Raw genomic sequence first — 55,391 nt, 5'->3', positions numbered from 1 at the left:
ACCGCGGTGGCGTAGCGGCTGCTGGTGTCGGGCAGCACGTCCCAGGCGCGGCCAATCGTGAACTCGCCGCCGCTGTAGGCGGTGATCCGGCGTGTTTGCCCCGCGCCCGTGCCGGCGACGATGGCAATGCCGTAGTTGTCGGGCAGGCTGCCATTGACCTGAACATTCGGGTTGAGGCTGGCGGCAGGGTCGGTCAGCGTGGTCGCCGTGGCCCTGGCCACCCGGCCTAGCCCTTCTGTGCGCGTGGCGCCGCCGCCTTCGGTGAGGATGGTCTCGCCGTCATTCCTGCTTGGGTCGACAGGACCATTGATCAAGTCGAAGCGGTTTCCCACTATCGCGATTCGGCGAGCAAAGTTGACGGTGATCACGTGCACCACGCCCGGATCGCGGCGCAGGGCATCCCGTGTCCAGGCATTGCCCTGGACGTAGGCGTCGCTGACGCGGTCGAAGTTGGTGCCGACGCCGTTGAGAAAGCTGACCCGGTTGCCCATGAAGACCAAGCCGCTGTTGCTCGACATATGGGCCGCACCCGTGCCCAGGCTGCCGGTCTGCAGGAACTCGCTGGCGACAACGGCGATGTCGGTGTTGCCATACATCCAGGCCATTGCCGTCGCGCCCTCGTTGACACGCACGTTCTGCACCGCGATGCGCCTGTTGTACTTGAGGTTGAGGCTGCTGGTGGCGGCGCTGCTGGTGTTGGTCAGCGTGAGGTTGCGCACCGCATAGAGGTCGGCCTGGTAGCTGTAGATTGCCGATTCGCTGCCATGCCGCAATTCGGTTCTCTCCTTGCCCGCGCCCTGCAGCACGGTACGCGACAGCATCTGCACGCCCTTGCCCAGCACGCACACGCCGGCGGGCAGGGTGACCACGCCGCCGCCCTGCCTTTGCGCATAGGCCAGGGCGGCCTGGATGGCGCCGCTGTCGTCGCTGCGGCCGTCGCAGGCCACGCGGCTGGCCAGGCGGCTGTCGGAGGCGGCATCGATGGTGCGCGCCGTCAGCGGCGCAAAGGCCGCGGCCCAGCCCACGCCCAGGCCGAAGGGGTCGCCGCTGGCGCCGGTGACGACGGCGGTGGCGCGCTCCAGCGTGGCCGGGCCTGTGCCATTGCCGTTGTCGACCGTGATCACTGCGGCCGCGCTGGCGCGCAGGCCGGCCGGCGCGGTGACGGCCAGCAGGTGCTCGTCGCTGGCCGCGAGGTTGACGGTGGCGGCCAGGCCGTCGACCGTTACCGCCGGCGTCGAACCGGGCAGGGCCAGGTTGCGGCCCAGGATGCGAAAGGCGCCGCCAGGAACGATCTGCGTGGCGTCCAGGTGCTGGGGCTGGGCGGCGTTCAGAGCCACGCGCGCACCCGTGTTTTGCCCGTTGGAGATGCGCAGCGCCAGTGCGCCGTTCAGGCCGGCCGGAATCTGGACGGCGATCCAGCCGGTGCCGACCTGGTTGACCACGGCCAGCGCTTGGGCGGCGGTGCTGCCCAGGGCTTCGAGCCAGACCAGGGGCGCGCTGCCGAAATTTTCGCCCTGCAGGCTGACGATATCGCCGGCACGCGCGCTGCGGCTGGCGTTGAAGACCACCGGCGCCGGTGCTGCGGCGTCGGCCACCAGGGGCGGGGCATAGACCGGCGTGGCGGCAGGCTCGGCAGCGGCGGCCGGCGCTGGCGCGGATTCCGCGGGCGCCGAAGCCGCGGGTGCCGGTGCCGCAGCCGGAACTTCAGTGGCCGTCGGCGCGGCCGCTGCGTACAGGGCTGCGGCGAAGGGCGCGGCCGTCGACGTGCCGGCCGGCGATGCCTCTTCGCCTTCGCCGCCGCCACCTCCGCAGGCCGCCAGGGCGGCGGCGAACAGGATCGAGATCATCAGGCGAGGGCGTTCGGGGACAAGGGCAAGGGATGCAGACACGACGGACTCCGGCAGACCTCCCGGGTTTCGTCGTTCCTTCCCCTCCATCCAAGGGGATGGGCAGTCTGATCTGTAAGGGGATGCTGCGGCAGGCGCATGCGCTTGCAGATGGCGTGAAATGAGGCGGAGATTCTGGCGCTCCTCAGCGGCGCGGTCACCGGGTGCCGCTAGCCGGCCTGCCGCGCAAATTCCTCGTAGGCCACCTTCAAGCCCTCGCGCAGCGGCGTGCGTGCCTGCCAGCCGGCGGCGGCGAGCAGGCCCACGTCCATCAGCTTGCGCGGCGTGCCGTCGGGCTTGCTACGGTCGTAGGCGATGGCACCGCCGTAGCCCACGACCTCGGCCACGGTGGCGGCGAGCTCGGCGATGGTGAGGTCATTGCCGACGCCGATGTTCACCAGCGGCGGCTCGAAGCGGCCCGAGACGCTCTCGTCGCTGCCCAGCAGCGGCGTGTAGCGCTCGTCGGGCAGGCCCATCAGGAAGACGCAGGCATCGGCCATGTCGTCGCTGTAGAGGAATTCGCGCCGCGGTGTGCCGGTGCCCCACACCGTGACCTCGGGCTCGCCACGCGCCTTGGCTTCGTGGAACCTGCGGATCAACGCCGGGATGACGTGGCTTTGCGTCGGGTGGTAGTTGTCGCCACGGCCGTAGAGGTTGGTCGGCATCGCCGCCAGGTAGCGCGTGCCGTACTGGCGGTTGTAGCTCCAGCACATCTCGATGCCGGCGATCTTGGCCAGTGCATAGGGGCGGTTGGTGGGCTCCAGCGGGCCGGTGAGCAGGTCGCGCTCGCGCATGGGCTGGGGTGCCAGTCTCGGGTAGATGCAGCTCGAGCCGAGGAAGAGCAGGCGCTGCACGCCGGCGCGCCACGCGGCGTGGATGACATGGGTCTGTATGGCCAGGTTGTCGCGGATGAACTCGGCCGGCCGGCTGTTGTTGGCGACGATGCCGCCCACCTTGGCCGCGGCCAGGAAAACGTATTCGGGCCGCTCGGCGTCGAAGAAGGCTTGCGTGGCCTGCGCATCGGTGAGGTCGAGATCGGCGTGGCTGCGCGTGATGAGGGCGGTGTGGCCACCGGCCTGCAACCGGCGCACGATGGCGCTGCCGACCAGGCCGCGGTGGCCGGCCACAAAAATGCGGGCACTGCGGTCCATCACTATTCGTGGTGGTCGTAGGCCTGGAAGCCGGCCAGCTTGATCAGGCTGTCGCGGCGCGCGCTCTGGTAGTCGCTTTCCACCATCTCGCTCACCAGCTGCTCGAAGCTGGTGGCCGGCACCCAACCCAGCTTGGCCTTGGCCTTGGACGGGTCGCCGAGCAGGGTCTCGACCTCGGTGGGGCGGAAGTAGGCAGGGTCCACGCGCACGATCACGTCGCCCGGCTTGCACTTGGCGCGTGCCTCGCCGCGGCTGCCCGCCACGGCGGTGACGACGCCGATCTCGTCCACGCCCGTGCCCTCGAAGGCCACCGTGATGCCGAGAACGGCCGCCGCGCGCTGCACGAAATCGCGCACGCTGTGCTGTTCGCCGGTGGCGATGACGTAGTCCTCGGGCTTGTCCTGCTGCAGCATCAGCCACTGCATCAGCACGTAGTCGCGCGCATGGCCCCAGTCGCGCAGTGCGCCCAGGTTGCCCAGATGCACGCAGTCCTGCAGGCCAAGTGCGATGCGGGCCACGGCGCGTGTGATCTTGCGCGTGACGAAGGTCTCTCCGCGCAGCGGGCTCTCGTGGTTGAACAGGATGCCGTTGCAGGCATACATGCCATAGGCCTCGCGGTAGTTCACCGTGATCCAGTAGGCGTAGAGCTTGGCCACCGCATAGGGGCTGCGCGGGTAGAAGGGCGTGGTCTCCTTCTGCGGTGTTTCCTGCACCAGGCCGTAGAGCTCGCTCGTGCTGGCCTGGTAGAAGCGCGTCTTCCTTTCGAGGCCGAGGATGCGGATGGCCTCCAGCAGGCGCAGCGTGCCGATGCCGTCGGCATCGGCCGTGTATTCGGGCTGCTCGAAGCTCACCGCCACATGGCTCATGGCGCCGAGGTTGTAGATCTCGTCGGGCTGCACCTGCTGCACGATGCGGATCAGGTTGGTGCTGTCGGTGAGATCGCCGTAGTGCAGCTTGAAGCGCTGGTGCTCGACGTGCGGATCCTGGTAGAGGTGGTCGATGCGGTCAGTGTTGAACAGCGAGGCGCGGCGCTTGATGCCGTGGACGGTGTAGCCCTTGTCCAGCAGCAGCTGGGCCAGATAGGCGCCGTCCTGGCCGGTGACGCCGGTGATGAGTGCGGTCTTGGTCATGCAATGGGCCGAATCTGGATCAACCCGGGAAGATATCACCTCCCCGTGAATGCGCCGCGGCCCGGTCACAGGCGGGTGTCACAATTCCGGCCTGCCGGCCCTTTGCCGGCCATCCAGTCATCGAGAGGGCGCGCGGCGCCGGGGAAAGCAGCATGAAAGTCACAGTCGTCGGCACCGGTTATGTCGGGCTCGTCACGGGCGCCTGCCTGTCGGAAATGGGCAACCATGTGGTCTGCCTGGACATCGACGAGCGCAAGATCCGGATCCTGCTGGACGGCGGCATCCCCATCCACGAGCCCGGGCTGCAGGAGATCGTGCGCCGCAACGTGGCCGCGGGGCGGCTGCAGTTCACCACCGACGTCGCCGCGGCGGTGGCCCACGGCACCATCCAGTTCATCGGCGTGGGCACGCCGCCCGACGAGGACGGCTCGGCCGACCTGCAGTACGTGCTGGCCGCGGCCAGCAACATCGGCCAGCACATGACCGACTACAAGGTCATCGTCGACAAGAGCACGGTGCCGGTGGGCACGGCCGACAAGGTGCGCGAGGCCGTGCGCGCGGCGCTGCAGGCGCGCGGCCTGGGCGACACCGCCTTCGCCGTGGTCTCCAACCCCGAGTTCCTGAAGGAAGGCGCGGCGGTCGAAGACTGCATGCGCCCTGACCGCATCGTGGTGGGCGCCGACGACGAGCGCGCCATCTTGCTGATGCGTTCGCTCTACACGCCCTTCATGCGCAACCACGACCGCCTGCAAGTGATGGATGTGCGCAGCGCCGAGTTCACCAAGTACGCCGCCAACGCCATGCTGGCCACGCGCATCAGCTTCATGAACGAGCTGGCGCAGCTGGCCGACCGCGTGGGCGCCGACATCGAGATGGTGCGCAAGGGCATCGGCAGCGATCCGCGCATCGGCACCCACTTCCTCTATCCCGGCACTGGCTACGGCGGCAGCTGCTTCCCCAAGGACGTGAAGGCGCTCATCCGCACCGGCCAGGAGAACGGCATGCAGCTGGGCGTGCTGCAGGCGGTGGAAGATGCCAATGAGCGCCAGAAGATGGTGCTGGTACACAAGATCGTCGCGCGCTTCGGTGAGAACCTGGCCGGTCGCCACTTCGCGCTCTGGGGCATGGCCTTCAAGCCCAACACCGACGACATGCGCGAGGCGCCCAGCCTGGTCATCATCGACAAACTGCTCAAGCTCGGCGCCACGGTCAGCGCCTATGACCCGGTGGCCATGCCCGAGTCGCGCCGCGTGCTGGGCGAGCGCGCCGGCCTTGTCTTCGCCGCCAGCCAGGCCGAGGCCTTGGCCGGTGCCGACGCGCTGGTGGTGGTGACCGAGTGGAAGGAGTTCCGCAACCCCGATTTCGATGCCATCAAGGCGGCGCTGAAGCAGCCGCTGATCTTCGACGGCCGCAACATCTTCGACCCGGCGCTGATGCGCATGCACGGCATCGAGTACGCCGGCATAGGACGCGGCGCGCGCCAGCCGGTCTGAAGCGGCTCGCAGGGCCCAGGAACTTTATTTCCCGTCCCCCCGGATCGCGGGGGGACGATGCGGTACATTCGCTGGGTAGATTTGAGCAAGATTGTTGTTTGACGGTTTCTTCTGCGTCCCCGCTGCCTGCGGGCTTACGGTTGATTCCCTGATCGGTGATTTTCTTGGCCGCATCTGCACTGCGCCGGCATGTGCTGCGCAGCAACCGTGAAAGGAATTCAATATGACGACGCAAACCGGTACCGTGAAGTGGTTCGACGATGGCAAGGGCTTCGGCTTCATCACCCCCGACGGTGGTGGCAAGGATCTCTTCGCCCACTTCAGCGAAATCCAGAGCACCGGCGGTTTCCGCAGCCTGGCCGAAAACCAGAAGGTGCAGTTCGAGGTGAAGCAGGGCCAGAAGGGTCCGCAGGCCTCCAACATCCGCGCCGCGACCTGATTCAGGTCCAGCCCCAATGAAAACCGCGGCCTCGGCCGCGGTTTTTTCTTGTCTGCCGGGTCTAGGCGGGCGGCAGTTCGGCCTCGGCCAGCAGCGGTGCTGCCGCGTCCTTGGGCGCCACCAGCGGCAGGCCTTGCAGCGGCCAGGCGATGGCCAGTGCGGGGTCGTCCCAGCGGATGCAGCGCTCGCAGTCGCGCGCATAGACATCGGTGGTCTTGTAGAGGAAATGGGTGTCGTCCTGCAGCGCGACGAAGCCGTGGGCAAAGCCCGGTGGTAGCCACAGCTGCAGGCGGTTGGCCGCGCTCAGCTCGGCGCCGAACCAGCGGCCGAAGTGGGGCGAGTCGGTGCGGATGTCGACCGCCACGTCCCAGGCAGCGCCCTGCACCACGCGCACCAGCTTGCCCTGGGCATGCGGCGGCAGCTGGTAGTGCAGGCCGCGCAGCACGCCAGCCTTGCTGCAAGAGTGGTTGTCCTGCACGAAGCGCGGCGGCAACGGCTCGCCCTGTTCGCGAAGAGCGGCCTCGAAGCGGGCTTCGTTGAAGCTCTCCATGAACCAGCCGCGCTCGTCGCCGAACACGGCCGGCTCCAGCAGCAGCACGCCGGACAGCGGGGTCTTGGTGAGCTTCATGCTCAAAAGGCCGCTTTCTCGCGCAGCAACTGCATCAGGTACTGGCCATATCCGTTCTTGAGCATGGGCGCGGCCAGGCGCTCGAGTTGTTCGGCGTCGATCCAGCCGGCACGGTAGGCGATCTCCTCGGGACAGGCCACTTTCAGCCCCTGGCGCTTCTCCAGCGTGGCGATGAACTGGCCTGCTTCGAGCAGGCTGTCGTGGGTGCCGGTGTCCAACCAGGCATAGCCGCGGCCCATGATTTCGACCTCAAGCTGGCCCTGGCGCAGGTATTGCGCATTGACCTCGGTGATCTCGAGCTCCCCGCGTGCGCTGGGCTTGATGGCGGCGGCGATGTCGCAGACCTGCGGGTCGTAGAAGTACAGGCCCGTGACGGCGTAGTTGCTCTTGGGCGCCTTGGGCTTTTCTTCGATGCTGAGCGCCCGCCGGGTGGCGTCGAACTCGACCACGCCGTAGCGCTCGGGGTCGTTGACATGGTAGGCGAACACCGTCGCGCCGCTGCTGCGCGCCTGGGCGCGGGCGAGCAGGGCGCTGAAGTCGTGGCCGTAGAAAATGTTGTCGCCCAGCACCAGGGCGCTGGGCGCGCCGCCGACGAAATCGCGCCCCAGGATGAAGGCCTGGGCCAGGCCGTCGGGGCTGGGCTGGACACAATAGCTCAGGTTCATGCCCCAGCGGCTGCCGTCTCCCAGCAAGGCCTGGAAGCGCGGCGTGTCCTGCGGCGTGCTGATCAGCAGCACCTCGCGCATGCCGGCCAGCATCAGCGCGGCTAGCGGGTAATAGACCATGGGTTTGTCGTAGACCGGCAGCAGTTGCTTGCTCATGGCCAGCGTGGCCGGGTGCAGCCGGGTGCCGGAGCCGCCGGCGAGGATGATGCCCTTGCGTTGCATGGTTGTGGTGCTCCTGCGCTTTGTCTGTTCAGTGACCCAACACTTCGGTCAGCATGCGTTCGACGCCGGCCTGCCAGTGCGGCAGCGCGAGGCCGAAGGCCTGCTGCAACCGGCCCGTGGCCAGGCGCGAATTGAGTGGCCGCCGCGCCGGTGTCGGGTAGTCGGCCGTCGTGATGGGCTCGATGGCCGCGGGCGCCACCTTGATGTCATGGCCGCGCGTGCGCGCCCATTCGATGACGAAGCGCGCATAGCCGTGCCAGCTGGTCTCGCCGCCGGCCACGCAGTGGTAGGTGCCCGAAAGCGCCGGCTGTGCCAGCAACTGCCGCAATGCGTGGGCCGACACATCGGCAAGAAGGTCGGCGCCGGTGGGTGCGCCGATCTGATCGTCTATGACACGCAACACTTCGCGCTCGGCCGCCAGACGCAGCATGGTGCGCGCGAAATTGCCGCCGCGTGCCGCATAGACCCAGCTCGTGCGCAGGATCAAATGGCGGCAGCCGCTGGCGCGGATGAGAGCTTCGCCTTCGAGCTTGGTGCGGCCGTAGACGCTCAGCGGCCCGGTGGCGGCACCCTCGTCGCGCGGCGCGCTGCCGCTGCCGTCGAAGACGTAGTCGGTGCTGTAGTGCACGAGCGGCACACCCAGGGCCGCCGCCTCGTGCGCCAGAACGCCGGGCGCGGTGGCGTTGATGGCCTGCGCCAGCTCGGGTTCGCTCTCGGCCTTGTCGACCGCGGTGTGGGCCGCGGCATTGACGATGGCGTCGGGTTGCACGCGTTGGATGAGCGCGGGCAGACTCTCGGGCCGCGAGAAATCGGCCTGTAGGTCTCCCGGCGTATCGAAGTCGCAGCCGACGACCTCGCCCAGCGGCGCCAGCGCGCGCTGCAGTTCCCAGCCGACCTGGCCGTTCCTGCCCAGCAGCAGAATCTTCATCGCGCGGCGTAGTTGGTGGCCAGCCAGTCGCGGTAGCTGCCGCTCTGCACATTGGCCACCCAGTCGGCGTGGTCCAGGTACCACTGCACTGTCTTGCGGATGCCGGTGTCGAAGGTCTCGGCCGGGCGCCAGCCGAGTTCGCGTTCGATCTTGCGCGCGTCGATGGCGTAGCGGCGGTCGTGGCCAGGGCGGTCGGCCACATGGGTGATCAGCCGCGCGTAGGGGCCTTCGGCGCTGGGGCGCAACTCGTCGAGCAAGGCGCAGACGCGATGCACGATCTGCTTGTTGGTCATCTCGTTCCAGCCGCCGATGTTGTAGGTCTGGCCGACGCGGCCCTTGGCCAGCACGGTGCGGATGGCACTGCAGTGGTCGGCGACAAAGAGCCAGTCGCGCACCTGCTGGCCGTCGCCGTAAAGGGGCAGCGGCTTGCCGGCCAGCGCGTTGACGATCATCAGCGGAATCAGCTTTTCCGGAAAGTGGAAGGGTCCGTAGTTGTTACTGCAGTTGGTGGTCAGCACCGGCAGGCCGTAGGTGTGGTGCCAGGCCCGCACCAGGTGGTCGCTGGCCGCCTTGCTGGCGCTGTAGGGGCTGTTGGGCTGGTAAAGGTGGTCTTCGGTGAATGCCGGGTCGGTGGGCCCCAGGCTGCCGTAGACCTCGTCGGTGCTGACGTGGTGGAAGCGGAAGTCCGCCCTGTCGTCGCCACTCAGCGCGCCCCAGTGCGCCCGCGCTGCCTCAAGCAGCGTGAACGTGCCCTCGACATTGGTCTTGATGAAGGCGCCGGGGCCGTGGATGCTGCGGTCGACGTGGCTCTCGGCCGCGAAGTGGACGATGGCGCGCGGGCGGTGCTCGGCGAAGAGGCGGTCGAGCAGGGCGCGGTCGGCGATGTCGCCGTGTACAAAGACGTGGCGCGCATCGCCTTGCAGCGCGGCCAGGTTCTGCTGATTGCCGGCGTAGGTGAGGGCGTCGAGGTTGAGGATGGTCTCGTCGCTCGCCCCCAGCCAGTCGAGTACGAAATTGCTGCCGATGAAGCCGGCGCCGCCAGTTACCAGGATCGTCATTTTCTTGGGGCTCTGTTCATTTCCGTCCGTAGGTGTCTTCGAAGCGCACGATGTCGTCCTCGCCCAGGTAGCTGCCCGATTGCACCTCGATGATCTCGAGCGGCACCTTGCCCGGATTGCGCAGCCGGTGGGTCTCGCCCAGCGGAATATAGGTGCTCTGGTTCTCGGCCAGCAGCAGCACCTTGTTGCCCACCGTGACCTCGGCCGTGCCGGTGACGACGATCCAGTGCTCGGCGCGGTGGTGGTGCATCTGCAGGCTCAAGGACGCGCCCGGCTTGACCATGATGCGCTTGACCTGATGCCGCGGCCCGTGGTCGATGCTGTCGTACCAGCCCCAAGGCCGGTGAACCTTGCGGTGCAGGGCCTGCTCACCGCGCTGCTCGCGCCCCAGCTGGGCGACGATGTTCTTCACGTCCTGGCTCTTCTCGCGGCTGGCCACCAGCACCGCGTCGGGCGTTTCGACCACCACCACGTCCTGCAGGCCCACGGCGCTGACGAGGCGGCTGGTGGCGTGGACAAAGGTGTTGCGGCTGTCACTGACGATGGCGTCGCCCACTGTGGCGTTGCCGTGCTTGTCCTTGGGCGTGACCTGCCAGACGGCTTCCCAGGCACCGAGGTCGTTCCAGCCGGCGGCCAACGGTTCCATGCGGATGTCAAGCACGCCGGGGCAGGCTTCCATTACCGCGTAGTCCACCGATTCGGCCGGCACGGCGGCGAACTCGGCCTTGCCCGGGCGCACGAACTCGGCGTCGGTCTTGCGGGGTGCCCAGGCGGCGCGGCAGGCGGCGGCAATGTCGGGCCGGAAGCGCTCGAGCGCGGCCATCCACGCCGAGGCGCGCAGCACGAACATGCCGGCGTTCCAGTAGTAGTCGCCGGCAGCCAGGTAGCGCTCGGCGGTGGCGAGGTCGGGCTTCTCGACGAACTGCGCCACGCGGCCGGCTTCGGCGCGGATGTAGCCGTAGCCGGTCTCGGGGCGGTCGGGCGTGACGCCGAGGATGGCGATGGCGCCCGTTGCGGCGCTGTGGACGGCGCGGCGAAGCGCGGCCGTGAAGGCGGCCTCGTCGGTGACGGTCTGGTCGGCCGGCGTCACCACCAGCACCGGATCGCGGCCACCTTCCAGCGCCTGCAGCGCCGCCAGCGTGACGGCCGGCGCGGTGTTGCGGCCCACCGGCTCGAGCAGCACGGCCGAGGGCGTGACGCCCAGCTCGCGCAATTGGTCGAGCACCAGGAAGCGGTGCTCCTCATTGCCCACCACCACGGGGGACGCCACTTGGATGCCGTCGCCGCCCAGGCCCTGCAACCGGCTGGCAGCCTGCTGGAACAGGCTGGTATTGCCCGACAGCACGAGGAACTGCTTGGGGAAGCCCGAGCGCGACAGCGGCCACAGCCGCGTGCCCGAGCCGCCGGCCATGATGACCGGGCAGACGTCGATGGAGTTCATGTTGCGAAGCCCTTGGGGTTGAGCGACTGCCAGCGCCAGCTGTCCTGGCACATGCGCGCCAGGTCCAGCTGCGCCGACCAGCCGAGGAGTTGGCGCGCCAGTGCGGGGTCGGCCCAGCAGGCGGCCACGTCGCCGGGGCGGCGCGGCACCACTTCATACGGGATCTCGCGCCCGCTGGCGGCGGCATAGGCAGCCACCACCTCGAGCACGCTGTGGCCGCGCCCGGTGCCAATGTTGACGGTAACCGAGCCCGGGTGGGCCAGCAGGCGCTGCAGCGCCGCGACATGGGCCTCGGCGAGGTCGCCGACATGGATGTAGTCGCGCACGCCGGTGCCGTCGGGCGTGGCGTAGTCGTTGCCGTAGACCGCGAGGCATGGCCGCCGTCCCACCGCGACCTGGGCCACATAGGGCATCAGGTTGTTGGGCGTGCCGCGCGGGTCTTCGCCGATGAGGCCGCTCTCGTGCGCGCCCACCGGGTTGAAGTAGCGCAGCGTGGCGGTTTGCCAGGCCGAATCTGCGGCGCCGAGGTCGCGCAGGATTTGCTCGCCCATCAGCTTGGTCTGGCCATAGGGGTTGGTGGCCGACAGCGGCGCGTTTTCGCGTATGGGCAGGCACTCGGGTTCGCCGTAGACGGTGGCGCTGCTGCTGAAGACCAGGCGCTTGACGCCGTGACGCATCATCGTGCGGCAGACGGTGAGCAGGCCGCCCAGGTTGTTGGCGTAGTAATCGAGCGGCAGCGCCGCCGATTCGCCCACCGCCTTGAAGGCCGCGAAATGGATGCAAGCGGCAATGCGGTGGCGCTGGAACAGCCCTTCCATCGCCGCCTCGTCGCAGACATTGGCGCGCTCGAAGACGGGCTCGCACCCGCCCAGCTGGCGCAGCCGCACCAACACCTCGGGCGAGCTGTTGGAGAAGTCGTCGACGCCCACCACCTCGTGGCCCGCCGCCTGCAGCGCCAGCCAGGTGTGGGACGCGATGTAGCCGGTGGCGCCGGTCAGCAGGATGTGGGCCATGGAGGCCTGCCGCCGCGACCTATTGCAACGTGAGCTGGCCGAGGCAGCTCAGGGTTTGCGCGTCGTAGCCCACGCTGAGCAGGCCGCCGGCGCTGCGCCGCTCGCTGCCGAGATCGCAGCTGAACTGCAGGCTGCGCGTGGGTGTCCAGCGCAGCCCGAGCGACAGCGTGTTGGTGCGGTCGGTATCGAAGGCGCCGGTGCGGAAGTCGCCCGTCTGTGAGATGTTGCGCCGCACCTGACGCGCGCTGGCGGTGGCCGCGATCTTCGGCGAGGCCTGGTATTCGAGGCCCAGCAGGTATTGATTGCTGCGCACATTGCTGTCGCTGTTGGCCTGCACGAAGTCGAAGCTGTTGTTCGCACCCAGCGTGAGCAGGCGCTGGTTGAAGCTGTCCTGGCTGGACTCGCGCGTCGCCAGCGTATTGACTGCCAGCTTGCCCGTGGCCTGCCAGCGCCAGTTCAGCGAGCCGGTGGTGCTGGTGGTCGAAGAACTGCTGCCGTCGGCGGCCTTGTTGCGGGAGCGCCCCGGGCTCAGGCGGGCGAACAGGCTGCTCGCGGCACTGGGCTGCCAGGCGGCGGTGAGGTCGATGTCGTTGCGCTTGAAACGGGTGTCGCGGCCGGGGTAGCGGCCGTTGGTCTGGCGCACTGCGAGGCCGAAGTTGGAATGCGCGCCGGGGCGCCAGCGCAGGCCCAGCGAGCCGCCCTGGCGGCGCACCTCGCTGCCGGCGAAGGCGGCTTCGGAGTAATCGGTGCGGCCCCAGCTGGCGCTGGCCTCGCCGGTCCACTCCGAGACCACGCCCACGCGCACGAGCGCGTCGAGCGCGCCGTCGGTCTGGATGTTCCTGCGCGTCTCGGTGGCCTGCGAGGTGCCGGCGCTGAAGGGGCGCAGCGTGCGGCTGGCGCTGCCGGAGAGATTGCCCGACACGCGCTCGGCACTTTCCCAGTCCAGGCCCAGGTTTGCGGCATAGCCTTCGTGGTTGAGGCGCTCGTTGTCGGCATAGCGGTTGGCGCGCAGCGAGCCGCTGCCGTGCAGACGCTGGCGGCCTATCGGCTGGTTCACGCCGGCGAAGAGCGAGGTCACGCTCAGCGTGTCGGAGCGCGATGCACCCTCGGGCAGCGTGGCGCCGCTGGCGGCGCGGTAGAGGTTGGAATCGTGGGCCAGCGTCTGCGAGCCGCCGATGTAGTAGGGCGAGGTCTGCGCCTGCGCCAGCGTGCAGGCGGCCAGCCCGGCCGCTGCCAGCAGGGTGGGAATCGGAAGTCGGGGCAGTCGCTTCATGGCTCGGTTGCCTTGCGGTTAGTAGGCGTTGCGGTCGATGAAGACCAGCTTGATGGTGCGGGCGATGATCTGCAGGTCCAGGCCCAGCGACCAGTTGCGCAGGTACTCGAGGTCGTATTCGACGCGCGCCTGCATCTTCTCGATGGTGTCGGTCTCGCCGCGGTGGCCATTGATCTGGGCCCAGCCGGTGATGCCGGGCTTGACCTTGTGGCGCACCATGTAGGCCTTGATGAGCTGGCGGTACTGCTCGTTGTGGGCCACCGCATGCGGGCGCGGCCCGACGATGCTCATGCGGCCCTGCAGCACGTTGATGAACTGCGGCAGCTCGTCCAGCGAGGAGCGGCGCAGGAAGGCGCCGAAGCGCGTGATGCGCGGATCGTCCTTGGTCGCCTGCTTGACCACCGCGCCGTCGTCCAGCGTGCGCATCGAGCGGAACTTGTAGACCACGATTTCCTCGCCGTCCAGGCCGTTGCGGCGCTGACGGAACAGCGCCGGCCCCGGCGAGGTGAGCTTGACGCCGATGGCGATGGCCGCCAGCAGTGGCGTGATCAGCACCAGGATCAGCGTCGCCAGCACGATGTCCGACAGGCGCTTGATGAGCCGGTTGGTGCCGGTGAAGGGGGTCTCGCAAAGGCCCACCACGGGCACGCCGTTCATGTCCTGCAGGCGGCCCTGGATGATGCTGATGCCGAAGACATCGGGCACGAAGAAGATGCTGGCGGTGGTGCCCTGCACCTGCTCGAGCAACTCGACGATGCGCGGCTGCGAACCCAGCGGCAGCGTGATGTAGACCTCGTGTACGCCCTGGGCGCGGATGTAGGGCGCGACCTCGCGCAGATTGCCCAGGCGCTGGACCGCCGCCGCGGTGTCGACGCGGTCATCGGCGCGGTCGTCGAAATAACCGAGGAACGACATGCCGATATCGCCACGGGCCTGGAAGGCGCGCGCCACCTTCACGCCCAGTGCGCCGGCGCCCACCACCACGGCCTGGCGGCGGTTCTCGGGCTGGGCAGCGAGCCGGCGCAGCGCGGTGCGGCCCGAGAAGTAGGCCAGCCACTGCAGCACCGGTGTCAGGCCGGCCCACCACATCAGGATATCGGTCTGGAACAGCTGCAGGCTGCGCGTGGCATAGCCGCACAGCGCCAGGATGACGAGCAGGCTGACCCAGGAACTGGCGATGTCGACCGCGGTGTTCAGCGGCCGGTCCCAGAAGCGGTTGCGGCCAGGGAAGGTGAGCGCGAAGATCAGCAGGCACAGCGTCAGGTCGGAGCGCCCTATGGGCTCGTCCAGGGCCTGCGAGATGCCCAGGAAGACCAGCACCGTGATCGAGGGCTCGAGAAACGCCGCCACCAGCGAGGTCACCGATTGCGGTGCGCTGTAGAAGGTTCTCTTGTAGCCTCGGTCTTCGAACATCTCTCGGTAACGGAAACAGTGCGCGCGGGTCTTTGCAGGCGAAGCCCGTCAAGGAAAAGCCCCTGCAGTCCGCCTGATCGGCGGCCAGGCACCTGGAAAGCCGGCCATTCTCGCCCAATAAGGCGGGGCTTCCGTGACCTTGCCGTGTCGGCCGGCCGGGGACGGCTGCCTACAATCGCACGATGCTTCAAAGTCTGCACGCGCTCGTGGCGCCGGCCCTGGCCGAGCGTCTGACCCTGCTCCTCAACCATGTGCTGGCCGCCGAAGCCGTGGCCACCGAGAAGCTGCGCCCGCATGCCGGCCGCGTGGTCTCGGTCACGCTGGCCGGCTGGCCCGCGCTGCTGCCGGCTCCGCCGGCACTGGCCTGGCGCGTCACGCCGGCCGGGCTGCTCGAGTGGTGCGGCGCCGACGCTGATGCCGCGCCCGATCTTGCGGTGCAGGTAGACGCCACCAACCCGGCGTTGATGGCGGCACGCGCGCTGGCCGGCGAACCGGCTTCGGTGCAGATCGACGGCGATGCCCAGCTCGCCGGCGACGTGAACTGGCTGATCCAGAACCTGCGCTGGGACGTGGCCGCCGATCTCGAGCGCCTGTTCGGCCCGCTGGTGGCCCAGCAGCTCAGCCAGCTCGGCCGCAGCGCCGCCGCCGGCCTGCGCCTGGCGCTGCAGGGCGCGGCCCGCCTGGCCGAGCGGCTGCGCTCGCGCGGCACATGAGCCTGGCTCCGGGCCAGCCGGTGCGCTGCGGCGCGCGTCTTGCCGGCCGCGGTCGATGAGGCATTTCGGCCGCCTGATCTTCATCGTCATCACCGTCCTGCGCTTCGGCCTGGACGAGGTGGCGCTGTCAGCCTTCCGCCAGCGCTGGGTGCGCGCGCTGGTGCGCCTGGTCACGCTGGGGCGCCGGCTCGACGCCCCGCGCGGCGTGCGCCTGCGCCAGGGCCTGGAGCGCCTGGGCCCCATCTTCGTCAAGTTCGGCCAGGTGCTGTCGACGCGGCGCGACCTCGTGCCGCTGGACGTGGCCGACGAGCTGACGCGGCTGCAGGACCGCGTCCCGCCCTTCCCGGCGGCGGCCTCGCGCGCCCTGGTCGAGCGCGCCTTCGGCCGCCGCCTCGACGAGGTCTTCGCCAGCTTCGAGCCCGAGCCGGTGGCCAGCGCTTCCATCGCCCAGGTGCATTTCGCCGTGCTCAAGGACGGCCGCGATGTCGCCGTCAAGGTGCTGCGCCCGGGCATGCTCGAGATCATCGATCAGGATCTGACACTGCTGCACACGCTGGCGGCCTGGATCGAGCGGCTGTCTGCCGACGGCAAACGGCTCAAGCCGCGCGAGGTGGTGGCCGAGTTCGACCACTACCTGCACGACGAGCTGGATCTCGTGCGCGAAGCCGCCAACGCCGCCCAGCTGCGCCGCAACATGGCCGGCCTGGGCATCGTGATGGTGCCCGAGATGGTGTGGGAGTTGTGTACGCCCGGCGTCATCGTGATGGAGCGCATGCACGGCGTGCCCATCAGCCAGATCGAGCGCCTGCGCAGCGCCGGCGTCGACATCCGCAAGCTGGCGCGCGACGGCGTTACGCTGTTCTTCACCCAGGTCTTCCGCGACGGCTTCTTCCACGCCGACATGCACCCGGGCAACATCCAGGTCAGCCTCGATCCGCGCACCTTCGGTCGCTACATCGCGCTCGACTTCGGCATCATCGGCACGCTCACCGAGACCGACAAGGAGTACCTGGCCTACAACTTCATTGCCTTCTTCCGCCGCGACTACAAGCGCGTGGCCGAGCTGCACATCGAAAGCGGCTGGGTGCCGGCGGCGACGCCGGTGGATGCGCTGGAGGCCGCCATCCGCACCGTCTGCGAGCCGCTGTTCGATCGCCCGCTCAAGGACATCTCGCTCGGCCAGGTGCTGCTGCGCCTGTTCCAGACCTCGCGCCGCTTCAACGTCGAGGTCCAGCCGCAGCTGGTGCTGCTGCAGAAGACGCTGCTCAACATCGAGGGCCTGGGGCGCCAGCTCGACCCCGAGCTGGACCTGTGGACCACGGCCAAGCCTTTCCTCGAGCGCTGGATGGACGAGCAGATCGGCATCCGCGGCCTGATCGAGCGCTTCAAGCGCGAAGCGCCGCGCTATGCGCCCATGCTGCCGGAACTGCCGCGCCTCCTGCATCGGGCCCTCGAGCAACTCGGCCAGCCGCGCGAGAGCGAGGCGTTGCTGGCGCTGCTGGCCGAGCAACGCCGCACCAACCGGCTGCTGCAGGTGGTGCTGTGGGCCATCGCCGGCTTCGTGCTGGGCGCGCTGGCCGCGCGCATGGCGCTGCCCTGGCCGGGCTGAAGCTGCGGCAGGCCAGGCCTCGGAAAGCGGGCCTGCGCCGCGCTCAGCCTATACTTTTGCCCTTTTTAGGCTGCTCTCCCCCATGCCCATTTACGCCTACCGCTGCGCCAGTTGCGGCCACGCGCAGGACGTGCTGCAAAAGCTCTCCGACCCGACGCTCACCGTGTGTCCGGCCTGTGGAGCCGAGGCCTATGCCAAGCAGGTCACGGCGGCGGGCTTCCAGCTCAAGGGCTCGGGCTGGTACGTGACCGACTTCCGCGGCGGCAACAACGCCCCCGCGCCCAAGAAGGAGGGCGAGGCCGCGCCCGCGGCCACCCCGGCAGCCGACAAGTCGGCCGAGAAGGCCGCTGCCGACAAGCCCGCATCCACCGCTTCCGACACGCCGGCTCCCGCCGCCCCGCCGCCGGCCGCGGCCAGCTGATGTCCGCCGCGGCCGTGAAGAAATACGTCGTCGCGGGCCTTCTGGTCTGGCTGCCGCTGGCGGTCACGATCTGGGTGCTGTCCTTTCTGCTCGGCGCGCTGGATGGTGTCTTCGCCTGGCTGCTGTCGGCCACGCAGGCAGTGCTGCCCGAGTCGGCGCGCGCCGGCATCGAGCAGCTGCGCCATGTGCCCGGGCTGGGCGTGCTCATCGTGGCCGTCGGCCTGCTGCTGACCGGCGTCTTCGCGGCCAATTTCGTTGGCCAGTGGTGGCTGCGGCAATGGCATGTGGTGATGGGCAAGATTCCCATCGTCAAGAGCATCTACAGCTCGGTCAAGCAGGTTTCGGACACGCTGTTCTCCACCAGCGGCAATGCCTTTCGCGAGGCGGTGCTGGTGCAGTACCCGCGCGCCGGCTCGTGGACCATCGCCTTCGTCACCGGCAAGCCCGGTGGCGAGGTGGCGGCCTGCCTGGGTGCCGACTACGTGAGCGTCTACGTGCCGACCACGCCCAACCCGACCTCGGGCTTCTTCCTGATGATGCCGCGCAGCGATGTGCATGCGCTCGAGATGAGCGTGGACGAGGCGTTGAAGTACGTCATCTCGATGGGCGTGGTGGTGCCCGGCAGCGAGCCGCCGGCGCCGCCCGTGGCCCTGGCCGCGGGCCGAAACTGACCGGGCTGGCACGGCCCGGCAGCCGGCCAGCCCTGACGGGCCCGTGGCACCCGAGCCGCCGTCCCGCACCCCCGCGCGCCGCCTTCGCCTGCATCCCCCCGAATTCCCTGGAGTGAACACATGAGAACGACTTACTGCGGACTGGTCAGCGAAAAACTGATGGACCAGACCGTCACGCTGATGGGCTGGGCCCACCGCCGCCGCGACCACGGCGGCGTGATCTTCATCGACCTGCGCGACCGCGAAGGCCTGGTGCAGATCGTCTGCGACCCCGACCGCGCCGACATGTTCAAGGCCGCCGAGGGCGTGCGCAACGAGTTCTGCCTCAAGGTGGTGGGCAAGGTGCGTGCACGCCCGGCCGGCACCGAGAACGCCAACCTCACCAGCGGCAAGATCGAGGTGCTGTGCCACGAGCTCGAGGTGCTCAACCCCAGCGTCACACCGCCCTTCCCGCTGGACGACGAGAACCTGTCGGAGACGGTGCGCCTGACGCACCGCGTGCTCGACCTGCGCCGGCCGCAGATGCAGAAGAACCTGATGCTGCGCTATCGCGTCGCCATCGAGGTGCGCAAGTTCCTCGACGAGCAGGGCTTCATCGACATCGAGACGCCCATGCTCACCAAGAGCACGCCCGAGGGTGCGCGCGACTATCTGGTGCCCAGCCGCATCCACGACGGCCACTTCTTCGCGCTGCCGCAGAGCCCGCAGCTGTTCAAGCAGCTGCTGATGGTGGCCGGCTTCGACCGCTACTACCAGATCACCAAGTGCTTCCGCGACGAGGACCTGCGCGCCGACCGCCAACCCGAGTTCACGCAGATCGACATCGAGACCAGCTTCCTGGGCGAGGCCGAGATCCGTGCCATCACCGAGGCCATGATCCGCACCGTCTTCCGCAAGACGATGGGGGTTGAGCTGCCGGTGTATGCCGAGATGACCTATGCCGACGCGATGCACAGGTACGGCAGCGACAAGCCCGACCTGCGCGTCAAGCTCGAGTTCACCGAGCTGACCGAGGTGATGAAGACGGTGGACTTCAAGGTCTTCTCGGGCCCGGCCACCACGCCGGGCGGGCGCGTGGCGGCGCTGCGCGTGCCCGGCGGCGCCGAGATGAGCCGCGGCGAGATCGACGCCTACACCGAGTTCGTCAAGATCTACGGCGCCAAGGGCCTGGCCTGGATCAAGGTCAACGACGCCGGCAAGGGCCGCGACGGCCTGCAGAGCCCGCTGGTCAAGAACCTGCACGACGGCGCCATCGCCGAGATTTTGGCGCGCACGGGCGCGCGCAATGGCGACATCATCTTCTTCGGCGCCGACAAGGCCAAGGTCGTCAACGACGCCCTCGGCGCGCTGCGCATCAAGATCGGCCATAGCGAGTTCGGCCGCACCAGCGGCCTGTTCGAGGACGCCTGGAAGCCGCTGTGGGTGGTGGACTTCCCGATGTTCGAGTACGACGACGAGGGCAAGCGCTGGAACGCGGTACACCACCCGTTCACGGCGCCCAAGGACGGCCACGACGAGCTCATGAAGACCGACCCGGGGGCCTGTATCGCCAAGGCCTACGACATGGTGCTCAACGGCTGGGAGATCGGTGGCGGTTCGGTGCGTATCCACCGTGCCGACGTGCAGGCGCGCGTCTTCGAGGCGCTCAACATCACGCCCGAGCAGCAGCGCATCAAGTTCGGCTTCCTGCTCGATGCGCTGCAGTACGGCGCGCCGCCCCACGGCGGCCTGGCCTTCGGCCTCGACCGCATTGCCACGCTGATGACCGGCGCCGAGAGCATCCGCGACGTCATCGCCTTCCCCAAGACCCAGCGCGCGCAATGCCTGCTGACCGGGGCGCCCAGCCTGGTCGACGAAGGGCAGTTGCGCGAGCTGCACATCCGGCTGCGCAATCCGCAGGCGGCGGGCTGAGGCGCGGGGCGGGCCGTGGCCGAACCCCGCCCCTTCAAGATCCCGCGCTCGGTGCTGGTGGTGATTCACACGCCGGCGCTGGAGGTGCTGCTGATCGAGCGCGCCGACAAGCCCGGCTACTGGCAGAGCGTGACCGGCGCCCTCGACGCCGCCGACGAGGCGCCGGCCGCCGCCGCCTGGCGCGAGGTGGCCGAGGAGACCGGCATCACCGCCGGCGTGCTGAGCGACTGGGCGCTGCAGAACGTCTACGAGATCTACCCGGTCTGGCGCCACCGCTATGCGCCGGGCGTGACGCACAACACCGAGCACGTCTACGGCCTCACGGTGCCCGCCGCCCTGCCGGTGAGGCTGGCGCCGCGCGAGCATGTGGCCCAGGTCTGGCTGCCCTGGCGCGAGGCCGCCGACCGCTGCTTCTCGCCCAGCAACGCCGAGGCCGTCCTGCAGCTGCCGCGCCGCCTGCCGCCGCGATGAGTCTGCACCGCGCAGCGCCCACCGCGCCGGCGCCGCTCACCGGCATCGGTGCCTTGCGCGTGGCCACCTACAACATCCACAAGGGCGTGCGCGGCCTGGGGCCGCGCAAGCGTCTGGAGATCCACAACCTGGGCCTGGCCGTCGAGTCCTTCGACGCCGACCTCGTGTTCCTGCAGGAGGTGCGGCTCTTCCACACGCGCGAATCGCGCCACTTCGACCGCACCTCCTTCGGCTGGCCCGAGCAGGGCCAGGCCGAGTTCCTGGCGCCGCCGGGCTACGAATCGGCCTACCGCAGCAATGCCGTCACGCGCCACGGCGAGCACGGCAATGCGCTGCTCTCGCGTTGGCCCATCGGCGACATCGGCCACCACGACGTGAGCGACCACCGCTTCGAGCAGCGCGGCCTGCTGCATGTGCCGGTGGTCTGGAACGGCAGCGTCGTGCATGCCATCGTCGTGCATTTCGGCCTCGTCCACCGCAGCCGCGTGCGCCAGGTCGAGCGCCTGGCGCGTTTCATCGAGGCCGAGGTGCCGTCCGACGCGCTGCTGGTGGTGGCCGGGGATTTCAACGACTGGAGCGAGCGCCTGGACACGCCCATGCGCGAGCACGGCCTGGTGCGCGCCACCGCGGCCGGCGCCGGCCGCGAGCGCCCGCCCACCTTTCCTTCGCTGGCGCCGGTGTTCGCGCTCGACCGCTTCTACCTGCGCGGCCTGGTCTGCCGCAGCATGCAGGTGCCGCGCGGCATGGCCTGGTCGCGCATGTCCGACCATCTGCCCTTGATGGCCGAGCTGGAATTGAGTTGAGATGGCATTGACCGACCTCGCCCGCCTGAGAGGCTGGACGATGGTGCCGCCGCCCGAGTTCGTGGGCGGCAACCGGGTCGAGCTGCTGCAGGGCGGCGACGAGTTGTTCCCGCGCATCTGCCAGGCCATTGCCGCGGCGCGCGACGAGGTCTGGCTGGCCACCTACATCTTCCACAGCGACCCCGCCGTCGAGGCCATCGCCCAGGCCCTGGTGGACGCGGCGGCGCGCGGCGTGGCCGTGCATGTGGTGGTCGACGGTTTCGGCTCCATCGGCCTGCTGGGGCCGCTGCGGGCACGCTTTGCCGGCACGGGCGTCAGGTTCGAGGTGTTTCGTGCGCTGGACCGCTGGTGGGCCTGGCTGCAGCCGGGCCAGCTGCGCCGCCTGCACCAGAAGCTCTGCGTCTGCGATGGCACGCTGGCCTTCGTTGGCGGCATCAACCTCATCGACGACCGCCATGACCTCCACCACGGCTGGGCGCAGGCACCGCGGCTGGACTTCGCGGTGGCCGTCCAGGGGCCGCTGGCGCTGTCGGTGCAGGCCGCGGCGCGTGCGATGTGGGCGCGCGCCCACATCGCCCGCAACTGGCGCGACGAGGTGCGCGAGCTGGCGCGCAGCGAGGCGCCGCTGAAGGAGGCTCTGGCCCTGGTGCGCAGCCTGCGCGGCAAGCGCGGCGGCGACTTTGCCGATGCCGATGGCGGTCCGGTGCGCGCCGCCTTCCTGGTGCGCGACAACCTGCGCCAGCGCCGCGTCATCGAGCGCAGCTATGTCGAGGCCATACGCCATGCGCGCTGGCGCGTCGACCTCGCCGTGCCCTACTTCTACCCTGGCCAGGCCTTCCGCCGCGCGCTGCGCCGCGCCGCGCGCCGCGGCGTCCAGGTACGCCTGCTGCTGCAAGGCAAGGTCGACTACCGCATCGCCGCGCTCGCGGCCCAGGCCCTCTATGCCGAGATGCGCGGCAACGGTGTGCGCGTCTTCGAGTACACGCCGGCCTGGCTGCACGCCAAGGTGGCGGTGGTCGACGGCGACTGGGCCACCGTGGGCAGCTCCAACATCGACCCGTTGTCGCTGCTGCTCAACCTGGAAGCCAATGTCGTGGTGCGCGACGAAGGCTTTGCCGGCGCACTGGCGGCGCGGCTGGAGACCGCCTTCGCCGCATCGCGCGAGGTCACGGCCGCACCCGGCCGCGGTGGCTGGCGCGGCTGGCTGCAGCGCGCGCTGGTGGCCTGGGTGGCGAACGTCTATCTGCGCGTGGCTGGAATCACCGGAAGGTACTGAGGCCTCGGGGTTCGTGACCGCCAGCGGTTACGCTCTCGCCATGCACAGCCGAACCGCCCAAGCCAAGCCGTCCGATCCCATCGCCATCGACCTCGCCCTGCAGGGCGGTGGTTCGCACGGCGCCTTCACCTGGGGCGTGCTTGATCGCCTGCTCGAAGACGACAGCATCACGCCCGCGGGCGTCTCCGGCACCAGCGCCGGGGCGCTCAACGCCGCCGTGCTGGCCACCGGCTGGGCCGAGGGCGGCCGTGCCGGTGCGCGCGCCGCGCTCGCGGCCTTCTGGCGCGATGTGGCGGGGCAGGGCGGCTGCTTTGGCGCCGCCGCCACGGGCGGGCTGTTCGGCGCCTGGGCCAGCCCCGGGGCCGGCCTGGGGGTCTTCAATCTCGACTGGAACCCGCTCTACGCCTGGAGCCAGCAGTTCCTGCGCGTGTTCAGCCCGTACCAGTTCAACCCGCTGGGCAGCAACCCCTTGCGGGCGGTGTTGCAGCGCCACGTCAAGCCGGCGGCGCTGCGGCGGGGGCCGATTTCGCTCTACATCACCGCCACCGCGGTGCGCAGCGGCCAGCCGCGCGTCTTCGATAACCGCGACCTGAGCCTGGACGCGCTGCTGGCCAGCGCCTGCCTGCCCCAGCTCTTTCGCGCCGTCGAGATCGACGGCGAGCCCTACTGGGATGGCGGCTACTCCGGCAACCCGGCGCTGTGGCCTCTGATCTACAACACCGAGGCGCTGGACCTGGTGCTGGTCAAGATCAACCCGCTGGTGAGGCCCGACCTGCCCGACACGCCCGAGGAAATCGCCGACCGCGTCAACGAGATCACCTTCAATGCCGGCCTCATCGGCGAGATGCGCGCCATCTCCTTCGTGCAAAAGCTGATCGAGCAGGGCCGCGTCGACCCCGGTGAGTACAAGAACCTGCGCCTGCACATGGTGGCGGACGAGGCCGGGCTGGCACCGCTGCATCCGTCGAGCAAGCTCAACACCGACCTCCGCTTCCTCGAGGCCCTGCACGAGCTGGGCCGCGCTGCCGCCACGCGCTGGCTGGCCGAGCACCGCAGCGACCTCGGCCTGCGCTCGACCCTTGATCTCAAGCAGACCTTTCTGGCGCAGCGCGCGCCCTGAGGCGGCCTGCGCTTGAAGCCGGGCCGTCGCATGGCGGACAATGCCCCGTGCTTACCCTGATGCCTTGCGCGGAATCCCTCTGATGATCGAACCTCAAGTCGAAACCACGACGGTGGACTTCAACTGCCCGGCAGTGTCGCGGGCGGTGCGGGTCAGCCGCGAATACAAGGTCCAGGTGACGCGCTCGGGCAAGTTCCTCGGGCGCGCAATGGCCAGCACCGATTGCAGCGACAAGAGCGACTGCCCGGTGTCCATACCCGGCGGCGACGCGCCGGTCTACGACTGGGACCGCTGCGTCTTCCTGCACCCCGTGCAGCGATAGCGGCGGCCACGGCCGCGGCGCCGGGGTAACCTAGCCGTACCGAAAATTCAGCGAGGCAGTCGATGAAGATCCTTCTGGCCGTGGATGGCTCGCCGGCGGCGCTGGCTGCCGTACAGCACGCGCTGGCCCTGGTGAGCGGCGGCATGGCGGCCGATTTCGTGCTCGCCAACGTGCAGGAGCCGCCCTCGCTCTACGAGGTGGTGGTGGCGCATGACCCCGAGGTGCTGGACGCCGTGCGCGCCGCCGCCGGTGCCGACCTGCTGGAAGCCGCCACCGCCCTGCTGGAGGCCGCCGACGCCAGCTACGAGACCGAGGTTGCCGGCGGCGAACCCGGCCATGTGCTGGTCGACCTGATCGAGAACTACGGCTGCGACGCCGTCTTTGCCGGTGCCAGCGGTGCCGGCGGCGGTGACCCCGGGACCGGCGCCACGCTGCAGGCGCTGCTGCGCCACAGCCCGGTGCCGGTGACGGTGGTGGGCGCGCCCGACCCCGCCGCCTGATCGGCGGCCGCGGTCCGCGCGCTGGCGGGCGCGGAATTGGCCGGTATTGCCGCCCCTCCTGCGCGCCTCGCGCCGGGCCTGCCTGCCTAGCATGGGGTAGAGCCACATCCCGAGGAGCCGGATGGACGCCGTCCTTGCCCCAGACAAGCCCGTGACCGCGCCAGTCACGCCGCTGGAGCGTGCCCGCAGCGGCCGCATGCCTCTGGCCGAGCTGCTGGGCCACGCCAACGCCATGCAGGCGGCTGGCCAGCCCGGTGCCGCGGCCGGCCTGTACGAAATCTGGATCGCGCACACCGAGTCGGCGCTGCGCCATGTGGCCTGCTTCAACTGGGGCACGATGCTGTCAGGCGCAGGCCAGAACGAGGCCGCCGAGGCCGCCTACCGCCAGACGCTGGATCTTGCGCCCGGCTTTGCCCCGGCCCTGCTGAACCTGGGCCATCTGCTCGAACGCCGGGGCGACGCCGAAGGCGCGCTGGCGCTGTGGCTGCAGGTGTACGACGCGCAGCCGCTGCCTGCCGAGGACTTGCGCCTGCACGCCCTGAACAACAGCGCCCGCCTGCTCGAGATGAAGCACCGCTATCCCGAGGCCGAGGCGCTGATGCGACGCTCGCTCGAGATCAAGGCGGCGCAGTTCGACGTCATCCAGCACTACGTACACATCCGCCAGAAGCAGTGCGCCTGGCCGCACGACCTGCCGGTGGGCGAAGTGACGCCCAACCAGTTCCTGATGGGCACCTCGCTGCTGGCGATGATGGGCCTGTCGGACGACCCGGCGTTGCAGCTGCTGGCGGCGCAGCGCTTCGTGGCCGAGCGCGTGCCCAAGGCGCCGGCGGTGCCGCTTCACCAGCAGATCGCGGGCGCGCCGCGCGAAGGCCGCATCCGCGTGGCCTACCTCTCGGGCGACCTGCACATGCACGCGGTGGGCCTGCTCACGCCCGAGTTGTTCGAGCTGCACGACCGCAGCCGCTTCGAGGTCTGGGGCTTTTGCTGGACGCCGGACTCGATGCAGCCGCAGCGCCAGCGCATCCTGAAGGCGCTGGACCACCATGTGCGCCTTGCCGGCGTCGACGACGCCACCGCGGCCCGTCTCATCGCCGAGGCCGGCATCGATGTGCTGGTCGACCTGCAGGGTCTGACCAGCGGCGCGCGGCCCGCCATCCTGGGCTACCGGGCTGCGCCGGTGCAGGTCAGCTACCTGGGCCTGCCAGGCACCAGCGCGCTGCCGGGCGTGGACTGGATGCTGGCCGACCGCGTGGTGATGCCCCCCGAGCTGCTGCGCTACTGCACCGAAAAGCCCATCTACCTGCCGCACTGCTACCAGGTCAGCGACCGCCAGCGCGAGGTGGCGCCGCTGCCGGACCGCGCCCGCTACGGCCTGCCCGAGGACGCCTTCGTCTACTGTTCCTTCAACAACAACCACAAGTTCACGGCCGAGATGTTCGAGGCCTGGATGCGCATCCTGGCCCAGGTGCCGAACAGCGTACTCTGGCTGCTGGCCGACAACGACACGGCGCACCAGAACATGCTGCGAGCGGCCGGCGCCCATGGCGTGGCGCGCGAGCGGCTGATCCTGGCGCCCCGGGTGGCGCCGGCCGAGTACCTGGCACGCTTCACGCTGGCCGACCTGATGCTCGACACCTTTCCCTTCAACGCCGGCACCACCGCCAGCGATGCGCTGTGGATGGGCCTGCCCATCGTCACGCGCGCCGGCCGCACCTATATCTCGCGCATGGCGGCCAGCCTGCTCACCGCCATCGGCCTGCCCGACCTCGTCACCGACAACGTGGCCGACTACGAGAAGCTGGCCGTCGCCATCGGCCGCCAGCCGCTGCGCGCCACGTCCTACAAGCGCTATCTCGCCGAGCAGGGCCGCCGATCGCCGCTCTTCGACGTACCGCAGATCGTGCGCGACATCGAGACCGAGTTCGAGCGCCTGGCCCTGAAGGCGCGCGCTTCTTGATGAGACCATGAGCGAGGCCACGCCCTCACCCGCGGCCGCGGCGCAACCGCCGCCGGGCTGGGACATCGACAACGATGCGCTGGCCCATGCGCTGTCCTGGCTGACGCGCCACCACGGGCGCGAGCGCAGCCCCGAATCCATGCTGGCGGGCCTGCCGCTGTCCGGCCGGCTGGCGCCCGATCAGGCCCTGCGCGCGCTGCGCGAGGCCGGCTACAGCGCCGGCCTGGTGCAGCGCCGCGTGGCCGAGCTGAATTCGCTGCTGCTGCCGGCCCTGCTGCTGCTCAAGGAGGGTGACGCCTGCATCCTGGTGGCCCGCCACGCCGACGATCCGCGCTGCTACGACATCGTCATGCCGGGGCGCGAGCACCACGCCTGCATGGCCACCGAGGGCGAGCTCGAGGCCGAGTACACGGGCCTGGCCATCGTCGCCACGCCCCAGGCCACGGTGACCGCCTCGCAGGCCGCCGGCCAGCCGCTGGCCCAGCAGGGCCGGCACTGGTTGTGGAGCACGATGCGGCGCTTCCTTCCGTACTACCGTTCGGCGCTGATGGCGGCCATGCTCAGCAATGTGCTGATGCTGGTGACCGGCATGGCGACCTCGGTCATCTACGACAAGGTCATCCCGCACCAGGCCTATGTCACGCTGTGGACGCTGGCCACGGCCAGCGCGCTGGCGCTGGCCTTCGACCTGATGGCGCGCCAGCTGCGCGCCCACCTCATCGACGTGGCCGGCCGCAAGGCCGACCTCATCGTCGGCGCCATGCTCTTCCGCCACACCCTGGGCATGCGCATGGAGCAGCGGCCGGCCTCGGCCGGCGCCTATGCCCACCAGGTGGCGCAGGTGGAGATGGTGCGCGAGTTCTTCGCCTCGGCCACGCTGGCGGCGATCTCCGACCTGCCCTTCATCGTCATCTTCGTCGGCATGGCCTTCTCGACCGGCGGGCCGCTGGGCTGGGTGCTGGTCGTTGCCATCCCGCTGCTGCTGGTGGTGTCGGCGGTGATCCAGGGCTCGCTGCGCCGCGCCATGACCGAGAACATGGCGCAGACGGCCGACCTCCACGGCGTGCTGGTCGAGGCCGTGGACGGCATCGAGGATCTCAAGGCCGCCGGCGCCCAGGGCCGCTTCCTGCGCCGCTACGAGGAAGCCACCGCCGCCGCTGCCACCGCCATGCTGCATTCGCGCAGCATCACCGCCTGGACCATGAACCTCTCGTCCATCGCCCAGCAGGTGGTGACGATGGTGATGCTGGTCTGGGGCGTTTTTCTCATCGATGAGAAGGTCATCACCGGCGGCGCCCTCATCGGCGCCGTGATGTTCGCCACCCGCGCCGTCGCACCGCTGGCCAGCGTCACCTCGCTGGCCACGCGCTACCAGGGCGCACGGGCCGCGATGCGCACGCTCGACTATGTGATGCAGCAGCCGGTCGAGCGCGACGCCACCCGCGTCTACGTGCCCAAGCGCGAGTTCAGCGGGCGCGTGGGCCTGGCCGACGTCGGTTTTTCCTATCCGGCCCAGACCGACGGCACCGAGGGCCCGCGCGTGCTCAAGGGCCTGACGCTGCGCTTCGAGCCGGGCGAGCGCGTCGCCATCCTGGGCCGCATCGGCTCGGGCAAGAGTACGGTGCTGCGCCTGCTGGCCGGCCTGTACCAGCCCAGCGAGGGGCTGGTCGAGGTCGACGGCATCGACCTGCGCCAGATCGACCCTGCCGACTACCGCGTGCGCGTGGGCTTCGTCTCGCAGGACCCGCGGCTCTTCACCGGCACGCTGCGCGACAACGTGCTGCTCGACCGCCCCGGCGCCGACCCCGCCCGCCTGGCCGACGTGGCCAGGCTGACCGGACTCGACCGCCTGGTGGCCGGCCACCCCAAAGGCTGGGAGCTGCCGGTGGGCGAGGCCGGGGCCCTGCTCTCGGGCGGCCAGCGCCAGCTGGTGGCGCTGGCACGCTGCCTCGTGACCCAGCCGCAGATCCTGCTCATGGACGAGCCCACCAGCTCGATGGACGCGCAGAGCGAGGTGGCCTTCCTGCGCCAGCTGAAAGAGGCCTGCGGCAACTGCACCCTGGTGATGGTGACCCACCGCCCGGCGGTGCTGGAACTGGTCAACCGCGTCGTCGTGGTCGATGCCGGCCGCGTCGTGATGGACGGGCCCAAGGACCAGGTGCTGGCGGTGCTCTCCGGCGGGCGACCGGCCGTGGCGCCGCCCGGCGCACCCAACAACATCCACCTGCACCCCAGCGCGCGCCCGGTCGAGCGGGAGGCCTCGGTGTGAGGATGCTGGCCCTGCCCTTCTTCAAGCGCCGCGCCAGCAGCGAGTTGCGCCGCGGCGACGTGCCCTATATCGGCGCCGTCGACGCGGCCCAGGTCATCGAGCCGGCGCCGGCCGCGGTGTGGGCCGTCTACCTGATGCTGGCGGCCATCGCCACGGCCATCACCTGGGCCTGGCTGGCGCAGATCGACATCATCGCCAAGGCCAATGCGCGCGTCGTGCCCGACGGGCGCGAGCAGGTCATCGCCAGCCTGGAAGGCGGCATCCTGCGCGAGTTGCTGGTGCGCGAGGGCCAGCAGGTGGTGGAAGGCCAGGCCCTGGCCATGCTGGACCCGACCCGGGTCGAGGCCCAGCAGGCCGAAAGCCAGAGCCGGCGCCTGGCCCTGCAAGGGGCACTGGCACGCGCCCAGGCCGAGGCCTTCGGCAAGCCGCTGAAGTTTCCGCCCGGCCTGCCCGAGGCGGTGGTGGACGGCGAGACCGAAAACCACCAGGCCCGCCAGCATGCGCTCAACGAGGCGGTGGAGACCAACCGCCGCAGCATCGCGCTGCTCGGGCGTGAGCTGGCCATGGCCGAGAGCATGTCGGCCAAAGGGCTGATGAGCGAGGTCGAGGTGATGCGCGTGCGGCGCCAGGTGAATGACCTCAACCTGCAGACGCAGGAGCGCGTCAACCGCTTCCGCCAGGAGGCCAGCGCCGAACTGGTGCGCCTGCGCAACGAGCTGGCGGCGATGCAGGAGCAGCAGGTGGTGCGCGACGACGCCCTGCGCCGCACGACGCTGATTTCGCCGGTGCGCGGCATCGTCAAGCAGATCCGCGCCAACACCCTGGGCGGCGTGGTCGGCCCGGGCGTGCCGGTGATGGAGCTGCTGCCCATCGGTGCGCGCGTGCTGGTCGAGGCCCGTGTAAAGCCGGCCGACATCGGATTCGTGAAAGTGGGCCAGCCGGTGCAGGTCAAGCTCACGGCCTATGAGTACACGATCTACGGCGGCCTCACCGGCACCGTGATCTCGATCAGCCCCGACGCCATGGGCGACCCCGACAAGGCGGGACTGCCCGAGGGCACCTGGTACCGCGCCATGGTGCGCGCCGATGGCGGCACGCTGCAGCTGGGTGAGCGTCAGCTGGCGGTGCTGCCGGGCATGACGGGCACGGTGGAAATCCGCACCGGCCAGCGCTCGGTGCTGGGCTTCGTGCTGAGGCCGCTGCTCAAGTCGCAGGAAGCGTTTCGCGAGCGCTAGCCTGGGCCGCGGCCGGCTGCTGGATTTGCAGCGGCTCTTCCGGCGGCTCGGCCACCATCTGCACCAGGGCCGCCAGCGAGAGGCCCGAAATCAGCACCAGGATGGGCGCCAGCAGCAGGGGCGGGCCCCAGTCGTCCATGCGCTTGTTCGCGCGCTTCGATGACTCTTGCTTCATGGTGTTGACTCTCCCTTTTCGATGGGGCGGTGACGGCGGGCCCCTCGGGTAAACCCTAAGCAAACAACATGCCCGGTGCGGGAGGCAAGTTCGCGTGCGGCACAGGGCTGCGGCCGGCCATGGCGACCTGCAGCCGGTGGGCCGGGCCGCTGCCGACCCGTTTGTGCCACAGGCCGCCGGAGGCGCCCAGCGAAGTCTTCACGCTTGCGGCACGCCACGGGCCAGCCGGTGGCCGCGGGCGGGCCAGGCCGGTCTTTGTGCGCGCATGGCGCGGCTTGGTGGTCAACCCCTATCAAGACCGGGCGCGCGCTGCCGATAGGAACTGCAGACCCAGTTTCGGCCGTGTGGCCCGACTGCTGTCCGGAGCACGCTGTCTTGGTGCCTGCACACAAGAAGAACGGCGGCCCGGCTTCCACTTCAGGGATGTCGCGGTCGCTGCCAAGGCTGGAGGGGCGATGCAAGCCCTGCCGCCTGTCCTGTCCACCATCCATCGTCTGCGCGCGATGCTCCTTGCGAGCCCGCGTGAGCCGCGCTTTTTTCTCTTTTCCCAACCGAGTGTCCGCTGTATGAACATCTCCCATCTCAAGGTCCGCACCCGACTGGGCATTGCCTTCGGCACCCTCCTCTTGCTCACGTCCTTCATGGCCGGCCTGGCGGTCTACAAGCTGGCCGACATCGAGAGCAATCTCGAGGACGTGGTCAATGACAACAACGTCAAGCTTCAGCACAGCCACGACATGTCCGAGTCGGTCCACATCGTCGCACGCGTGATGCGCACGATGGCGCTGATGCACGAAAAGTCGGAGAAGGACGCCGAGTTGGCCAAGATCAAGCAGGCCCGTGCCGACTACGACAAGGCCTGGACCGCCCTCGTGGCGATGCCGGCGGTCGACGCCATGCGCGCCGGCCAGGCCCGCATCGCCAAGACGCTGGAAGCGACCAGGGCCATCAACGCCCGCTTCATCGAGGCCGCCATGGCCGACAAGACCGACGAGGCCGTCGCGCTGCTCAAGGAATCGATCCCGCTCAACACGTCATTGCAGGACGAGCTCCACAACTACGTCAAGGCCGAGGAGGCCGATACCGCGGCGGTGTTCAAGGAGGCGCAGGCGGACTACGCCAGCGGGCGCAATCTGGTGCTTGGCTCTGCCTTGTTCGCCTTCATTGCAGCCGCCGGCCTGGGCATGGCAGTCACGCGTTCGATCACGCGCCAGCTGGGCGGCGAGCCCGGTGAGGCCGCCGAACTGGCGCGCCGCGTTGCCGAGGGCGACCTCGGTTCGCGCTTCAGGCTGGCCGCCGGCGACACCAGCAGCATGATGGCCCAACTGCAGCGCATGCAGGACAGTCTGGCCCGCGTGGTGGGTGACGTGCGCATGAACGCCGAGAACGTGGCCACCGCCAGCGCGCAGATCGCCCAGGGCAACTCCGATCTCTCCAGCCGCACCGAGCAGCAGGCGGCGGCACTCGAGCAGACCGCGGCCACGATGGACGAGCTGGGCAGCACGGTGCGCAGCAACGCCGACAGCGCGCGCCAGGCCAACCAGCTGGCCCAGGGCGCCAGCACGGTGGCGGTGAAGGGGGGCGCCGTCGTTGGCGAGGCGGTCGAGACCATGAAGGGCATCAACGAAAGCTCGCGCAAGATTGCCGACATCATCGGCGTCATCGATGGCATCGCCTTCCAGACCAATATCCTGGCGCTCAATGCCGCCGTCGAGGCGGCGCGTGCCGGCGAGGAAGGCCGCGGCTTTGCGGTCGTCGCCGGCGAGGTGCGCAGCCTGGCCCAGCGCAGCGCCGAGGCGGCGCGCCAGATCAAGAGCCTGATCGCGGCCAGCGTGGAAAGCGTCGAGCGCGGCTCGGCCCAGGTCAACCAGGCCGGCGCGACGATGAGCGAGGTCGTCGACGCCATCCGCCGCGTCACCGACATCGTGGGCGAGATCACCAGCGCCAGCGTCGAGCAGAGCAGTGGCGTGGCCCAGGTCGGCGAGGCGGTGTCGCAGATGGACAAGGCGACGCAGCAGAACGCCGCCCTGGTGGAAGAAAGCGCGGCTGCCGCTGAAAGCCTGCGCCAGCAGGCTCAACAGCTGGTGCAGACGGTCTCGGTCTTCAAGATCGAAGGTGCCGCGGCCAGCGCGCGCCCGGCGATGACGGTGGCCGTGTCCCGGCCGGCGCAACGTCCTTCGACAGCAAGGCCGGCGCGGACCACGCCGGCGGCCATCGCCGCGGCAGCCGTGAACAAGGCCGCCGAGGAATCCTGGGAGACCTTCTAGGCCCGGTGGGGCGCAGGGTGGCCGAGGCTGCCCGCGCCGTGCCATGACAAAGGCCCCGCAAGCGGGGCCTTTGTTCTTGCGGCCCCGTGGCCGGGGCATCGGAAATCAAGGCCCGGCAACGGGCCCTTGCCCTTACCGGAACAGGCCCAGCCGCTGCGCCTCGAGGGCCGCCTCGGCGCGCGAGCTCACGTTGAGCTTGCGGTAGATCTGCTTCACGTAGTCGGCGATGGTGTGGCGGGAGAGGCCCAGCTGCACGCCGATCTCGGGCAGGGTGTAGCCCTTGGCCACGCGCAGCAGCACCTCGCTCTCGCGGTCGGTCAGGCTTACCGCGGGTATGGCGTTGGCTGCCGGCTGCTGCGGCTTGGCCTTGGCGCTGAAATAGGCCATCACGCGGCGCGCGATGCTGGGTGACAGTGGCGGCTCGCCCTGGCTGATGCGCTGCAGCTGCTCGGTGATCAGCTCGCGCGGCTGCTCCTTGAGGATGTAGCCGAAGGCGCCCGCCTGCAGCGCCGGGAACAGGTGCTCGTCGTCGTCGTGGATGGTCACCACCACGCTCTGCGCCTCGGGCTGCACATCGCGCAGGCGCGTCACCACGTCGACGCCGCTGCCGTCGGGCAGTCCCAGGTCGATGAGGGCGAGGTCGAACTTGACGGCCAGCACCAACTCCTGCGCGTCCTGGATGCGGGCCGCCTCGGAGATGGTGGCGCCGGGAAAGACCTGCAGCACGAGCTTGCGCATCCAGGCGCGAATCTCGGGCAGGTCTTCGAGCAACAGGATGGTCTGCATGGTTTGCCCCAATTGAAGCTGGCATCTTAGCGGGGCTAGCCGCCGAATTAGGGGGCCTCCGTGGCGCGATCCAGGGGTACCGTGAGGCGGATCACGGTTCCGTATCCGGGGCCGCTCTCCACCAGGCACTGGCCCTGCAACTGCTTGGCGCGGTTCTTCATGCTGGCCAGGCCGTGGCCGCGGTCGAGGCGGCCGTCGACCTCGTTGGAGATGCCGTCGCCGTTGTCCTGCACGACGAGCTGGAAGTCGCCGTCGGCGATGCCGGCCGAGACCGAGCAATGCGTGCCGCCGCTGTGCTTGATGACGTTGCTGGTGGCCTCGCGCAGGATGCGCGTGGTCTGCACATAGGCGCGTGCGCTCAGCGTCTGCGGCAGGTCTTCGGGCGCTTCCCAGCTGCCCTGGATGCCGGCCTGGGCCAGGCGCGAGACGACTTCGGCCCGCCAGTCGCCCAGCGCGTCGGCCAGGCGCACCGGCCGCCCGGTGAGGCCGCGCACCGACAGGCGCATCTCCTCCAGCGCCTCGCGCGCCAGCGTCGAGATGCGGTCGGACTCGCTGGTGTGGACGATGGTCAGCAGCTTGGCGCCGAGGTCGTCGTGCAGGTCGGCGGCGATGCGCTTGCGCTCGCGCTCGGTGACCTGCTCGACGCGCAGGTCGGCCAGCTGCCGGTAGCTCTGCTCGATCTCGGCCGTGGCCGCGCGCAGATGCTGTTCGAGCTGCTGCTTGTCCTGCTCGGCGTGCTGCAGCGCGCGCCCGTGCCGCTGCACCAGGCGCAGGCCGGCCACCACCAGGGCCAGCGGCACGGCCAGCTGGGCCAGGCTCACCACCAGGGCGCGCGTGCCGCTGCGTTGCGCCAGCAGTTCCACCAAGCCCAGCAGCAGGGCCGCGGCCAGCAGGCTGGCGCTGAGCCAGAGCGAGCGCGAATGGCGCTGGCGGTGCAGATGCCAGGCGCCGGCGGCCACCACCTCGAGCGCCAGCACGGCATACCAGAACAGCGCCGCGGCGTGCAGCCGCGACGGGCCGGCGACCAGCAGCGACAGTGCCATGAGCGCGCTCTGCAGCGGCAGCGCGCGGTCGACCCAGCGCCGCCGCGCGCCTGCCAGGCGCACCAGGAACTGCACCGCGACCCAGGCGATGAAACCCAGCAGCATGCAGTACAGGAATTCGATGGCCGAGTGCGACAGCGGCAGGTCGCGCAGCCACAGCCGCGCATCGAGCAGGGCCCAGCCCAGGGCCAGGGCGCCGAAGTAGGCCAGGTGGCTCTCGCGCCGGTTCACGAAGCCGAGCACGAACATGAAGCCGCCCAGCAGCAGCAGCGTGGCGCCCAGGGCCTGGGGCGCGGCCACCTGCAGCGCGGTTTGGCGCGCATGGCGTTGCGCCAGCTCGGCCTGGGGTCCGATCTCCAGCGCCGAGAGGCCGCCGGCGCGCTGCCAGGAGCCGACCCCCTCGAGCCTATGGCCCACCACCATGAGGTCGAGGCGGTTGGTGCCGGCCACCAGCAGCGCATGCGGCAGCAGCACCAGCTGGGGGTGGTTGCAGTTGTGCGTGTAGGGCTCGGTCATGCGCCCGCCGCTGTGGATCAGATGGCCGTTGAGATGCACCTCGAGATTGCTGCAGACGTGCTCGATGTAGAGCGCCATCAGCCCGTTGCGGTCGTCCCCCCCGAAAGGTTGGAAGCTCACGCGGTACCACAGCGGCCCCTCGAAGCCGGGCCGCGTGCGCGCCCAGTCGTCGGGCAGCAGCACGGCGTGGCCGGCGGACTCGGGGTCGACCGCCATCGTCAGCGACGGGATGGCCTGGGCCGAGCGTATGGCCACCGTCTGTGCCCGCGCCGGCGCCAGGCCCAGCAGCAGCAGCATCAGGCCGATCAGGCCGAGCGTGGAAAGAAGGCTCGAGGGCAGGCGCATGGTGGCGACGATTCTGCCCGCTGGGCCCCCTTGCAGCGGCAGCCAGGCCTGCACGCGCTGCGACAATGCGCAGCCGAATGCACGACCCTTGCACGGCGATTGCACAACGACCGCACGAGCCCCGCCCTTGATACGCCGCCACAGTTTCGAAGCGCCCGACAACCGCCGCCTGGCCCAGCTCTGCGGGCCGGTCGACGCCCACCTGCGCCAGATCGAGGCCACGTTGGGCGTGACGCTCTCGCGCCGCGATGCCAGCTTCCGCATCGAGGGCCCGCGCGCCGCGGTCGATCGCACCGTGGCCCTGCTCGACACGCTCTACGAGCAGGCGCGCCGGCCGCTGGCCGAGCGCGCGCTGCAGCTGGCCCTGGTCGAGGCCATGGCCGACAGTCCGCGCCTGGCTGCTGCCGCCGGCGCCGAAACGCCCGCCCCGGCCGCGCCGCCGCCCGGCCCCATCGTGCTGCGCACGCGCCATGCCGAACTGGGCGGGCGCACGCCCAACCAGGTGCAGTACCTGCGCCAGATGATGGAGCACGACATCACCTTCGGCATCGGCCCGGCCGGCACCGGCAAGACCTTTCTCGCTGTCGCCTGCGCGGTGGACGCGCTCGAGCGCCACGGCGTGCAGCGCATCGTGCTCACGCGGCCGGCGGTGGAGGCCGGCGAGCGCCTGGGCTTCCTGCCCGGTGATCTGGCGCAAAAGGTCGACCCCTATCTGCGCCCGCTCTACGACGCGCTCTATGACCTGATGGGCCTTGACCGCGTGACGCGCGCCTTCGAGAAGGGCCTGATCGAGATCGCGCCGCTGGCCTTCATGCGCGGGCGCACGCTCAACCACGCCTTCGTCATCCTCGACGAGGCGCAGAACTCCACGCGCGAGCAGATGAAGATGTTCCTCACCCGCATCGGCTTCGGCAGCAAGTGCGTGGTCACTGGCGACGTGAGCCAGATCGACCTGCCCGCCGGCCAGCCCAGCGGCCTGCTCGATGCCCGCCAGGTGCTGGCCGGTGTGGCCGGCATCGGCTTCACCGAATTCGGCGCCGCCGACGTGGTGCGCCACCCGCTGGTGGCGCGCATCGTGCAGGCCTATGACCGCGCCCGGCTGGACGAAGAGAGGCCGCGCTGACGATGAAGCCCGAGCTGCAACTTTCGCTGCAGTTTGCCGATGCGCGCCACCGTGCCGAACTGCCGCGCCACCGCGTCGCGCGCTGGGTGCGGGCGGCACTGGCGGTGCCGGGCCAGATCACGGTTCGCATCGTCGATGCCGATGAAGGGCGCGAGCTCAACCGCGGCTATCGCGGCCGGGACTACGCCACCAATGTGCTGACCTTCGACTACGAGCATGCGCCCGTGGTGGTGGCCGACCTCGTGCTGTGCGCGCCGGTGGTCGAGGCCGAGGCCGCCGCCCAGGGCCTCGCGCTGGCCGACCACTACGCCCACCTGCTGGTACACGGCGCGCTGCACGCGCAAGGCCTGGACCACGAGGACGAGGCCGAGGCCGCCGAGATGGAAGCGCGCGAAAGCGCCATCCTCGCCACCCTGGGCATTGCCGATCCTTACGCCTGATCGGCTGCCGGTAACATCCGCTTTCAGCCGGGCGGGCGCAATGGGCCCGCGTACACGGCGGTCAGGCTATCGGGGGAGTTCCATGAAGAACAAGGTGGTGGCGGCGCTGGCGCTGCTGGTCGGGATGGCAGGCGCATCGGCGCAGGCGGGAAAAATCGACCGCGAGCCCATCGAAGTGACGGTGGTGGACGGCAAGCCCTTCGTCGCCGAAGAAGAAGCCCACAACGACGGCCGCCATGTGGCCCTGGTCTGGACCGCCCCGCCGGGCCACACCTTCCCCGCCGACGGCATCGTCTTCGACGTCCCGGGCAAGAAGCGGCTCAACTGCTTTCCCACGCGCAAGGGCAGGCTCTTCCGCTGCGAGAAGAAGGGCGGCCATTTCAAGGGCGAGCGCTACAAGTACGTGGTGAAGCTGGTCGAGACGGCCAGCGGCAAGCTGCTGCCCGAACTCGATCCCTTCGTCGTCAACGACTAGGCATTGCCGCGCAGGCGCTGCAGCCGCACCAGCGCCTGGCCCAGCTCCGATTCGGCGCCGGCGCCGGTGGCGGTGGCGGTGAGCGCCGCCTCGGCCTCGGCCTCGCGCGAGGCGGCAGCGTCGCCGGCCAGCCAGGCCGCTTCGGCGCGCTGGCACAGCAGCACGCCCAGGCTCAGGCGGTCGGCCAGGCCGGCAAGCAAGGCCTGGCCCTCGTCCAGGCGGGCGCCGGCCTCGCCGTGGCGGCCCTGGCGGGCCTGGCTCAGGCCCAGATAGCCCAGCACCTGGCCTTCGAGGCGGCGGTCGGCCATGCGCCGCGCCACCGTCAGCGCGTCCTTGAAATGGGCCAGCGCCTCGTCTCTCAGGCCCTGGTCCTCGCGCACCTGGCCCAGATTGCACAGCACCGAGCCCTCCAGCCGCACATGGCCGAGATCGCGTGCCACCACCAGGGCGGCGGCGCAGGCCTTGCCGGCGGCGTCCAGCTCGCCCTGCATCCACAGCAGCAGGCCGAGGTTGCCGAGGCTGTTGGCCTCGCGCTGGCGGTCACCGAGGGGACGCGCCACGGCCAAGCCCTCTTCGAAGCAGGCTCGGGCGGCGGCGATGCGACCGGCGCTGGCGTGCAGATTGCCCAGATTGCCCAGCAGGGTACCTTGCAGCCGGCGCAGGCCGCTGCGCTGCGCCAGCGCCAGCGCAACCTCCCAGTGGCCGCGTGCCTCTTCCAGCTGCCCCTGCTCGAAATCGATGGCGCCCAGGCGGTTGAGCGCCGTGCACTCCCACATCGTCTGCATGCTGCCACGGGCCAGATGCAGCGTGGCCAGCAGGCTGGCGCGCGCTGGCTCGACCTCGCCCTCTCGTGCGCGCAACGCTGCCAGGCCGATGCGCGCCTCCAGCTCGCAGGCGCTGCCGCTGTCGCCCTGCAGTTGCGACAAAGCGTTCTCGAAGGCCTTTCTCGCCGCGGCGCGCTGGCCCAGCGCATCGAGCACCAGGCCGCGCACCGCGTACGCCCGGGTCGCGCTTTCGCCGCCCAGGCCTGGCATCGCGCACACCGCCTCGGCAAGGTCGGCGCCGGCCTGGAAGGGGCCGCGCAACGCCAGCGCCGCCCAGGCGCCGCCCAGCGCGCCGGCGGCGGCCGGGGCGTCGCCGCTGGCCTGCGCGCGCCGGCAGGCGGCGACAAGGTTGTCGATCTCGATGCAGCGGTTCTCGATGGCACGTTGCGCGCCCAGCGCGGCAAACCAGGCCGCGTGCCGTGCCTGCGCCGCCTGCAGCGCCGCGGCGCCGCTGCCGGGCCAGCGGCCCTCGCTGCGCAGATGGTCGTCGGCATAGGCCTGCACGCTGATGAGCAGCTCGAAGCGCTCGCCCTCGAGCGCGCGCACAAAGGACTTGTCGACCAGCGATTGCACGACGTCGACGGCCCAGTGCGCGTCGTCGGGCGGCAGCAGTTCGATCACCGCCTCGGCCGCCTCGAGCGTGAAGCCGCCCTCGAAGACCGAGAGCTGGGCCAGCGCAGCCTTCTCGGCCGGCGAGAGCAGATCCCAGGACCAGTCGAAGGTGGCGCGCAGCGTGGACTGGCGGTCGAGCCGGTGGCCCGACGAGGCCAGCAGCTTGAAGCGCTCGCTCATGCGTGCCAGCAGCGCGCGTGGCGGCAGCGTGCGCACGCGCGCCGCCGCCAGCTCGATGGCCAGCGGCAGGCCGTCGAGCAGGCGCACCAGCGGCGCCACGGCGGCGCGGTCTTCGGGCGTGGGGTCGAAATCGCGCCGCGCGGCGGCGGCGCGGCGCAGGAAGAGGGCCTCGGCGTCGGTCTGCTGCAGCGGTGCCAGCGCCATCGTCTCCTCGCCGGCGATGCCCAGCACCTCGCGCGTGGTGACGAGGAAGCGGGCCTCGCCGGCGCGGTCCATCCAGCGCCCCAGCGTGGCCTCGGCGTGGCGGGCGAGCTGCTCGAAGTTGTCCAGGATCACCAGGCAGTTGCCGCGGCCGGCGATGGCGTGGCCCAGTTGCACCACCGGGTCTTCCTTGCCCAGCGGCAGGTCCAGGCCCTGGGCCACGGCCGAGCACAGGCCCTCGACCTCGCGCGCCGCGGCAAGATCGCAGAACCAAACGCCGCCGGGAAAGCTGCCCATCTCGAGCCAGCCGAAATGCGTGGCCAGCCGCGTCTTGCCGCAACCGCCTATGCCCAGCAGCGAGACCAGGCGCGCGCCGGCCGCAAAGCGACGGGCCAGATCCTGCAGCGCCAGTTGCTGCACGTCGCCGTCGAAACGCCGGGCCAGCTCCTGCAGCGTGGTCTTGCGGCCGACGAAGGCGTCGCGCTCGGCCGGCAGGCTGTGGCGGATCTCGCGCGCCGGCAGCCACAGTTCGCCCTGGCGCACGACGCGGTAGACCTTGTCGCCGTCGGGCGGTGGCATGAAGGGCGCGCCCTCGTCGCCGGCCTCGAAAATCTCGACCGGCTCGGGCAGGCCCTTGACGCGCCAGTGGCCGTGCGACACCAGGCGTGGCCGCGGCCCCTCCAGCGCGGCCAGGGCCTCGGCGGTGAGCAGGGTCTGGCCGCCCAGGGCGGTGGCCATCACGCGCGCCGCCAGCGGCTTGGCCACGCCGTCCACCTCCACCGGCTTGGCGCCGCGCGCCACATCGTCGGCCGGCGTCTCGCGCAGCGTGACCGCGCCCACATGGAGGCCGGCGCGCGCCTTCAGCGGCACCGCCAGCGTCGCCAGCGCGCGGTGGTAGGCCAGGGCGTAGCCCAGCGCCTGGCCGGCGCTGTCGAAGAGCAGCAGAAAGCCGTCGGTCTTGTCGATCTCGCGTCCGTGCCAGGCGCGCAGCAGGTCGCGTGCGGCGCGGTCGTGGGCGGCCGACAGCGCCGCCATCGCGGCGTCGCCCAGGCGGGCGGCCAGCGCGGCGCTGTCCACCAGGTCGGTCAGCAGCAGGGCCTTGGTTTCCATCAGCGTGCGAGTATCGGTGACGCCGATGCCGAACCCCGCACGGGCCCGCCAGCAGCGGCTGGCTAGACTAGCCGGCCATGCAGATACGCCGCCTGGGCCAGCGCCCCTATGCCGAGGTCGAGACCGCGATGCGCGATTTCACGCGTACGCGCCATGAAGCCACCGAGGACGAGCTGTGGCTGGTCGAGCACGAGCCGGTCTACACCCAGGGCGTGGCGGGGCGGGCCGACCATGTGCTGAACCCCGGCAGCATCCCGGTGCTGCGCACCGACCGCGGCGGCCAGGTCACCTACCACGGCCCCGGCCAGGTGGTGGCCTACCCGCTGCTGGACCTGCGGCGCCTGGCCATCTACGTCAAGGAATACGTCTTCCGCATCGAGCAGGCGGTGATCGACACCCTGCTCGATTTCGGTGTCACCGGCCACCGCGTGCGCAGCGCCCCGGGCATCTACGTGCGCCTGGACGACCCCTGCGGCCATGCCGTGCTGGTGCCCGAGGCGGGCGACCCGTTCAAGGGCCTGGGCAAGATCGCCGCCCTCGGCATCAAGGTCAGCAACCACCGCAGCTGGCACGGCGTGGCGCTGAACGTGGCGATGGACCTCGAGCCCTATCGGCGCATCAACCCCTGCGGCTATGCCGGGCTGGCGACGGTGGACCTGCGCGCGGTGGGCGTGGAAGTGAGCTGGGACGAGGCCGCGGCGCGGCTGGCGACGCGGTTGGCGTCGCGCCTCGGCGACTGACGCGGCCGCTCAAAGCGGCCGCGCGCCCGACACCGGCCGCGGGTCGTGCGGATTGCCGAACACGCGCTGCAGCACGCTGGCCAGCCTGTCTTGGCTCAGCGGCTTGGGCCAGTATTCGTGGGCGCCCAGGCTCATGGCCTTGACGACCTCGATGGAGAAGGGCTCGCCGGTGAGCAGCACCACATGGATGGCGCGTTCGGCGATCAGCTCGCTGAGCGAGCGCACGACCTCAAGGCCGTCGATGTCGGGCAGTTGCATGTCCAGCAGCATCAGGCCGGGCCGGTGGGCCTGCGCCAGGCGCACGCCGTCGCGGCCGTTGACGGCCTCGAGCAGGCGGATGCGCGGGTAGGCGCGCAAGGTGGCGCCCACCAGCGCCATCGACAGCGGTTCGTCCTCGACGCACAGCACCGTGGCGCCGGGCCCTCCCGCCGTGGGCGTGGTGTCTGGCGTGTTCATGCGGGAGGGCTCGCGATGTTCATGGGGCCATTCTGCGTCCTGACGCCGCTGCCGCGAAGTGCCGGCTGCGGGGGATCGCTGCCAATGGGGGCAAGCTCAGGCCGCCGGCCGCAGCAGCGGCCCGTCCTGCGCGCCCAGAAAGGCCTGGCCGTGCTCGATGAGAAAGTAGCGAAAGGCCTCGGCCGCCGGTGACAGCAGCTTGTTGCCCATGTGAACCACGTTCCAGGTGCGCATCACCGGCGTGCCGGCGATGTCCAGCACCGCCAGCAGGCCGGTGCGCAGCTCCAGCCCCACCGTGTGCAGCGAGAGAAAGCTCAGGCCCAGGCCGGCCATCACCGCCTGCTTGATGGTCTCGTTGCTGCTCATCTCCATCGCGATGCGGGGGCTCAGGCGGTGTTCGGAGAACACGGTTTCCATCGCGTTGCGCGTGCCCGAGCCGTGCTCGCGGGCAATCAGCGCGTAGCCGCCCAGCGCCGCCACCGGCGCCTGCGGCCGGGCCAGCAGCGGGTGGCCGGGCGGCGCGACGAAGACCAGCGGGTGCTGTGCAAAGGCCTCGGCGCGGGTGGCGATCTCGCGCGGCGGCCGGCCCATGATGGAGAGGTCGGCCTCGCCGGTCTGCATCAGCGCCACCAGTTGCTCGCGGTTGCCCACCACGCGCAGGCGCACCTCGACGCCGGGGTGGTCGAGGTGGAAGCGCGCCAGCAGGTGCGGCACGAAGTACTTGGCGGTGCTCACCATGCCGATGGTGAGCAGGCCGTGCTCGACGCGCTTGAGCCGCGCCATCGCGTCGTCGGCCTCCTTCAGCGCGGCCAGCAGGCGGCGCGCGTGGACGAGGAAGTACTCGCCCGCGGTGGACAGCGAAAGCGCGCGGCCGTGGCGGTCGAACAGTGGCAGGCCGACCTGGCCCTCGATCTCCTTGATCTGCATCGACACCGCTGGCGGTGTGAGGTGCAGGGCTTCGGCGGCGCGCGCCATGCTGCTCCGCTGGGCGACCTCGACGAAGACACGCAGCTGTCGGAAGGTGATGTTCATGCATCAGTTTTGCCTGATGCAAGAGAAAAGAAATTCTGACTTTTACTTAATTCAAGCGCGCCCTAAATTGGCCCCACTCGCTGCCCACCCAGCGCCCACTCCGCCCTCAGCCAAGGATCGCGCATGAACCTTCCCATCGAAACCGGCCTCCAGTCGACGATCTCGACCGCCGCCACTGACATCACCGCCGATGCCAAGAAGCGCTATTCGGCCGGCGTGCTCAAGTACCGCCAGATGGGCTACTGGCAGCCCGACTACGTGCCGACCGACACCGACACCATCTGCCTGTTCCGCATCACGCCGCAGGAGGGTGTGGACCCGGTGGAGGCCGCCGCCGCGGTGGCCGGCGAAAGCAGCACCGCGACCTGGACCGTGGTCTGGACCGACCGCCTGACCGCCTGCGACAGCTACCGCGCCAAGGCCTACAAGGTGGAGGCGGTGCCGGGCCGGCCGGGCGAGTACTTCGCCTGGGTGGCCTACGACCTGATCCTGTTCGAGGAAGGCTCGATCAGCAATATGACGGCCAGCCTGATCGGCAACGTCTTCTCCTTCAAGCCGCTGAAGGCGGCGCGGCTGGAGGACATCCGCATCCCGGTGGCCTACGTCAAGACCTTCCAGGGCCCGCCCACCGGTCTGGTGGTCGAGCGCGAGCGGCTGGACAAGTTCGGCCGCCCGCTGCTGGGCGCCACCACCAAGCCCAAGCTCGGCCTCTCGGGCCGCAACTACGGCCGCGTCGTCTATGAAGGCCTCAAGGGCGGGCTGGACTTCATGAAGGACGACGAGAACATCAACTCCCAGCCCTTCATGCACTGGCGCGACCGCTTCCTCTACGTGATGGACGCGGTGAACAAGGCCAGTGCCGCCACCGGCGAGGTCAAGGGCAGCTACCTCAACATCACCGCCGGCACCATGGAGGCCATGTACGAGCGCGCCGAGTTCGCCAAGGAACTGGGCAGCGTGATCGTGATGGTCGACCTGGTGATCGGCTGGACGGCGATCCAGAGCATGGCCGTGTGGTGCCGCAAGAACGACATGCTGATGCACATGCACCGTGCCGGCCACGGCACCTACACGCGGCAGAAGAACCACGGCGTGAGCTTCCGCGTCATCGCCAAGTGGCTGCGCCTGGCCGGCTGCGACCACCTGCACACCGGCACCGCGGTGGGCAAGCTGGAAGGCGACCCGCTCACGGTGCAGGGCTACTACAACGTCTGCCGCGACAGCTATACCAAGCAGGACCTGCCGCGGGGCCTCTTCTTCGACCAGGACTGGGCCGACCTCAAGAAGGTGATGCCGGTGGCCAGCGGCGGCATCCATGCCGGCCAGATGCACCAGCTGATCGATCTCTTCGGCGACGACGTGGTGCTGCAGTTCGGTGGCGGCACCATCGGCCATCCGGCCGGCATTCAGGCCGGTGCGGTGGCCAACCGGGTGGCGCTGGAATGCATGGTCAAGGCGCGCAACGAAGGCCGCGACATCAAGAACGAGGGCCCGCAGATCCTGCAGGACGCGGCGAAGTTCTGCACGCCGCTGAAGCAGGCGCTGGAGACCTGGAAGGACGTGTCCTTCAACTACGCCAGCACCGATTCTTCCGACTACACCGCCCAGCCTTCCGTGGCCTGAGGAGACACCCACCATGATGACCAACCCCACCGGCCGCATCACCCAGGGCCAGTTCAGCTTCCTGCCCGACCTCAGCGACGCCGAGATCGCGCTGCAGGTCGAGTACGGTCTCAACAAGGGCTATGCCTGGAGCGTGGAATACACCGACGACCCGCACCCGCGCAACACCTATTGGGAGATGTACGGCATGCCCATGTTCGACCTGAAGGATGCCGCCGGCGTGCTGCTGGAACTGAACGCCTGCCGCAAGACCTTTCCCAGCCACTACATCCGCCTGATGGCCTTCGATTCGACGCGCGGCTTCGAGACCATCGTGATGAGCTTCATCGTCAACCGCCCCGCCAACGAGCCCGGCTTCGGCCTCGCGCGGCAAGAGGTGAACGGTCGCAGCCTGCGCTACACCGTGCACAGCTACGCCACCGACCGTCCCGAGACCGAGCGCTACAGCGGCTGAACGCCATGGCCTCGCCGCTCTACGCCATTCCCGGTGCCGCTTCCGGCGCCGCCGCAACCGAGCCCGCGGCGGCGGCGGTGGCAACTGCGGCAACGGCCGCCGCCCGCACCGTCAACGAGGTGCTGGCGCAGAGCCAGGTGATGGAGGTGCTGGCTGAACTGGATCGTGATCTCGTCGGCCTGGCGCCGGTGAAGCAGCGCATCCGCGACATCGCGGCGCTCCTGGTGATGGACAAGCTGCGTGCCAACCTGGGCCTGGCCGCGGCCGGGCGAACGGCGCCCAGCCTGCACATGTGCTTCAGCGGCAATCCCGGCACCGGCAAGACCACGGTGGCGCTGCGCATGGCCGAAATCCTTCACCGCCTGGGTTATGTGCGCAAGGGCCATGTGGTGAGCGTCACGCGGGATGACCTGGTGGGCCAGTACATCGGCCACACCGCGCCCAAGACCAAGGAAGTGCTCAAGAAGGCCATGGGCGGCGTGCTCTTCATCGACGAGGCCTACTACCTCTACCGGCCCGAGAACGAGCGCGACTACGGGCAGGAGGCCATCGAGATCCTGCTGCAGGTGATGGAGAACCAGCGCGACGACCTGGTGGTGATCCTGGCCGGCTACAAGGACCGCATGGACACCTTCTTCCGCAGCAACCCGGGCATGAGCAGCCGCATCGCCCACCACATCGCGTTCCCCGACTACGCCCCGGCCGAGTTGCTGCAGATCGCCGAACGCATGCTGGCCGGCATGAACTACCGCTTCGGCGACGGCACCGTCGAGGCCTTTGCCAGCTACCTGCGGCTGCGCACGCAGCAGCCGCATTTCGCCAATGCGCGCAGCGTGCGCAATGCGTTGGATCGCGCCCGCCTGCGCCAGGCCAGCCGCTTGTTCGCCGAGCCCGACCGCGTGCTGGGCGAGGCCGATCTCACCACCCTCGCGCCGGCCGACATCCTGGCCAGCCGCGTCTTCCAAGCCAACTCCTGAACCGTCACCTGGTCTGACACCCGAAAGCCCGCCATGCCCTTGTCCAACCGTCGCACGCTGACGCAGTACCTGATCGAGCAGCGCCGCCGCTTCCCCGGCGCCAGCGGCGAACTCAATGCGCTCATCCTCGATGTCTCCATCGCCTGCAAGGCGGTGGCGCGCTCGGTCGCCTTCGGCGCCCTGGGCGACCCGGCCACCCGCCACATCGCCGAGGGCGGCCTGACCAATGTGCAGGGCGAGGTGCAGAAGCCGCTGGACGTGGTGAGCAACGAGTACTTCGTGCGCACCACCGAATGGAGCGGCAACCTGGCCGGCCAGGCCTCGGAAGAGATGGACGAGGCGCGCCAGATACCGGCCCCTTACCCGCGCGGCAAATACCTGCTGGTCTTCGACCCGCTGGACGGCAGCAGCAACATCGACGTCAACGTCTCGGTGGGCAGCATCTTCTCCATCCTGCGCCTTCCCGATCATGAGCGCGAGCCGGGGCGTGATGTGGTCGAGGCCGATTTCCTGCAGCCCGGCACCCAGCAGGTGGCCGCCGGCTATGCCATCTACGGCCCCACCACCATGCTGGTGCTGAGCGTGGGCAATGGCGTGGCCGGCTTCACGCTGGAGCCCAACCTGGGCGAGTTCATGCTCACCCACCCCGAGATCCGAGTGCCCGCCGATACGCAGGAGTTCGCCATCAACAGCAGCAACAGCCGCTTCTGGGAGCCGCCGGTGAAGCGCTATGTCGACGAGTGCCTGGCCGGGCGCAGCGGCCCGCGCGGCAAGGACTTCAACATGCGCTGGATTGCCAGCCTGGTGGCCGAGGCCCACCGCATCCTGATGCGCGGCGGCGTCTTCATGTACCCGCGCGACACGAAAGACCCGGCCAAGCCCGGCCGCCTGCGCCTGCTCTACGAGGCCAACCCGATAGGCTTTCTGATGGAGCAGGCCGGCGGCCGCGCCAGCACCGGGCGCCAGCCCATGCTGGGCGTCAAGCCCACCGCACTGCACCAGCGCATAGGCCTGGTCTTCGGCAGCCGCAACGAGGTCGAGCGCATCGAGCGTTACCACCACGACACCGCCACGCGCGACAGCGGCAACCCGCTGTTCGCCGAACGCAGCCTGTTCAGGAACTGAGAGAAGCCACCATGTCCGAGAAGCACCCCATCATCGCCATCACCGGCAGCTCAGGCGCCGGCACCTCGTCGGTCACGCGCACCTTCGAGAACATCTTCCGCCGCGAGCAGATCAGCGCCGCCGTCATCGAGGGCGACAGCTTCCACCGCTGGGACCGCCTGGAGATGCGCGCCCGCCAGGCCGAGGCCGAGAAGGCGGGCGACCGCAACTTCAGCCATTTCGGGCCCGAGAACAACCTGTTTGCCGAACTCGAGAACCTGTTCCGCAACTACGGCGAGACCGGCCGCGGCCAGCGCCGCAAATACCTGCACGACCCCGTCGAGGCCAAGCCCTATGGCCAGGATCCGGGCACTTTCACGCCCTGGGAAGAACTCTCGGGCGACACCGACCTGCTGTTCTACGAGGGCCTGCATGGCGCCGTCCACACCGAAGCGGTGAACGTGGCGCGCTACCCCGACCTGCTGATTGGCGTGGTGCCGGTGATCAATCTCGAATGGATACAGAAGCTCTGGCGCGACAAGCATGTGCGCGGCTATTCGGCCGAGGCGGTGACCGACACCATCCTGCGCCGCATGCCCGACTACGTTCACTACATCGTGCCGCAGTTCGCCCACACCCACGTCAACTTCCAGCGCGTGCCCATCGTGGACACCAGCAACCCCTTCATCGCACGCGACATCCCGCAGCCCGACGAGAGCCTGTGCGTGATCCGCTTTGCCCAGCCCAAGGGCATCGACTTTCCCTATCTGCTGAGCATGATCCACGACTCCTTCATGTCGCGCGCCAACACCATCGTGGTGCCGGGCGGCAAGATGGAACTGGCGATGCAGCTCATCTTCACGCCCTTCATCTGGCGCATGATGGAGCGGCGCAAGCGCGCGCTCGGCGCGCTCTGATGTGGGGGCCTTGCGCGCGCTGATCTGGGACGTCGACGGCACCGTTGCCGAGACCGAGGCCGAGGGCCACCTGCCGGCCTTCAACGAGGCCTTCGCGGCCCTGGGCCTGCCCTGGCGCTGGAGCGCGGGCCACTACGGCCGCCTGCTGCATGTGACGGGCGGCCGCGAGCGCCTGCTGCACGACATGGCCGCTCGTGCCGACGCCCCGCCGCCGGCCGAGCGCGCCGCGCTGGCGGCCGAGCTGCACAAGCGCAAGAACGCCCTCTATGCCGAACGGGTGGCCCGCGGCGCCATTGCGGCGCGGCCCGGCGTGCTGCGGCTGATGGACGAATGCACGCGCGCCGGCGTGATGCTGGCCATCGCCACGACCACCAGCGCCAACAACGCCGAAGCGCTCTTCGCGCGCCTGCTGGGCCCGGCCTGGCGGGGGCGCTTCGCCGCCGTGGCCTGCGGCGAGGATGCCGCGGCGAAGAAGCCCGACCCCCTGGTCTATAGACTGGTGCTGCAGCGCCTGGACCTGATGCCGGACGAGGCCTTCGCCATCGAGGATTCACCCGTCGGCCTGGCGGCGGCGCGCGGTGCCGGCATCGAATGCGGCATCACGGCCAGCGTCTTCTTTGCCGATGCGTGCTTCGACGGCGCGGCCTGGGTGCGGGCCGACCTGGAGACGCCCGCGCCCATGACCCTGCACGGCCTGCGCCAGGGCGGCTCTGTCAAGATCGGGCCATCACCAGCTCCCGCGAGCCGCCCATGAAACCGTCCTTTGTCTCCCGCCTGCGCGGCCCGATCTCGGGCCTGTCGGCCGCGTTGGTTCTTGCCGCGCCTGCCGCGCTCGTCACCAACCCGGCCCGGGCCCAGTCTTCGCCCGTGCCCGCTGCCGCCTGCCCGGCGCTGCTGCAGCACAGCTTTCCGCGCCTGCAGGACGAGAAGCCGCAGTCGCTGTGCCAGTACAAAGGCAAGGTGCTGCTGGTGGTCAATACCGCCAGCTACTGCGGCTTCACGCCGCAGTACGAGGGACTGGAGGCGCTGCACGCCAAGTACGCCAGCCAGGGCTTGGTGGTGTTGGGATTCCCGTCCAATGACTTCGGCGAGCAGGAGCCGGGCGACGCCAAACAGATCGCCGACTTCTGTTTCAACACTTACGGCGTGAAATTTCCGATGTTCGCCAAGACGGTGGTCAAGGGCAAGGACATGAACCCCTTCTACGCCCAGCTGGCCAAGGCCACCGGCAAGGCACCGGGCTGGAACTTCCACAAGTATTTGATCGACCGCCAGGGCCAGCCCGTGGGCCAGTTCGCCAGCATCGTGGCGCCCGGCAGTTCGACACTGGTGTCGGCCATCGAGAAGTCGCTGGCGGCCAGGTGAGCCGCCTGGTGCTCAGCGCCTGACTTTGCCGTCGCCGGAGAGCATCGACAGTTCGGCAAAGCTCGAGCCGCGGTGGTTGCGCGGGCTGAAGCTGACCGGGAAGCCGCCGGTGTCCCAGCGCTGCAGGGTCTCGAGCCCGCTGATCAGGCTTTCGCGCGTCGGGTTGTTGCCGGCGCGGCGCAGGCCTTCGGCGAAGACCTTGGCGCAGACATAGCCTTCCATGGCCGAGTAGTTGGGCCTTGCGTCGCCGCCGGCCTGCGCCACCGCCTCCAGGTATTCGCGCGAGATCGCCGTCGTGGTGCTGAACGGGAAGGGCATGACCTGGCTCACCACCACGCCCAGCGCCTCCTTGCCCAGTTCATCGGCCAGGGCCTGGGTGCCGACGAAGGAGACGTTGTAGAAGGTGCCGCCGTAGCCGGCCAGTCGGGCGGCGCGGATGAAGGCAGCGCAGCTCTTGTAGGCACTGATCTGCACCACGGCATCGGGCCTGAGTGGAACTATGGCCTGCACCGCCTTGGCCACGTCCACGCTGTTGCGCTCGACCAGGCCCACCGCGGCCGGTTCGAGCTGGCGTGCCTTGAGCGCGCGCACCACGCCGTCGAGCCCGGCCTGGCCATAGCTGTCGTTCTGGCGGAAGACGGCGATGCGCTTCAAGCCCAGTGCAGTGAGCTGGCGCACGATCAGCTCGGTCTCGTCGTAGTAGCTGGCGCGCACATGAAAGGCCTGGCGGCTGAAGGGCTCGCGCAGCGCCTCAGCGCCGGTGAAGGGCCCGAAGAAGGGCACGGCGGCTGCATTCGCCAGCGGCAGTGCCGCCAGCGCGGTGGGCGTGCCGACATAGCCGAAAAGCGCGAACACGCTGTCCTTGTTGATCAAGGCCTCGGTATTGGCTTTGCAGCGATCAGGCTCGTAGCCGTCGTCCAGCACGCGCAACTGCACCGTGCGGCCGGCGACGCCGCCGTCGGCATTGAGGCGGTCAAAGAAGAGCTGGGCGCCGCGGTTCATCTGCAGCCCCAACTGTGCCGCCGGGCCGCTGAGCGCGCAGGACTGGCCCAGCACGATGCGGCGCTCGGACTGCGCCAGCGCGGGCAAGGCCAGCGCGGCGGCACTGCCGCCGGCGATCAGGCTGAGGGCTTTTCTGCGGTGCATGGGCTGGGGTGAATCGCTTTACTGGAGGGACTCGATCAGGGCTACGTAGTCCTGCATGGCTTCATCGGCAGTTTTGCCCTTGATTGCAGCCCAGGCGTCGTACTTGGCGCGGCCCACCATGTCGGTGAAACCAGGCCGCTTGCCTTCGACATCGCCCGCCGAAGCCTGTTTGTAGAGGGCGTAGATCTTCAGCAGCGTCATGTTGTCCGGCTTCTCGGGCAATTGCTTGCTGGCGGCAACGGCGGCTTCGAAGGCGGCTTTCAGGTCGGCCATGGCGGGGTTCTCCGTGGGTGAAAATCTGAGTTGACGGGGGGGATGTTACCCAGCATCGTGCCCGCTTCCGCGGGCCGCGCCTGCGCAGGAGTTACAGCGATGGCAGAGGCCCCCGAGCGCATGTCCCGCGTCGATACGGCGTGGCTGCGCATGGACAACGACGTCAACCTGATGATGATCGTCGGTGTCTGGCTGCTCACTCCCGCTGTCACATTGACCGCGCTGCGCGAACGCATCGCCGACAAGCTGCTCAAGTACGAACGCTTCCGCCAGAAGGCGGTGGCCGACGCGATGGGCGCGCACTGGGTGGCCGATGCCGATTTCGACATCGCGCGTCACGTCGTTGCCGCCCGCCTGGCGCCGCGCAAGGGCGAAGCCGAGCGCCAGGCCCTGCAGCGCCTGTGCGGCGCACTCGCCACCACGGCGCTCGATCCCGCGCGGCCGCTGTGGCAGTTCCACCTCATCGAGAGCTACGAGGGCGGCAGCGCCATCATCGCCCGCATCCACCACTGCATCGGCGACGGCATTGCGCTGATCTCGGTGATGCTGTCCATCACCGACGGCGGCGCCGACCCGCCCAAGCGGCGCCGCAAGACGCCGCCGGCCGATGCTGGTGACGGCGACTGGTTGTCGGACGCCGTGCTCAAGCCGCTCACCGATCTGGCCGTCAAGGCCGCGGCCATGTATGGCGGCGGTGTCGCCAAGTCGGTGGAGATGCTGTCGCACCCGCGCCAGCCGCTGCTGGGCTCGGTGGACATGGCCCGAAGCGGCCTCAAGGTCGTCAACGATGTTGCGGCGATGGCGCTGATGTCCGACGACTCGCCGACCCTGCTCAAGGGCAAGCCGGTCGGGCGAAAGCGCGTGGCCTGGAGCGAGCCGATGGCGCTGGAGCAGGTCAAGACCATAGGCAAGGCGCTGAACTGCTCGATCAACGACGTGCTGCTGGCCTGCGTGGCCGGCGCCATCGGCCACTGGCTGCAGGCCCAGGGCCAGGACCCGGCGGGCAAGGAGATCCGCGCCATGGTGCCGGTGAACCTGCGCCCGCTGGACAAGGCCTGGCAGCTCGGCAACCGCTTCGGCCTGGCGCCGCTGGTGCTGCCCATCGGCATCGCCAACCCGGTGGAACGCGTCTACGCGGTGCACCGGCGCATGGACGAGTTGAAGGGCAGCTACCAGCCGTTGCTGGCCTTTGCCATCCTCTCGATCACCGGCCTCTTCATCAAGCCGGTGCAGGACATGATCCTGGGGCTGTTCGCCAAGAAGACCACCGCGGTGATGACCAATGTGCCGGGCCCGGCGCAGCCGCTCAAGTTCTGCGGCTCCACACTGCGCCAGACCATGTTCTGGGTGCCGGCCAGCGGCGGCATCGGCGTCGGCGTCAGCATCCTCAGCTACGGCGGCGGTGTGCAGTTCGGCCTCATCACCGACGAGGCGCTGTGCGCCGAACCGCAGGCCATCGTCGACCTGTTCGAGCCGGAATTCGACAAGCTGCTCTACCTGGCGCTGATGCTGCCCTGGGCCGGGCAATCCGACAGCTGATTCCAACAAGCAAGGAGACAAGCCATGACCGTCACCGTCGAGATCGACCTCGGCTACGAATTCACCGTCAAGGCGCCGCTGGCGGAGGTCTTCGACCTCGTGTCCGACGTGCCCACTTCGGTGAGCCATTTCCCCAAGGTACACAAGCTCAGCGACCTGGGCGAAGGCGTCTACCGCTGGGAGATGGAGAAGGTGGGCACGGCCCAGGTCAACATCCAGACCATCTATGCCAGCAAGTACGTGTCCGACCGCAAGAAGGGCACGGTGGTCTGGACCCCGGTCAAGGGCGAGGGCAATGCCCAGGTGGGCGGCAGCTGGAAAGTCAGCGCCGCCAAGAAAGGCACCAAGCTGGAGTTCAAGGTGAGCGGCACGGTCGACGTGCCCCTGCCCGGCCTGATGCGCGTGGTGGTGGCCCCGGTGGTGAGTGGCGAGTTCGAGAAGCTGGTCGAAAAATACATCGACAACCTGATCCAGAAGTTCGGCGGCGAGGTCTGACCCCGCCGGGGCTCAGGTTCCGAAGTTCAGGATCTCGCGGGCGATGGCGCCCAGCGGCACTTCGCGTTCGACGCCGCCGCGCTTCATGGCCTCCTTGGGCATGCCATAGACGACGCAGCTGTCCTCGTTCTGGCCCAGGGTGCGGGCTCCGGCCTTGCGCATCTCGGCCAGGCCCACGGCGCCGTCGTCGCCCATGCCGGTCATGATGACGCCCAGGGCATTGGCACCGGCGCACTTGGCCACCGAGCGGAACAGAACGTCCACCGACGGCCGGTGGCGGTTGACCAGCGGCCCGTTCATGATCTCCACCGAATACTGCGCGCCACTGCGCCGCAGCAGCATGTGGGCGCCGCCGGGGGCGATGATGGCGCGGCCGGGCACGACGCGGTCATTGGTCTTGCCCTCGCGCACCTCGATCTCGCACAGGCTGTTCAGGCGGTTGGCAAACTCGGCGGTGAACTTCTCGGGCATGTGCTGCACGATGACGATGCCGGGGCAGACGCGCGGCAGCCGCGTCAGCACCGCTTCCAGCGCCTGCGTGCCGCCGGTGGAGGTGCCCAGGGCGACCACGCGCTCGGTGGTCTGCAGCATGGCGCCGCCGTGGCGGTCGGGCGCGGCCTGCAGGATGACGTCGGCGGTGTTCTTCTCCACCACCTGCAGCTTGCGCACATTGGCGCGTGCGGCGGCCTTGATGGCCGAGGCCAGGTCTTCGGTGGCGTCCTGCAAGAACTGCTTGAGCCCGATCTTGGGCTTGGTGATCACCGCCACCGCACCTGCGGCCAGCGCTGCCATCGAGGTCTGCGTGCCCTTCTCGGTGAGAGTGGAGCAGATGATCACCGGCGTCGGCCGCTCGGCCATGATCTTCTTGAGAAAGGTGATGCCGTCCATGCGCGGCATCTCGATGTCGAGCACGATCACGTCGGGCCAGGCCAGGGCCATGCGCGACATCGCCAGGATGGGGTCGGCGACGGCGGCGACGATCTCGATGTCGGCGTCGTGGGCCAGCATGCCGGCCACCACCTGGCGCACGACGGCCGAATCGTCCACGACCATCACCTTGATGCGTGCCATGGCGTTTTCCTCTAGGTTTGACGGTCTTGCAGCGTCGGCGTGACCTGCTGCAGCCAGACATCGCCGCTGGCGATGTCGAAGATGACCTGGCGGTGGCCGTCGCCGAACAGGCTTTCAGAGACCACCGGGATGCCCAGCAGGCGCAGCAGTTCGCGCGCCGCCTCGCCATTGCGCTGGCCCACGCTCATCGCGCTGGACATCTTGAAGCCCGGAAACATGTTGCCGCCGCCGAAGATCTTGGCCTGGCATTGCGAATGCGGCACGCGGGCGCGACGCAGGTCGCGCAGCACCAGTTGCAGCGCCTCGTCGCCGTAGCGGCCGTCGAGTTCGCCGCCGGGCGCGCGGCTGCCGCGCGTGGGCAGCAGAAAGTGCGACATGCCGCCCACGCGTGCCAGCGGATGCCACAGCGTGATCGAGACGCAGGAGCCCAGCATGGTGCGGATGCGGTAGCCGGCATCGGCCACGAAGAGGTCGCCCGGCTGAAGGAAGACGTCGATCTGCTCATTGGCGGACATGGGGGCCCCGTGCCGGCACAGACATCATGACGGTCGGCGGTAGATGGAAGGCGCCACTTGCTCGAGCCGGTGGCCGAGGTTGTTGAGCGTCTCGGAGTGCCCGACGCAGAAGTGGCCGCCCGGCTTGAGCACCGAGCTGACACGTTGCACCACGCTGCGCTTGGTGTCGTCGTTGAAGTAGATCATGACGTTGCGCAACAGCACGAAGTCGAAGCTGCCGATCTCCGGCAGCGCCTCGTTCAGGTTGAGCTGCCCGAAGCGCACGCGGCGGCGCAGCTCGGGCACGATCAGCAGGCGCCCGGCGTAGTCGCCCTCGCCCTTGAGGCAGTAGCGGCGCAGGAATTCGCTGGGCACATGGCGGGCGCGCTCCATCGAGTACAGCGCCCTTGTGGCCTGCTGCAGCACATGGGTGCTGATGTCGGTACCCAGGATCTCCCACGGCCCGCCTTCCAGGCAGTCGGCCAGCACCATGGCCACGCTGTAGGCCTCTTCGCCGCTCGAGCTGGCAGCGCTCCAGACGCGGAAGTTGCTGCCGCGCTGGCGCGCCAGCAGCGCCTGCTGGCGCAGGAAGTCGAAGTGCTTGGTCTCGCGGAAGAAGTAGGTCTCGTTGGTGGTCAGCAGGTCCACCGCGGCCTGCACCTCGTCGGGGTGCTGGCCCGAGGCCAGCATCTGGAAGTAGTCGCCGAAGCTCTCAAGCTGGTGGGCGGTGAGCCGTTTGCCGAGCCGGCCGCTCACCAGGGCTTGCTTGGCCGACGACAGCGTGATGCCGGCTTGCTCGAAGATGAACTGCTGGAAGCGGGCGAACTCGGTGTCGGTGATGGGCCTCATGGAACTGCACGCCCGGTTTGCGGAGGGCGGCCCGTGCCCGGGTGGGCGCCGGCCGCCGGCCGCGAGAGCGCCTTCTTCAGAACTTGGTGAACTGCGATTCGTCGATCGATGCCGCGGTGGCCACATTCAGCCCGGGCTTGCCGCCAGCCGGCTTGGCCGCGCCTCCCTTGGCCGCCGAGGCCTTGGCCGCGGTGACCGCGCGGCGTGCCACGAAGCCCGGCCGGTCGCCGTGCGCCGCGTTCTCGAGCTTGAAGAAGGACATCGTGTGCTGCAGCTGCTCGGCCTGGCCGCTCATCTCTTCTGAGGTGGCTGCCAGTTCCTCGGAACTGGAGGCGTTCTGCTGCGTCGTCTGGTTGAGCTGGCTCACCGCCGAGTTGATCTGGCCCACGCCCGAGGACTGCTCGCTGGACGCGGCCGAAATCTCCTGCACCAGGTCGGAGGTCTTGCGGATCGCCGGCACCATCTGCTCGAGCAGCTTGCCGGCCTTCTCGGCCAGGTCGACGCTGCTGCCGGCCACTTCGCCGATCTCCTGCGCCGCGACCTGGCTGCGTTCGGCCAGCTTGCGCACCTCGGCGGCCACCACCGCAAAGCCCTTGCCGTGTTCGCCAGCGCGCGCCGCTTCGATGGCCGCGTTCAGCGCCAGCAGATTGGTCTGCGCGGCGATGTCGTCGATGATGCTGATCTTCTTGGCGATCTGCTTCATCGCCGCCACGGTGGCATTCACCGATTCGCCGCCCT

General features: G+C 69.5%; 53 protein-coding genes (1 of these 53 running past the window's edge). 30 read left to right on the top strand and 23 right to left on the bottom strand.

Annotation, left to right across the window (positions count from 1 at the left end; all coding sequences use genetic code 11):
- From JMV16_RS04000 to gmd, 3 genes are all read right to left on the bottom strand, one after another.
- On the bottom strand, positions 1–1,847 hold the 5' portion of the coding sequence (locus JMV16_RS04000) for a glycosyl hydrolase family 28-related protein (protein ID WP_201492891.1). Its footprint begins 616 nt before the window's first position; the window shows 1,847 of its 2,463 coding nt (coding positions 1–1,847); it begins with the start codon at positions 1,845–1,847; the stop codon falls past the left edge of the window.
- 209 nt (positions 1,848–2,056) lie between these two features.
- Positions 2,057–3,037, bottom strand: a complete 981-nt coding sequence (locus tag JMV16_RS03995) for a GDP-L-fucose synthase family protein (RefSeq protein ID WP_201492890.1) — start codon at positions 3,035–3,037, stop codon at positions 2,057–2,059.
- Positions 3,038–3,039: 2 nt separating this feature from the next.
- Positions 3,040–4,167, bottom strand: coding sequence for a GDP-mannose 4,6-dehydratase (gmd, locus tag JMV16_RS03990; protein ID WP_201492889.1), 1,128 nt, complete (start codon positions 4,165–4,167; stop codon positions 3,040–3,042).
- Positions 4,168–4,319: 152 nt separating this feature from the next.
- Between gmd and JMV16_RS03985 the strand changes: the two genes are divergently transcribed.
- Positions 4,320–5,660, top strand: a complete 1,341-nt coding sequence (locus JMV16_RS03985) for a UDP-glucose dehydrogenase family protein (RefSeq protein WP_201492888.1) — start codon at positions 4,320–4,322, stop codon at positions 5,658–5,660.
- A 223-nt stretch (positions 5,661–5,883) separates the two neighbouring features.
- Positions 5,884–6,099 (top strand): cold-shock protein, encoded by a 216-nt coding sequence (locus JMV16_RS03980; protein ID WP_201492887.1) that lies wholly within the window; start codon positions 5,884–5,886, stop codon positions 6,097–6,099.
- Positions 6,100–6,160: 61 nt separating this feature from the next.
- Here the strand turns inward: JMV16_RS03980 and rfbC are convergent, their stop codons facing one another.
- From rfbC to JMV16_RS03940, 8 genes are read right to left on the bottom strand one after another with little or no spacing between them, the layout of a single operon-like run.
- Complete coding sequence (gene rfbC, locus JMV16_RS03975) at positions 6,161–6,727, bottom strand: dTDP-4-dehydrorhamnose 3,5-epimerase (RefSeq protein ID WP_201492886.1); 567 nt, start codon at positions 6,725–6,727, stop codon at positions 6,161–6,163.
- Positions 6,728–6,729: 2 nt separating this feature from the next.
- The gene (rfbA, locus tag JMV16_RS03970; protein ID WP_201492885.1) at positions 6,730–7,614 is read right to left on the bottom strand and encodes a glucose-1-phosphate thymidylyltransferase RfbA; all 885 of its coding nucleotides are present in this window, start codon (positions 7,612–7,614) and stop codon (positions 6,730–6,732) included.
- A gap of 28 nt (positions 7,615–7,642) precedes the next feature.
- A complete protein-coding gene (gene rfbD, locus JMV16_RS03965) occupies positions 7,643–8,542 on the bottom strand; it encodes a dTDP-4-dehydrorhamnose reductase (RefSeq protein ID WP_201492884.1) in 900 nt (299 codons plus the stop codon).
- Positions 8,539–9,600, bottom strand: coding sequence for a dTDP-glucose 4,6-dehydratase (rfbB, locus tag JMV16_RS03960; RefSeq protein ID WP_201492883.1), 1,062 nt, complete (start codon positions 9,598–9,600; stop codon positions 8,539–8,541). Before rfbB ends, rfbD begins: the two co-directional genes overlap by 4 nt.
- A gap of 16 nt (positions 9,601–9,616) precedes the next feature.
- Positions 9,617–11,041 (bottom strand): mannose-1-phosphate guanylyltransferase/mannose-6-phosphate isomerase, encoded by a 1,425-nt coding sequence (locus tag JMV16_RS03955; protein WP_201492882.1) that lies wholly within the window; start codon positions 11,039–11,041, stop codon positions 9,617–9,619.
- Positions 11,038–12,054, bottom strand: coding sequence for a UDP-glucose 4-epimerase GalE (gene galE / locus JMV16_RS03950; protein WP_201492881.1), 1,017 nt, complete (start codon positions 12,052–12,054; stop codon positions 11,038–11,040). The genes JMV16_RS03955 and galE overlap by 4 nt, the downstream gene beginning before the upstream one ends.
- A 19-nt stretch (positions 12,055–12,073) precedes the next feature.
- Positions 12,074–13,327, bottom strand: coding sequence for a hypothetical protein (locus tag JMV16_RS03945; protein WP_201492880.1), 1,254 nt, complete (start codon positions 13,325–13,327; stop codon positions 12,074–12,076).
- A gap of 18 nt (positions 13,328–13,345) precedes the next feature.
- Entirely contained in the window at positions 13,346–14,740 is a 1,395-nt protein-coding gene (locus JMV16_RS03940) for an undecaprenyl-phosphate glucose phosphotransferase (RefSeq protein WP_201492879.1), read from the bottom strand.
- Positions 14,741–14,922: 182 nt separating this feature from the next.
- Between JMV16_RS03940 and JMV16_RS03935 the strand changes: the two genes are divergently transcribed.
- From JMV16_RS03935 to JMV16_RS03870, 14 genes are all read left to right on the top strand, one after another.
- Positions 14,923–15,453, top strand: a complete 531-nt coding sequence (locus JMV16_RS03935) for a hypothetical protein (RefSeq protein WP_201492878.1) — start codon at positions 14,923–14,925, stop codon at positions 15,451–15,453.
- A gap of 55 nt (positions 15,454–15,508) precedes the next feature.
- Complete coding sequence (gene ubiB, locus JMV16_RS03930) at positions 15,509–17,062, top strand: ubiquinone biosynthesis regulatory protein kinase UbiB (protein WP_201492877.1); 1,554 nt, start codon at positions 15,509–15,511, stop codon at positions 17,060–17,062.
- 82 nt (positions 17,063–17,144) lie between these two features.
- Complete coding sequence (locus JMV16_RS03925; protein WP_201492876.1) at positions 17,145–17,483, top strand: FmdB family zinc ribbon protein; 339 nt, start codon at positions 17,145–17,147, stop codon at positions 17,481–17,483.
- A complete protein-coding gene (locus tag JMV16_RS03920; RefSeq protein ID WP_236580345.1) occupies positions 17,483–18,154 on the top strand; it encodes a DUF502 domain-containing protein in 672 nt (223 codons plus the stop codon). Before JMV16_RS03925 ends, JMV16_RS03920 begins: the two co-directional genes overlap by 1 nt.
- Before the next feature lie 120 nt (positions 18,155–18,274).
- On the top strand, positions 18,275–20,065 hold the full coding sequence (gene aspS, locus JMV16_RS03915; protein ID WP_201492875.1) for an aspartate--tRNA ligase: 1,791 nt from the start codon (positions 18,275–18,277) through the stop codon (positions 20,063–20,065).
- Positions 20,066–20,080: 15 nt separating this feature from the next.
- A complete protein-coding gene (nudB, locus tag JMV16_RS03910; protein WP_201492874.1) occupies positions 20,081–20,536 on the top strand; it encodes a dihydroneopterin triphosphate diphosphatase in 456 nt (151 codons plus the stop codon).
- On the top strand, positions 20,533–21,339 hold the full coding sequence (locus tag JMV16_RS03905; protein ID WP_201492873.1) for an endonuclease/exonuclease/phosphatase family protein: 807 nt from the start codon (positions 20,533–20,535) through the stop codon (positions 21,337–21,339). The genes nudB and JMV16_RS03905 overlap by 4 nt, the downstream gene beginning before the upstream one ends.
- 1 nt (position 21,340) lies before the next feature.
- Positions 21,341–22,615 carry a cardiolipin synthase ClsB gene (gene clsB / locus JMV16_RS03900; protein ID WP_201492872.1) on the top strand — a complete coding sequence of 425 codons (1,275 nt, stop codon included), beginning with the start codon at positions 21,341–21,343 and terminating at the stop codon, positions 22,613–22,615.
- A 40-nt stretch (positions 22,616–22,655) separates the two neighbouring features.
- Positions 22,656–23,735, top strand: a complete 1,080-nt coding sequence (locus tag JMV16_RS03895) for a patatin-like phospholipase family protein (protein WP_201492871.1) — start codon at positions 22,656–22,658, stop codon at positions 23,733–23,735.
- An 82-nt stretch (positions 23,736–23,817) separates the two neighbouring features.
- Positions 23,818–24,057, top strand: a complete 240-nt coding sequence (locus JMV16_RS03890) for a hypothetical protein (protein ID WP_201492870.1) — start codon at positions 23,818–23,820, stop codon at positions 24,055–24,057.
- A gap of 62 nt (positions 24,058–24,119) precedes the next feature.
- Positions 24,120–24,557 carry a universal stress protein gene (locus JMV16_RS03885; protein WP_201492869.1) on the top strand — a complete coding sequence of 146 codons (438 nt, stop codon included), beginning with the start codon at positions 24,120–24,122 and terminating at the stop codon, positions 24,555–24,557.
- Between the two features lie 121 nt (positions 24,558–24,678).
- Positions 24,679–26,517, top strand: coding sequence for a tetratricopeptide repeat protein (locus tag JMV16_RS03880; RefSeq protein ID WP_201492868.1), 1,839 nt, complete (start codon positions 24,679–24,681; stop codon positions 26,515–26,517).
- 7 nt (positions 26,518–26,524) lie between these two features.
- Positions 26,525–28,786: a type I secretion system permease/ATPase gene (locus JMV16_RS03875; protein WP_201492867.1), complete on the top strand. Its 2,262-nt coding sequence runs from the start codon at positions 26,525–26,527 to the stop codon at positions 28,784–28,786.
- Between the two features lie 2 nt (positions 28,787–28,788).
- Positions 28,789–30,021: an HlyD family efflux transporter periplasmic adaptor subunit gene (locus JMV16_RS03870; RefSeq protein WP_236580355.1), complete on the top strand. Its 1,233-nt coding sequence runs from the start codon at positions 28,789–28,791 to the stop codon at positions 30,019–30,021.
- Here the strand turns inward: JMV16_RS03870 and JMV16_RS03865 are convergent.
- The gene (locus tag JMV16_RS03865) at positions 29,990–30,196 is read right to left on the bottom strand and encodes a hypothetical protein (RefSeq protein ID WP_201492865.1); all 207 of its coding nucleotides are present in this window, start codon (positions 30,194–30,196) and stop codon (positions 29,990–29,992) included. The genes JMV16_RS03870 and JMV16_RS03865 overlap by 32 nt on opposite strands.
- A gap of 566 nt (positions 30,197–30,762) precedes the next feature.
- Between JMV16_RS03865 and JMV16_RS24500 the strand changes: the two genes are divergently transcribed.
- The gene (locus JMV16_RS24500; protein WP_201492864.1) at positions 30,763–32,463 is read left to right on the top strand and encodes a methyl-accepting chemotaxis protein; all 1,701 of its coding nucleotides are present in this window, start codon (positions 30,763–30,765) and stop codon (positions 32,461–32,463) included.
- Between the two features lie 132 nt (positions 32,464–32,595).
- Here JMV16_RS24500 and embR read toward each other — a convergent pair whose 3' ends face one another.
- Together embR and JMV16_RS03850 are read right to left on the bottom strand one after the other, a co-directional pair.
- Positions 32,596–33,249 (bottom strand): response regulator transcription factor EmbR, encoded by a 654-nt coding sequence (gene embR / locus JMV16_RS03855; RefSeq protein ID WP_201492863.1) that lies wholly within the window; start codon positions 33,247–33,249, stop codon positions 32,596–32,598.
- Between the two features lie 47 nt (positions 33,250–33,296).
- Positions 33,297–35,153 (bottom strand): ATP-binding protein, encoded by a 1,857-nt coding sequence (locus JMV16_RS03850; protein ID WP_201492862.1) that lies wholly within the window; start codon positions 35,151–35,153, stop codon positions 33,297–33,299.
- Between the two features lie 127 nt (positions 35,154–35,280).
- Here JMV16_RS03850 and JMV16_RS03845 point away from each other — a divergent pair, with 127 nt between their 5' ends.
- The 3 genes from JMV16_RS03845 to JMV16_RS03835 all read left to right on the top strand — a co-directional run bounded on the left by JMV16_RS03845 (position 35,281) and on the right by JMV16_RS03835 (position 37,191).
- Positions 35,281–36,276, top strand: coding sequence for a PhoH family protein (locus tag JMV16_RS03845; protein ID WP_201492861.1), 996 nt, complete (start codon positions 35,281–35,283; stop codon positions 36,274–36,276).
- A 2-nt stretch (positions 36,277–36,278) separates the two neighbouring features.
- Positions 36,279–36,716 carry an rRNA maturation RNase YbeY gene (ybeY, locus tag JMV16_RS03840; RefSeq protein ID WP_201492860.1) on the top strand — a complete coding sequence of 146 codons (438 nt, stop codon included), beginning with the start codon at positions 36,279–36,281 and terminating at the stop codon, positions 36,714–36,716.
- An 82-nt stretch (positions 36,717–36,798) separates the two neighbouring features.
- On the top strand, positions 36,799–37,191 hold the full coding sequence (locus JMV16_RS03835; protein WP_201492859.1) for a hypothetical protein: 393 nt from the start codon (positions 36,799–36,801) through the stop codon (positions 37,189–37,191).
- Here the strand turns inward: JMV16_RS03835 and JMV16_RS03830 are convergent.
- Positions 37,188–40,118 (bottom strand): tetratricopeptide repeat protein, encoded by a 2,931-nt coding sequence (locus JMV16_RS03830; protein WP_201492858.1) that lies wholly within the window; start codon positions 40,116–40,118, stop codon positions 37,188–37,190. The two genes, JMV16_RS03835 and JMV16_RS03830, sit on opposite strands and share 4 nt — an antisense overlap.
- A gap of 77 nt (positions 40,119–40,195) precedes the next feature.
- Here JMV16_RS03830 and lipB point away from each other — a divergent pair, with 77 nt between their 5' ends.
- On the top strand, positions 40,196–40,858 hold the full coding sequence (gene lipB / locus JMV16_RS03825) for a lipoyl(octanoyl) transferase LipB (RefSeq protein ID WP_201492857.1): 663 nt from the start codon (positions 40,196–40,198) through the stop codon (positions 40,856–40,858).
- Positions 40,859–40,867: 9 nt separating this feature from the next.
- Here lipB and JMV16_RS03820 read toward each other — a convergent pair whose 3' ends face one another.
- Both JMV16_RS03820 and JMV16_RS03815 read right to left on the bottom strand, forming a co-directional pair.
- On the bottom strand, positions 40,868–41,314 hold the full coding sequence (locus JMV16_RS03820) for a response regulator (RefSeq protein ID WP_201492856.1): 447 nt from the start codon (positions 41,312–41,314) through the stop codon (positions 40,868–40,870).
- Positions 41,315–41,410: 96 nt separating this feature from the next.
- Positions 41,411–42,346, bottom strand: a complete 936-nt coding sequence (locus JMV16_RS03815; protein WP_201492855.1) for a LysR family transcriptional regulator — start codon at positions 42,344–42,346, stop codon at positions 41,411–41,413.
- Positions 42,347–42,469: 123 nt separating this feature from the next.
- Between JMV16_RS03815 and JMV16_RS03810 the strand changes: the two genes are divergently transcribed.
- From JMV16_RS03810 to JMV16_RS03780, 7 genes are read left to right on the top strand one after another with little or no spacing between them, the layout of a single operon-like run.
- On the top strand, positions 42,470–43,969 hold the full coding sequence (locus tag JMV16_RS03810) for a form I ribulose bisphosphate carboxylase large subunit (RefSeq protein WP_201492854.1): 1,500 nt from the start codon (positions 42,470–42,472) through the stop codon (positions 43,967–43,969).
- A 13-nt stretch (positions 43,970–43,982) separates the two neighbouring features.
- Entirely contained in the window at positions 43,983–44,423 is a 441-nt protein-coding gene (locus JMV16_RS03805) for a ribulose bisphosphate carboxylase small subunit (RefSeq protein ID WP_201492853.1), read from the top strand.
- Positions 44,424–44,428: 5 nt separating this feature from the next.
- Positions 44,429–45,400, top strand: a complete 972-nt coding sequence (gene cbbX, locus JMV16_RS03800) for a CbbX protein (RefSeq protein WP_201492852.1) — start codon at positions 44,429–44,431, stop codon at positions 45,398–45,400.
- A gap of 33 nt (positions 45,401–45,433) precedes the next feature.
- A complete protein-coding gene (locus JMV16_RS03795; protein ID WP_201492851.1) occupies positions 45,434–46,525 on the top strand; it encodes a class 1 fructose-bisphosphatase in 1,092 nt (363 codons plus the stop codon).
- Positions 46,526–46,536: 11 nt separating this feature from the next.
- Entirely contained in the window at positions 46,537–47,421 is an 885-nt protein-coding gene (locus JMV16_RS03790) for a phosphoribulokinase (protein WP_201492850.1), read from the top strand.
- Between the two features lie 10 nt (positions 47,422–47,431).
- Entirely contained in the window at positions 47,432–48,175 is a 744-nt protein-coding gene (locus JMV16_RS03785; protein WP_201492849.1) for an HAD-IA family hydrolase, read from the top strand.
- The gene (locus tag JMV16_RS03780) at positions 48,172–48,786 is read left to right on the top strand and encodes a glutathione peroxidase (RefSeq protein WP_201492848.1); all 615 of its coding nucleotides are present in this window, start codon (positions 48,172–48,174) and stop codon (positions 48,784–48,786) included. Before JMV16_RS03785 ends, JMV16_RS03780 begins: the two co-directional genes overlap by 4 nt.
- Positions 48,787–48,798: 12 nt before the next feature.
- Here the strand turns inward: JMV16_RS03780 and JMV16_RS03775 are convergent, their stop codons facing one another.
- The gene (locus tag JMV16_RS03775; RefSeq protein WP_201492847.1) at positions 48,799–49,932 is read right to left on the bottom strand and encodes an ABC transporter substrate-binding protein; all 1,134 of its coding nucleotides are present in this window, start codon (positions 49,930–49,932) and stop codon (positions 48,799–48,801) included.
- Positions 49,933–49,950: 18 nt separating this feature from the next.
- The gene (locus JMV16_RS03770) at positions 49,951–50,205 is read right to left on the bottom strand and encodes an acyl-CoA-binding protein (RefSeq protein WP_201492846.1); all 255 of its coding nucleotides are present in this window, start codon (positions 50,203–50,205) and stop codon (positions 49,951–49,953) included.
- A gap of 99 nt (positions 50,206–50,304) precedes the next feature.
- Here JMV16_RS03770 and JMV16_RS03765 point away from each other — a divergent pair, with 99 nt between their 5' ends.
- On the top strand, positions 50,305–51,744 hold the full coding sequence (locus tag JMV16_RS03765) for a wax ester/triacylglycerol synthase family O-acyltransferase (RefSeq protein WP_201492845.1): 1,440 nt from the start codon (positions 50,305–50,307) through the stop codon (positions 51,742–51,744).
- Between the two features lie 24 nt (positions 51,745–51,768).
- Positions 51,769–52,239 (top strand): SRPBCC family protein, encoded by a 471-nt coding sequence (locus tag JMV16_RS03760; RefSeq protein WP_201492844.1) that lies wholly within the window; start codon positions 51,769–51,771, stop codon positions 52,237–52,239.
- Positions 52,240–52,251: 12 nt separating this feature from the next.
- On the opposite strand, the gene JMV16_RS03755 is transcribed toward JMV16_RS03760, so the two are convergent.
- The 4 genes from JMV16_RS03755 to JMV16_RS03740 form a co-directional block, all read right to left on the bottom strand.
- Positions 52,252–53,310: a chemotaxis response regulator protein-glutamate methylesterase gene (locus JMV16_RS03755; protein ID WP_201492843.1), complete on the bottom strand. Its 1,059-nt coding sequence runs from the start codon at positions 53,308–53,310 to the stop codon at positions 52,252–52,254.
- 11 nt (positions 53,311–53,321) lie between these two features.
- Entirely contained in the window at positions 53,322–53,825 is a 504-nt protein-coding gene (locus JMV16_RS03750) for a chemotaxis protein CheD (protein WP_201492842.1), read from the bottom strand.
- A gap of 24 nt (positions 53,826–53,849) precedes the next feature.
- Complete coding sequence (locus JMV16_RS03745) at positions 53,850–54,653, bottom strand: CheR family methyltransferase (RefSeq protein ID WP_201492841.1); 804 nt, start codon at positions 54,651–54,653, stop codon at positions 53,850–53,852.
- A 76-nt stretch (positions 54,654–54,729) separates the two neighbouring features.
- On the bottom strand, positions 54,730–55,391 hold a 662-nt coding region (locus JMV16_RS03740; protein WP_236580344.1), incomplete at its 5' end, for a methyl-accepting chemotaxis protein.

Source organism: Rubrivivax sp. A210 (assembly GCF_904426505.1).
Lineage (GTDB): Bacteria > Pseudomonadota > Gammaproteobacteria > Burkholderiales > Burkholderiaceae_C > Rubrivivax.
This window is presented reverse-complemented; position numbering and strand designations above follow the sequence as displayed.

What these genes read in the sequence shown, in the direction of transcription:
- JMV16_RS03870 (WP_236580355.1), top strand. Translation starts at nt 28,789, where the DNA reads ATGCTGGCCCTGCCCTTCTTCAAGCGCCGCGCCAGCAGCGAGTTGCGC.
- JMV16_RS03815 (WP_201492855.1), bottom strand. Translation starts at nt 42,346, where the DNA reads ATGAACATCACCTTCCGACAGCTGCGTGTCTTCGTCGAGGTCGCCCAG.
- JMV16_RS03925 (WP_201492876.1), top strand. Translation starts at nt 17,145, where the DNA reads ATGCCCATTTACGCCTACCGCTGCGCCAGTTGCGGCCACGCGCAGGAC.
- JMV16_RS03920 (WP_236580345.1), top strand. Translation starts at nt 17,483, where the DNA reads ATGTCCGCCGCGGCCGTGAAGAAATACGTCGTCGCGGGCCTTCTGGTC.
- JMV16_RS03850 (WP_201492862.1), bottom strand. Translation starts at nt 35,153, where the DNA reads ATGCGCCTGCCCTCGAGCCTTCTTTCCACGCTCGGCCTGATCGGCCTG.
- JMV16_RS03885 (WP_201492869.1), top strand. Translation starts at nt 24,120, where the DNA reads ATGAAGATCCTTCTGGCCGTGGATGGCTCGCCGGCGGCGCTGGCTGCC.
- JMV16_RS03750 (WP_201492842.1), bottom strand. Translation starts at nt 53,825, where the DNA reads ATGTCCGCCAATGAGCAGATCGACGTCTTCCTTCAGCCGGGCGACCTC.
- rfbB (WP_201492883.1), bottom strand. Translation starts at nt 9,600, where the DNA reads ATGACGATCCTGGTAACTGGCGGCGCCGGCTTCATCGGCAGCAATTTC.
- JMV16_RS24500 (WP_201492864.1), top strand. Translation starts at nt 30,763, where the DNA reads ATGAACATCTCCCATCTCAAGGTCCGCACCCGACTGGGCATTGCCTTC.
- ubiB (WP_201492877.1), top strand. Translation starts at nt 15,509, where the DNA reads ATGAGGCATTTCGGCCGCCTGATCTTCATCGTCATCACCGTCCTGCGC.
- JMV16_RS03940 (WP_201492879.1), bottom strand. Translation starts at nt 14,740, where the DNA reads ATGTTCGAAGACCGAGGCTACAAGAGAACCTTCTACAGCGCACCGCAA.
- JMV16_RS03820 (WP_201492856.1), bottom strand. Translation starts at nt 41,314, where the DNA reads ATGAACACGCCAGACACCACGCCCACGGCGGGAGGGCCCGGCGCCACG.
- rfbC (WP_201492886.1), bottom strand. Translation starts at nt 6,727, where the DNA reads ATGAAGCTCACCAAGACCCCGCTGTCCGGCGTGCTGCTGCTGGAGCCG.
- JMV16_RS03895 (WP_201492871.1), top strand. Translation starts at nt 22,656, where the DNA reads ATGCACAGCCGAACCGCCCAAGCCAAGCCGTCCGATCCCATCGCCATC.
- JMV16_RS03775 (WP_201492847.1), bottom strand. Translation starts at nt 49,932, where the DNA reads ATGCACCGCAGAAAAGCCCTCAGCCTGATCGCCGGCGGCAGTGCCGCC.
- JMV16_RS03880 (WP_201492868.1), top strand. Translation starts at nt 24,679, where the DNA reads ATGGACGCCGTCCTTGCCCCAGACAAGCCCGTGACCGCGCCAGTCACG.
- embR (WP_201492863.1), bottom strand. Translation starts at nt 33,249, where the DNA reads ATGCAGACCATCCTGTTGCTCGAAGACCTGCCCGAGATTCGCGCCTGG.
- JMV16_RS03810 (WP_201492854.1), top strand. Translation starts at nt 42,470, where the DNA reads ATGAACCTTCCCATCGAAACCGGCCTCCAGTCGACGATCTCGACCGCC.
- lipB (WP_201492857.1), top strand. Translation starts at nt 40,196, where the DNA reads ATGCAGATACGCCGCCTGGGCCAGCGCCCCTATGCCGAGGTCGAGACC.
- cbbX (WP_201492852.1), top strand. Translation starts at nt 44,429, where the DNA reads ATGGCCTCGCCGCTCTACGCCATTCCCGGTGCCGCTTCCGGCGCCGCC.
- ybeY (WP_201492860.1), top strand. Translation starts at nt 36,279, where the DNA reads ATGAAGCCCGAGCTGCAACTTTCGCTGCAGTTTGCCGATGCGCGCCAC.
- JMV16_RS03875 (WP_201492867.1), top strand. Translation starts at nt 26,525, where the DNA reads ATGAGCGAGGCCACGCCCTCACCCGCGGCCGCGGCGCAACCGCCGCCG.
- JMV16_RS03835 (WP_201492859.1), top strand. Translation starts at nt 36,799, where the DNA reads ATGAAGAACAAGGTGGTGGCGGCGCTGGCGCTGCTGGTCGGGATGGCA.
- JMV16_RS03805 (WP_201492853.1), top strand. Translation starts at nt 43,983, where the DNA reads ATGATGACCAACCCCACCGGCCGCATCACCCAGGGCCAGTTCAGCTTC.
- JMV16_RS03890 (WP_201492870.1), top strand. Translation starts at nt 23,818, where the DNA reads ATGATCGAACCTCAAGTCGAAACCACGACGGTGGACTTCAACTGCCCG.
- JMV16_RS03995 (WP_201492890.1), bottom strand. Translation starts at nt 3,037, where the DNA reads ATGGACCGCAGTGCCCGCATTTTTGTGGCCGGCCACCGCGGCCTGGTC.
- clsB (WP_201492872.1), top strand. Translation starts at nt 21,341, where the DNA reads ATGGCATTGACCGACCTCGCCCGCCTGAGAGGCTGGACGATGGTGCCG.
- JMV16_RS03780 (WP_201492848.1), top strand. Translation starts at nt 48,172, where the DNA reads ATGAAACCGTCCTTTGTCTCCCGCCTGCGCGGCCCGATCTCGGGCCTG.
- gmd (WP_201492889.1), bottom strand. Translation starts at nt 4,167, where the DNA reads ATGACCAAGACCGCACTCATCACCGGCGTCACCGGCCAGGACGGCGCC.
- aspS (WP_201492875.1), top strand. Translation starts at nt 18,275, where the DNA reads ATGAGAACGACTTACTGCGGACTGGTCAGCGAAAAACTGATGGACCAG.
- JMV16_RS03790 (WP_201492850.1), top strand. Translation starts at nt 46,537, where the DNA reads ATGTCCGAGAAGCACCCCATCATCGCCATCACCGGCAGCTCAGGCGCC.
- JMV16_RS03745 (WP_201492841.1), bottom strand. Translation starts at nt 54,653, where the DNA reads ATGAGGCCCATCACCGACACCGAGTTCGCCCGCTTCCAGCAGTTCATC.
- rfbA (WP_201492885.1), bottom strand. Translation starts at nt 7,614, where the DNA reads ATGCAACGCAAGGGCATCATCCTCGCCGGCGGCTCCGGCACCCGGCTG.
- JMV16_RS03765 (WP_201492845.1), top strand. Translation starts at nt 50,305, where the DNA reads ATGGCAGAGGCCCCCGAGCGCATGTCCCGCGTCGATACGGCGTGGCTG.
- JMV16_RS03980 (WP_201492887.1), top strand. Translation starts at nt 5,884, where the DNA reads ATGACGACGCAAACCGGTACCGTGAAGTGGTTCGACGATGGCAAGGGC.
- JMV16_RS03830 (WP_201492858.1), bottom strand. Translation starts at nt 40,118, where the DNA reads ATGGAAACCAAGGCCCTGCTGCTGACCGACCTGGTGGACAGCGCCGCG.
- JMV16_RS03865 (WP_201492865.1), bottom strand. Translation starts at nt 30,196, where the DNA reads ATGAAGCAAGAGTCATCGAAGCGCGCGAACAAGCGCATGGACGACTGG.
- JMV16_RS03755 (WP_201492843.1), bottom strand. Translation starts at nt 53,310, where the DNA reads ATGGCACGCATCAAGGTGATGGTCGTGGACGATTCGGCCGTCGTGCGC.
- JMV16_RS03905 (WP_201492873.1), top strand. Translation starts at nt 20,533, where the DNA reads ATGAGTCTGCACCGCGCAGCGCCCACCGCGCCGGCGCCGCTCACCGGC.
- galE (WP_201492881.1), bottom strand. Translation starts at nt 12,054, where the DNA reads ATGGCCCACATCCTGCTGACCGGCGCCACCGGCTACATCGCGTCCCAC.
- JMV16_RS03945 (WP_201492880.1), bottom strand. Translation starts at nt 13,327, where the DNA reads ATGAAGCGACTGCCCCGACTTCCGATTCCCACCCTGCTGGCAGCGGCC.
- JMV16_RS03985 (WP_201492888.1), top strand. Translation starts at nt 4,320, where the DNA reads ATGAAAGTCACAGTCGTCGGCACCGGTTATGTCGGGCTCGTCACGGGC.
- JMV16_RS03770 (WP_201492846.1), bottom strand. Translation starts at nt 50,205, where the DNA reads ATGGCCGACCTGAAAGCCGCCTTCGAAGCCGCCGTTGCCGCCAGCAAG.
- rfbD (WP_201492884.1), bottom strand. Translation starts at nt 8,542, where the DNA reads ATGAAGATTCTGCTGCTGGGCAGGAACGGCCAGGTCGGCTGGGAACTG.
- JMV16_RS03935 (WP_201492878.1), top strand. Translation starts at nt 14,923, where the DNA reads ATGCTTCAAAGTCTGCACGCGCTCGTGGCGCCGGCCCTGGCCGAGCGT.
- JMV16_RS03795 (WP_201492851.1), top strand. Translation starts at nt 45,434, where the DNA reads ATGCCCTTGTCCAACCGTCGCACGCTGACGCAGTACCTGATCGAGCAG.
- JMV16_RS03760 (WP_201492844.1), top strand. Translation starts at nt 51,769, where the DNA reads ATGACCGTCACCGTCGAGATCGACCTCGGCTACGAATTCACCGTCAAG.
- JMV16_RS03955 (WP_201492882.1), bottom strand. Translation starts at nt 11,041, where the DNA reads ATGAACTCCATCGACGTCTGCCCGGTCATCATGGCCGGCGGCTCGGGC.